Origin of the sequence: Streptomyces sp. NPDC019937, from assembly GCF_040631655.1 — a bacterium.
In the GTDB taxonomy this organism is placed as follows: domain Bacteria; phylum Actinomycetota; class Actinomycetes; order Streptomycetales; family Streptomycetaceae; genus Streptomyces.
In genome coordinates, this window is sequence record NZ_JBEYAL010000013.1 from 173015 (window position 1) to 214156 (window position 41142).

Below are 41142 nucleotides of genomic sequence, written 5' to 3' on the forward strand. Positions count from 1 at the left end.
GGGCGCGGGCCGAGGCCGAGCTGAGCGAGGTGTCCGCGCTCGCCGTCAAGGACGAGCAGGCGAAGCTCGGCGGCTGGCAGGACATGAAGGCCACTCCGTGGATGCGCAAGCTGATGTTCGTGGGGTTCGGCATCGCGATCGTCCAGCAGATCACCGGTGTCAACACGATCATGTACTACGGAACGCAGATCCTCACCGACGCCGGTTTCACCTCGGACAGCGCCCTCACCGCGAACATCGCCAACGGCGTGATCTCGGTCCTCGCCACCTTCGTCGGCATCTGGCTGCTCGGCCGGGTCGACCGCCGTCCCATGCTGATGACCGGCCAGCTCGGCACGACCACCGCCCTGCTGCTCATCGGCGTGTTCTCGATCGTCCTGCCCGAGGGCACGGTCCGTGCCTTCGCGGTGCTGGCCATGACGGTGACGTTCCTCGCCTTCCAGCAGGGCGCGATCTCGCCGGTCACCTGGCTGATGCTCTCCGAGATCTTCCCGACCCGCATGCGCGGGTTCGGGATGGGCATCGCGGCCGTGGTGCTGTGGCTGACCAACTTCCTGATCGGCCTGGTCTTCCCGTCGCTGGTGTCCGCGATGGGGATCTCCAACACCTTCTTCCTCTTCGTGGCGGCGGGCGTCTGCGCGCTCGTGTTCGTGAAGGCCTACGTCCCCGAGACCCGGGGGCGCACCCTCGAAGTCCTCGAGGCGGAGCTGCGCGCCCGGTTCTCCCGGAGCGATGCCGGTCAGGCGCCGACGTAGGCCGCCAGGTGTTCGCCGGTGAGGGTGGAACGGGCGGCGACGAGGTCGGCGGGGGTGCCCTCGAAGACGATCCGCCCGCCGTCGTGGCCGGCGCCGGGACCGAGGTCGATGATCCAGTCGGCATGTGCCATGACCGCCTGGTGGTGCTCGATGACGATGACCGACTTGCCGGAGTCGACGAGCCGGTCGAGCAGGCCGAGCAGATGCTCGACATCGGCGAGGTGCAGACCGGTCGTCGGCTCGTCGAGGACGTAGACGCCGCCCTTCTCTCCCATGTGCGTGGCCAGCTTGAGCCGCTGCCGCTCGCCGCCGGACAGGGTGGTGAGCGGCTGGCCCAGGCTGAGGTAGCCGAGCCCGACGTCGGCGAGGCGGCCGAGGATGCGGTGGGCGGCCGGGGTGCGTGCCTCTCCGGCGCCGAAGAACTCCTCGGCCTCGGCCACCGGCATCGCCAGCACCTCGCTGATGTCGCGGCCGCCGAGGCGGTGGTCCAGCACCGAGGGCTGGAACCGCTTCCCGTCGCACTCCTCGCAGGTGGTGGAGACACCGGCCATCATCGCCAGGTCGGTGAAGATGACACCGGCGCCGTTGCAGTGGGGGCAGGCGCCCTCGGAGTTGGCGCTGAACAGCGCCGGCTTCACGCCGTTGGCCTTGGCGAACGCCTTGCGGATCGGGTCGAGCAGTCCGGTGTACGTCGCCGGGTTGCTCCGCCGGGAGCCGCGGATCGCGCTCTGGTCGACCGCCACCACCCCCGCCTCGACGGCATCCGGACGGCCCACCAGCGAGCCGTGCAGGAGCGAGCTCTTGCCGGAACCGGCCACGCCGGTGACGGCGACCAGCACCCCGAGCGGGATGTCGACGTCGACGTCGCGCAGGTTGTGCGCGGTCGCGCCGCGGATCGGAAGCGTGCCGGTGGGCTTCCGTACCGTCTCCTTGAGCGTGGCCCGGTCGTCGAAGTGGCGGCCGGTGATGGTGCCGCCGCTCCGCAGTCCCTCGACCGTGCCCTCGAAGCAGACGCCGCCGCCCGCCGTACCGGCGCCGGGGCCGAGGTCGACGACATGGTCGGCGATCGCGATCGTCTCCGGCTTGTGCTCCACCACCAGCACCGTGTTGCCCTTGTCCCGCAGCCGCAGCAGCAGGTTGTTCATCCGCTGGATGTCATGGGGGTGGAGCCCGATGGTGGGCTCGTCGAAGACGTACGTGACGTCGGTGAGCGAGGAGCCGAGGTGGCGGATCATCTTGACGCGCTGCGCCTCGCCGCCCGACAGCGTGCCCGACGGCCGGTCGAGCGCGAGATAGCCGAGGCCGATCTCCACGAACGAGTCGAGGGTGTGCCGCAGCGCGGCGAGCAGCGGCGCCACCGACGGCTCGGCCAGGCCGCGAACCCACGCCGCCAGGTCGCTGATCTGCATCGCGCAGGCGTCGGCGATGCTGATTCCGCCGATGCGGGAGGACCGGGCGCCCTCGGTGAGCCGGGTGCCGTCGCACTCGGGGCAGACGGTGAAGGTGACGGCCCGGTCGACGAACGCCCGGATGTGCGGCTGCATCGCCTCCCGGTCCTTGGCGAGGAACGACTTCTGGATCTTGGGGATCAGCCCCTCGTAGGTGAGGTTGACGCCGTTGACCTTGACCTTGGTCGGCTCGCCGTGGAGGAAGTCCCGCATTTCCTTCTTGGTGTACTCGCGGATCGGCTTGTCCGGGTCGAGGAAGCCCGACTGGGCGTAGAGCCCTACGGTCCACACGTTGTCCGACTTCCAGCCGGGGATGGTGAACGCGCCCTCGGCGATCGACTTGGAGTCGTCGTAGAGCTGCGTGAGGTCGATGTCGGAGACCGTGCCCCGGCCCTCGCAGCGCGGGCACATGCCGCCGGTGCGGCTGAAGGTCGCCTTCACGGTCCTGCTGTTGCCGCGCTCCACGGTGATCGCGCCGCTCGCCCGGACCGAGGGGACGTTGAAGGCGAACGCGCCGGGCGGGCCGAAGTGGGGCTGCCCGAGCCGGCTGAAGAGGATGCGCAGCATCGCGTTGGCGTCGGTGGCGGTGCCGACCGTGGAGCGGGGGTCGGCGCCCATGCGCTGCTGGTCGACGATGATCGCGGTCGTCAGCCCGTCGAGCACGTCGACCTCGGGCCGGGCCAGTGTCGGCATGAAGCCCTGCACGAAGGTGCTGTAGGTCTCGTTGATCATCCGCTGGGACTCGGCGGCGATCGTGTCGAACACCAGCGAGCTCTTGCCCGAGCCGGAGACACCGGTGAACACTGTCAGCCTGCGCTTGGGGATCTCGATGCTGACGTCCTTGAGGTTGTTCTCGCGCGCGCCGTGCACGCGGATCAGGTCATGGCTGTCGGCAACGTGCGGCGCAGGCGACTGCGGTCCCGTCTTCATGGTCATGCTCATCCTGTCTCCCTGGTAGGGGACGGGCCCGCCCTCGCGGTCCCGCGTCGGCGTCGCCTGGCTCGACCCGACCGGCTTCGAGCAGTATGTCTCGCCCCCCGCGACCGCGCTTCTCCATCTCTGACCGGTCCGGCCGCCCGCCCGGCGGGGTCCTCGCCTCCACCGGAACCGGCGAAGCGGACAACCTGTACGGCGACGACGGCAACGACATCCTGCGCGCCGGGCCGACCACGACTACGTGCACGGCGGCAAGGGCGACGACACGCTGTACGGCGGCAAGGGCCAGGACACGCTCTCCGGCGGCCCGGGCACCAACAAGGTGTACCAGGGCTGACGGCCGGCCCGTCGCCCCAGGCCGCGGCGGTCACCGTCGCGGCCTTCGCCGTGCCGCGCCCCGGTCCGTGACCATGCCTTCTGGTCTCGATGCGTGACAGGTGTCTACAACAAAATACCCTGTTTCTCTACGGCTTTGGTATTTGCATGACTCACGCCGCACACAAGGAATTCATCGCTCCGGAAAGACCCGGCCGAGCCTCCTTCATGGAAACCGTGTGCCCGCGGACTAAGATTTCCCTAGGAACACCCCCGAGGGGTGTTCCGCGGCGTCGCGCCGAATATCCTACCGCCCGGATAGTGGCTGAATGAAGGCCGCGAACTTCCAGCATTGACGAGTCCGTTCCGTTCCGGGCGTGCTGGAAATCGGAACCGGCTTCGCGATCAAAGATGCCGACAGGGGGAAGCTCAGCAGTGTTGGTGGAACGAAGAAAATTACTGGAACAGCTCGATGATCTACTGACGCAGTCCGCGCGGGGCAGGGGGGTCATCGCGGCGGTCAGCGGATCGACGGCGATGGGCAAGACCACGGTGCTCAACGCGCTGGCGGAGCGGGCCACCGCGGCGGGCAGCACGGTGCTCGGCGTGGTGAGTTCGCCGCACGAGCGCGACGTCCCGTACAGCGCGCTCACCCAGCTCCTGCACGCGGTGCAGGCGGTGCGGGGCCCACGGCCGGATGGGGCCGATGGGGCCGCCATCCCGGTCCCGCCCGTGGCGGAGGACGACTCCGTGGCCGTCGCACGGCAGACGTACCAGATCATCGCCGACCTGGCGGCCCGGCATCCGCTGCTGATCGCAGTGGACGACATCCAGCACACCGACACGGCCAGCCTCTCCTGCCTGCGCTACCTGGCGCAGCGGCTGAACCGGCTCCCCCTCGCGCTGGTCTTCACGCGCGGTGTCTCCGTGGAGGAGCAGCCGCCGCGCATCCTCCACGATCTGCTGTACCGGACGAGTGTGCGCCGTTTCCACCTGGGGCCGCTCTCCCGGGTGGGTATGAGGGAGCTGGCCGCGAACCCGCCCTCGTCCTCTCCGTCGGACCGGTTCCTCGCCGAGGTCCACACCCTGAGCGGCGGCAATCCGCTGCTGGCCCAGGCGCTCATCGAGGAGCACAGGCTGCGCGCCGCGCCCGAATCCGCCACCGGAGCCCCGCCGGACAGCGACGGGAGCGCGCCGCTCCCCGAGGGCGGGGTGGCGCTCGGCCCGGTCTTCCATCAGGCGGTCCTCGCCTATCTGCACCGGATCGGCCCGCGCGCGGTCCTGCTCGCCCGGTGTGTCGCGCTGCTGGACGAGGCGGCCACGCCGCTGCTGCTGAGCCGGTTGAGCGGCATCGACACCGAACTGCTGAAACGCTACCTCCGGTTGCTCACCGGCATCGGCGTGCTGGGCGGCGCGCGGCTGCGGCACGCGGGCGTACGGCAGGCGGTCCTCGGCGAGATGCCGCACGAGGAGGCCACGCAGCTGCGGTATCGCGCCGCCCGTCTGCTGTACGACAGCGGGGCGCCGCCGCAGGCGGTCGCCGCGCATCTGCTCGGCGTCGGTCCGCTGCACGAGGACTGGGTGCTGGGCGTGCTGCGCGAGGCCGCCTGCCAGGCCCTGGACGACGGCGACGTACAGCGCGGCATCCGGTGCCTGGAGCTGGCCCGCGAATGCTGCGTGGACGAGGCGCAGCGCCTGTCGGTGAAGTCGCAGTTCGCCTGCGGGCAGTGGCAGCTGCGGCCCGCCGACTCGGCCCCGCACTTCCTCGCGCTCAAGGGCCCCATCGTCGAAGGCAAGCTGACCGGGGTCGACGCGCTGTGGGCCGCCGAGGGCATGCTGTTCCACCTCGGCTTCGACGAGGCGCTGGAGGCCGTCGACCAACTCAACGGCGACGACGAGGAGATGGCGACCGCGCTGCACGGCACGCGGATGCTGATGGCCTCGGAAGTCCCCGGCGTGCTCGACCGGCTGAGCCGTCCGCTGCCGGCCTCCGCCGCCCCGGCCATGTCCCACTCCGAGCTGCGGGCCCGGCACGCGCTCGCCCTGGTCCTGGAGCGGGGTGCCGACGAGTACGCCATCGCCCTGGCCGAGCAGGTGCTCCAGAGCCGTGAGAACGCGGCGACCTCGCAGCTCAGCAGCCTGCCCAAAGCGCTGCTCGCCCTGTGCTACGCGGATCGGATCGACGCCGCCGCCACGTGGCACGACCTTCTGGCGGGCGACGCGGGACGCCATGACGCCCCGGCCTGGCGGGCGCAGATCGCCTGCGTCGGCGCTCTCGTCTCGCTGCGCCGCGGACGGCTGGCCGACGCCGTGCGGCAGGCGGAGACGGCGTACGCCAGGCTGTCCGGGCCGCGGTGGAACGTCAGCAGCGCGCTGGCGCTGGCCATACTGATCGAGGCGCACACCGCGATGGGCGACCACCAGGCCGCGGCCGGGTACCTGACGCCGGAGCCACCGCCGGAGCTGTTCCTCACCCGCGCCGGGCTGCACTATCTGTACGCGCGCGGGCGCCACCACCTGGCCACCGGCAACACGTATCTGGCGCTGTCCGACTTCCAGGGGTGCGGCAGCCTGATGCGGCGCTGGAACGTCGATACGCCCGCCGTGGCGCCGTGGCGGCTGGGCGAGGCGGAGGCGTGGCTGCGGCTGGGCGACCGGGAGCGGGCGGCCCGGCTCGTGGAGAAGCAGCTCGCCAGGCCGGACTCCGGGCTCACCCGGTCGCGAGGAATGGCGCTGCACGGCCTGGCCCTGGTGCAGCCGGTCACCCAGCAACCGCCCGTCCTGCGGGACGCGTTCCGCCTGCTGGAGGGCAGTGGCGCACGGTACGAGGCGGCCGCCGTGCTGGCCGATCTCAGCCGCGCGTACCAGCAGCTGGGCGACAAGCGGGCCCGGCCGACCGCGCGGCGGGCGTGGCGGCTCGCCAAGAGCTGCCAGGCGGAGTTCCTGTGCCAGGAGCTGCTCCCGACGTCCACGCCGCGGAGCATCGGCCCCCGGGGGAGCGCGGGCTCCCGCGGTGGCGACCGCGCCGACCACGACAGCTTCGGCGGGCTGAGCGAATCCGAGCGGCGCGTCGCCATGCTGGCCGCCCAGGGGTACGCCAACCGGGAGATCGCCGACCGGCTGTTCATCACGGTCAGCACCGTGGAGCAGCATCTGACGCGGGTCTACCGCAAGATGGGCATCAGAAACCGCGAGCAGCTGTTGCAGGGGGCCCACGCCGTCAGCTACGAGTCCGCCTGACCCGTTCCGCCGCGCCTTGGCGAGGGAGCGTCGTCCGCCCGTCCCGTTGTCCGACGGGGCGGGCGGACGCGCTGTTTCCGGCGGCCCGTTCGCCGTATGAGACACGGTCTCCTAGGGGGCTCTACGGGTAGCTAGGGGCGGGTGGCGAAGCCGACGATCGTGCCTCAGGACGAACGCCAGCCCGGCGTTTTCGACAGCGCGCGATGAGGGAGGCACTCGCCACCATGACGAGTGATCTTGTTCACGGTACTGATGCCATCGCAATCACCGGCGTGTCGTGCCGCCTCCCCCAGGCGCCCGACCCCGGCGCCTTCTGGGAGTTGCTGCGCGCGGGCCGCAGTGCGATCACCGAGGTGCCGCCGGACCGCTGGGATCCGGACGCGGTGCTGCCGGGCGAGGGGGAACGGCATCGGGCCGGGCTGCGCCACGGAGGGTTCCTCGACCGGGTGGACGCGTTCGACGCGGCGTTCTTCGGCATCTCGCCGCGCGAGGCGGTGGCGATCGACCCGCAGCAGCGGCTGTTCGCCGAACTGGCCTGGGAGGCGCTGGAGGACGCGGGCATCGTCCCCGAGACGCTGCGCTCCACGGCGACGGGCGTCATGGTCGGGGCGATCGCCGGTGACTACGCGGCGCTGGCGCAGCGCGGCGGCGCGATCACCCAGCACTCGCTGCCCGGGCTGAACCGCGGTGTCATCGCCAACCGGGTCTCCTACGCGCTGGGTCTGCGCGGCCCGAGCCTGGCGGTGGACACCGCGCAGTCGTCGTCGCTGGTGGCGGTGCACCTCGCGGTGGAGAGCCTGCGCAAGGGCGAGTGCACCCTGGCGCTGGCGGGCGGGGTGGCGCTCAACTTCGCTCCCGAGAGCGCCGAGGTCGCCGGGCGGTTCGGCGGACTGTCGCCGGACGGGCGCTGCTTCACCTTCGACGCGCGCGCCAACGGCTACGTACGCGGCGAGGGCGGCGGCGTCGTGGTGCTGAAACCGCTGACGGACGCGGTACGCGACGGGGACACGGTGTACGGGGTGATCCTCGGCAGCGCGGTCAACAACGACGGCGCCACCGCCGGGCTCACCGTGCCCAGCGCCGAGGCCCAGGCGGCGGTGGCGCGGCGGGCGTGCGAGGACGCGCGGGTGGATCCGGCGCGGGTGCGCTATGTGGAGTTGCACGGGACGGGCACGCCGACGGGCGATCCGCTGGAGGCGGAGGGCGTGGGCGCCGCGTACGGCAGCGCGCGGCCCGCGGGCTCGCCCGTTCTCGTCGGCTCGGCCAAGACCAACGTCGGGCATCTGGAGGGCGCGGCCGGGATCGTCGGGCTGATCAAGACGGCGCTGAGCATCCGGCACCGGGAGATCCCGGCGAGCCTGAACTACCAGGCGCCGCATCCGCGCATCGACCCCGAGGCGCTGAACCTGCGCGTCCGGACCGCGTGCGGCCCGTGGCCGGACGGGCCGCTGCTGGCCGGGGTGAGCTCCTTCGGCGTGGGCGGGACGAACTGCCACGTCGTGCTGGGCGAGGGGCCGGAGCGGGCCGCGCAGGACGCTTCGGGAAGCGGTGAGCCGGTGATCCCGCTGGCGCCGTGGCTGGTGTCGGGGCGTACGGAGGCGGCGTTGCGCGCCCAGGCCGGGCGGCTGCTGGAGCGGCGTACCCCTGACGGCGACTCGGATCCGTACGACGTCGGCTGGTCGCTGGCCCGCACCCGCACCCACTTCGAGCACCGCGCCGTGGCCCTCGGGCTCGACCACGACGCGCAGCTGGAGGCGTTGCGGACCGGGGCCGAACTGCCGGGGCTGGTCACGGGTGTCACGGGCGACCACGGCAAGGTGGCGCTGGTGTTCCCGGGGCAGGGGTCGCAGTGGGAGGGCATGGCGCGCGAGTTGCTGCGTACGTCGGCGGTCTTCCGTGCCTCGATCGAGGCGTGCGACGCGGCGCTCGCCCCGTACGTCGACTGGTCGCTGCTGGACACGCTGACCGCCGGGACCGGCGCGCCGTCCCTCGACCGCGCGGATGTCGTGCAGCCCGTGCTGTTCGCGGTGATGGTGTCGCTCGCCCGGGTGTGGGAGTCGCTGGGCGTGCGGCCGGACGCGGTGGTGGGGCATTCGCAGGGCGAGGTGGCCGCGGCGCACATCGCGGGAGCGCTCAGCCTGGAGGACGCCGCCCGGGTGGTGGCGCTGCGCAGCCGGACCATCATGACGCTGGCGGGCACCGGGGCCATGGCGTCGGTGCCGCTCCCGGCCGACCGGGTCGCGGACTACATCGCCGGCTTCGGCGAGGGCCTGAGCATCGCCGCGGTCAACGGGCCCGGCGCCACGGTGGTGTCCGGGGCCCCGGAGGTGGTGGCCGCGCTGCTGGCCCGCTGCGAGGCGGACGGGATCCGGGCGAAGGCCGTCCCCGCCGTGGACTTCGCCTCGCACTCGCCGCATATGGAGGCCATCCGGGAGCGGTTGCTGGAGCAGCTCGCGGGGGTGACGCCGCGCTCGTGTGACATCGCGTTCTATTCGACGGTCACGGCAAGCGCCATCGACACGGCCGGGCTGGACGCCGGGTACTGGTACACCAACCTCCGTCAGCCCGTCCTCTTCGAGGCGACGCTCCGGGCCATGGCGGAGGCGGGCTTCGGCACGTATCTCGAGTCGAGCCCGCATCCCGTGCTCACCCTCGGACTGCGCGAGACGCTGCCGGAGGCGCTGGTCGTGGGGTCGCTGCGGCGCAACGAGGCGCCGTGGCCGCCGCTGCTGACCTCCCTGGCGGAGCTTCATGTGCGCGGGCTGCCCGTGGACTGGCCGGCCGTGTTCGCGGGGCGGACGCCGCGCCGCGTGGCGCTGCCCACGTACGCCTTCCAGCGCGAGCGCCACTGGCCGGAGGTGTCCGCCGCGTACGAGCCCACGGCCCCGCGCGAAGAGGCCGAGCGCGCGCAGGCCCCGGTGTCCGGCTCCGGAACGACGACGTGGCCGGAGCGGATCGCCGGGCTGCCGGAGGACGAGCGGCACCGTACGGCGCTGGAGCTGGTGCGGCTGCGCACGGCCATCGTGCTGGGCCACCTGAGCACGGACACGGTGGACGTCGACCGGGCGTTCCGTGAGCTGGGCATGGACTCCACGATGGCGGTCCAGCTGCGGCAGAACCTGGTGGACGCCACCGGGCTGGCGCTGCCGGAGACCGTCGTCTTCAACCACCCGAGCCCGTCCCGGCTGGCGCGGAAGCTGTGCGAACTGGCCCTGGGCGAGGACACGTCGCCCGCCACGTCCGCACCGCGCGCGGTGGACGCCGACGACCCGATCGTGGTCGTCGGCATGGCCTGTCGCTTCCCCGGTGGCGCCGGTTCGCCCGAGGAGCTGTGGCGGCTGGTCGACGGCGGTGTGGACGCCATCTCGGGCTTCCCCACCGACCGGGGCTGGGACCTGGACGCCCTGTACGACCCCGAGCCGGGGGTGCGGGGCAAGACCTACACCCGGCACGGCGGGTTCCTGGACGACGCCGCCGGGTTCGACGCGGAGTTCTTCGGCATCAGCCCGCGCGAGGCCACCGCGATGGACCCGCAGCAGCGGGTGTTGCTGCAGGTCACCTGGGAGGCGTTCGAACGCGCCGGGATCGACCCGGGCACGCTGCACGGCAGCGGCACCGGGGTGTTCGTGGGCGCGATGTCACAGGAGTACGGCCCCCGGCTGCACGAGGGCGACGACGGGCTGGGCGGCTATCTGCTCACCGGCAACACCGCGAGCGTCGCGTCGGGACGGCTGGCCTACACCTTCGGTCTCGAGGGTCCGGCGGTGACGATCGACACGGCCTGCTCGTCGTCGCTCGTCGCGATGCACCAGGCGGTGCAGGCGCTGCGTGTCGGGGACTGTGGGCTGGCGGTGGCGGGTGGCGTCACGGTGATGGCGACCCCGGGCATGTTCGTGGAGTTCGGGCAGCAGCGCGGACTGGCCGCGGACGGCCGGTGCAAGTCGTTCGCGGCCGGTGCCGACGGCACGATCTGGGCCGAGGGCGCGGGCATGGTCCTGCTGGAACGCCTCTCCGACGCCCGGGCCAACGGACACCGTGTTCTTGCCGTCATCCGAGGATCTGCGGTCAACCAGGACGGTGCCAGCAACGGCCTGACCGCGCCGAACGGACCGTCGCAGCAACGCGTCATCAACGCCGCCCTGGCGAACGCCGGGCTCACCCCGGACCAGGTGGACGCGGTGGAGGGCCACGGCACCGGCACCACCCTGGGCGACCCCATCGAGGCGCAGGCCCTGCTCGCCACCTACGGCCAGGGGCGCGAGGAGCCGCTGTGGCTGGGCTCGCTGAAGTCCAACATCGGCCACGCCCAGGCGGCGGCCGGTATCGGTGGCGTCATCAAGATGATCCAGGCCATGCGCCACGCCACCCTGCCCAGAACCCTCCACGTCGACGAGCCCAGCCCGCACATCGACTGGACCACCGGCCGTGTGCGACTGCTCACCGAGGCCCGGCCCTGGCCGGAGAACGGCCACCCCCGCCGGGCCGCCGTATCCTCCTTCGGCATCAGCGGCACCAACGCCCACCTCATCCTCGAAGCCCCGCCCACGCCCGAGGACGCGCAGGAGCAGCAGGACTCGGGCGCTCCCCAAGGAGCCGTGCTCCCGTGGGTGCTCTCCGCCAAGTCCGAGCAGGCCCTCCGCGACCAGGCCCGGCGGCTGCGCGGCCACCTGGCCGGCCACCCGGGCCTCACACCCGCCGCCATCGGCCACTCCCTGGCCACCACCCGCGCCCACTTCACCCACCGGGCCGCGGTGGTGGCGGCCGACCGCGAGGCGTTCGACCGGGCCCTGGACGCCCTCACCCGCGGCGAACCGTCGCCCGCCCTGCTGCGCGGCACCGCCCGCCCCGGCAGGACCGCCTTCCTGTTCACCGGCCAGGGCAGCCAGCGGCTGGGGATGGGCCGGGGGCTGTACGAGGCGTTCCCGGTGTTCGCCCGCGCCTTCGACGCGGTGTGCGCCGTGCTCGACCCGGCGGTGCGCGAGGTGATGTGGGGCGACGAGGAGGCGCTGCACCGTACGGAGTCCGCCCAGCCCGCGATCTTCGCGGTGGAGGTGGCGCTGTTCCGGCTGCTGGAGTCCTGGGGCGTACGGCCCGATGTCGTCGCCGGTCACTCGATCGGGGAGCTGGCCGCCGCGCAGGTCGCCGGGGTGTTCTCGCTGGAGGACGCCGCCGCGCTGGTCACCGCGCGGGGGCGGCTGATGGGGGCGCTGCCGCCCGGCGGTGCGATGGTGGCGGTCGAGGCCACCGAGGAGGAGGTGGCCCCGTATCTGACGGAGCGGGTGGCACTCGCCGCGGTCAACAGCCCCACCTCCGTGGTGCTCTCGGGTACCGAGGACGCCGTCGCCGCCGTCCTCGAACGGCTCGGTGAGCGCCGTACGAACCGCCTCACGGTGTCCCACGCGTTCCACTCGCCGTTGATGGACCCGATGCTGGAGGACTTCCGCGCGGTCGCCGAGGGCGTGACGTACGCCGAACCGCGCGTTCCGGTGGTGGCGGACGGCGATGTGGCCACCGCGGAGTACTGGGTGCGGCATGTGCGCGGCACCGTCCGGTTCGCCGACGCGGTGACCCGGCTGGAGGCCGAAGGCGCCACCCATTACGTGGAGTTGGGGCCGGACCGCGTTCTCACCGCCATGGTCCGCCACAGCCTCACCGACCCCGACGCCGCCACCCTCGTCCCCACCCTCCACCGCGACCGCGACGAGCCGCAGGCGCTGATGGGCGCCCTCGGACGGCTGCACGTCCATGGTGTCGCCGTCGACTGGGCCCGCCTGTACGGTGACGCCACGCACCCGGTTGTCGACCTGCCCACGTACCCGTTCCAGCGCGAGCGCTACTGGCTGGACACGCCGAAGCCCACCGTGGGCGCCGACGGCCTGGGGCTGACCGCGACCGGCCACCCGATCCTGACCACCGCGGCCGAATTGCCCGACCCGGGCGGGCTGCTCCTGACCGGCCGGGTGAACGCCGCCACCCCCGGCTGGGCGGCCGACCACGCCGTCTTCGGCACACCCGTCATGCCGGGCGTGGCGTTCGTGGACATGCTGCTGCACGCCGCGGCGCGGACGGGGTGCGCCCGCGTCGAGGAGCTCACCCACCACGTCTTCCTGGCCCTCCCCGAGCACGGCGCCCTCCAACTGCGGGTCCTGGTGCGGACGGCGGACGACACGGGGCGGCGGGCCTTCGCCGTCCACTCACGGCCCGAGGACGCCGCGCCGGGCACCGACTGGACCTGCCACGCCACCGGCGCGCTCGGCGCCACCGCGGAGGACACCGGCGCGCCCGCCGACCCGGTCTGGCCCCCGGCCTCCGCCGAACCCCTCGACACCGACGGCTTCTACCGGCGGATCGCCGACGCCGGTTTCGGCTACGGCCCGGTCTTCCAGGGGCTCAAGGCCGCCTGGCGGGACGGCGACGCACTGTACGCCGATGTCGCCCTGCCCCCGGGCACCGCGCCCGGCCCGTACGGCGTCCACCCCGGGCTGCTCGACTCCGCGCTCCACCCGATCGCGCTGGCCGCCAGCGATTCCGAGGACGGCACGCTCCAGGTGCCGTTCTCCTGGAGCGGCGTGACCCTCCACACCACCGGCGCACGCGCCCTGCGGGTCCGGCTCACGCGTCTCGCGCCGGATTCGGTCGCGCTGCGGGTCATGGACGCGTCCGGGGCGCCGGTCCTGACCGTCGAATCCCTCGCCCTGCGCGCGGTCGGCCCCGAGCAGCTCGCCGCGGCCCGGCCCGACCGCGACGGCGCGCTCCACGAGGTCACCTGGCGCGCGGTGGCCACGCCACCGGACGCCGCCGCCTCCCCCGAGGGGGCAGGGTGGGCCGTGGTCGGGGACGCGGGCGACCGGCTGGTCGCCGCGGCGCTGGCCGCGCTCGGCCCCGCGACCGAGACGTACCCGGACACCGAAGCCCTGCGCACCGCGCTGCGGTCCGGCGCGGCCCGGCCGGAGGCGGTACTCGCCCGGTCCGGCGAGGCGGTTGAAGACGGCGCCGAGGCGGCCGAGGCGGCACACGCCGCGACCGACCACGCCCTGGAGCTGCTGCGGACGGTCCTGGCCGACGCGGGGCCGGGCGCCCGCCTGGTGGTCCTCACCGAGGGCGCGGTATCCACCGGCGCGGACCGGACCGGCGCCGATCCGGCCGCCGCGTCGGTGTGGGGCCTGATCCGCTCGGCCCAGACCGAGCACCCGGACCGGTTCACCCTCCTCGACCTCGACGGCTCACGGGCCTCCGAAGAGGCCATCGAGGCGGCCCTGGCCACCGGGGAACCACAACTGGCGTTGCGCGAGGGGCAGTTACTCGTACCCCGCCTGACGCGTCTGGCACCGGAACCGCCCGCCTCCCCCGTCACCGCGTTCGACGCGCGACGCACGGTGCTCATCACCGGCGGCACCGGCGCCCTCGGCGCCCTCCTCGCGCGCCACCTGGTCACCCGGCACGGGGTCAGGAGGCTGCTGCTGACCAGCCGGAGCGGCCCCGGCGCGGCGGGCGCCCTCACCGAGGAGCTGACCGCTCTCGGCGCCGAGGTCACCGTCGCCGCCTGCGACGTCGGCGACCGCGACGCCCTGGCCGCGCTGCTGGCGGCCCTGCCCGGGGAACACCCGCTCGGCGCGGTGGTGCACTGCGCGGGCGTCCTGGACGACGGCGTGGTCACCGACCTCGACCGGGACCGGCTGGGCACGGTGCTGCGCCCCAAGGCGGACGGCGCGTGGAACCTCCACCTGGCGACCCGGGACGCGGACCTGAGCGCGTTCGTGCTGTTCTCCTCCGTGGCCGGCACCCTGGGCACCGCCGGGCAGGCCAACTACGCCGCCGCCAACGCCTTCCTCGACGCGCTCGCCCACCACCGCCACGGACACGGTCTGCCCGCCACCTCCCTCGCCTGGGGCCTGTGGGCCGAGGACGGCGGCATGGGCGGCACCCTGGACCGGCGTGGCCTGGCCCGTATGAGCCGCGAGGGACTGGCGCCGATGCCCACCGCGCGGGCGCTCGCGCTCTTCGACGCGGCCCTCGCGGCCGAGCGCACGGTGCTCGTGCCCACCGGCCTCGATCTCACCGGCGCACACGCGCAGCGGGCGTCGAGCCCGCTGTCCCCGCTGCTCGCCGACCTGCTTCCCGCGCAGGCCGTCGCGCCCACCGGCCGGGAAAGCGACAGCGGGCAGGACACGTCCCTGCGCGGGCGGCTCGCCGGGCTGCCCGAGGCCGAACAGCGGGATCTGCTGCTGGACGTCCTGCGCCTGCACATCGCCACCGTCCTGGGCCACAGCTCGCCGCCCGCCATCGACCCCGGCACCTCGTTCAAGGACCTGGGATTCGACTCGCTCGCGGGCATCGAACTGCTCATCGTCCTGGGCGAGGCCCTGGGGCTGCATCTGCCGTCCACCATGCTGTTCGACCACCCCACACCGGCCGCCCTGATCACCTACCTCAGGGACGAACTGGCCGGTGACGCCCCGCCGCCGGAGGTCCCCGCCGTGGCGGCGGACACCGCGAGCACCCCACGCGCCGCCGGCACCGGGGCCGCCGACGCCGCCGCGCCCACCCCGCACGACGACGAGCCGATCGCGGTCATCGGCATGGGGTGCCGTTTCCCCGGTGGCGCCGGCACACCGGAGGAGCTGTGGCGGCTGGTGGCCGAGGGCCGCGACGCGGTGGGGGCGTTCCCCGACAACCGCGGCTGGGACCTCGACGACCTGTACGACCCCGACCCGGATGTGCGCGGCAAGACCTACGCCCGCGAGGGCGGCTTCCTGTACGACGCGGCCGAGTTCGACGCCGAGTTCTTCGGCATCAGCCCCCGCGAAGCCCTCGCGCTCGACCCCCAGCAGCGGCTGCTCCTGGAAACCGCCTGGGAGACGTTCGAGGACGCGGGGCTCCGGCCCGACACGCTGGACGGCAGCGCCACCGGCGTCTTCGCCGGAGTCGTCACCCAGGAGTACGGCTCCCTCGTCCACCAGGGCAGCGAGCCCGTCGACGGCTTCCTGCTGACGGGGACGACGGCGAGCGTGGCGTCCGGCCGCGTGGCGTACACCTTCGGCTTCGAGGGCCCCGCGGTCACCGTCGACACCGCCTGCTCCTCCTCGCTGGTGGCCCTCCACATGGCCTGCCAGTCGCTGCGGAGCGACGAATGCTCCATGGCGCTGGCCGGTGGCGCCACCGTGATGGCGAACGCCGGGATGTTCCTGGAGTTCAGCCGCCAGCGCGGGCTGGCCCCGGACGGCCGCTGCAAGTCGTACTCGGCCGCCGCCGACGGCACCATCTGGGCCGAGGGCGCGGGCATGGTCCTGCTCGAACGGCTCTCCGACGCCCAGGCCAACGGACACCGTGTTCTGGCCGTCATCCGAGGCTCGGCCGTCAACCAGGACGGTGCCAGCAACGGCCTGACCGCGCCGAACGGCCCGTCGCAGCAGCGCGTCATCAACGCCGCCCTGGCGAACGCCGGGCTGACCCCGGACCAGGTGGACGCGGTGGAGGGCCACGGCACCGGCACCACCCTCGGCGACCCCATCGAGGCCAAAGCCCTGCTCGCCACCTACGGACAGAACCGCGAGGAGCCCCTGTGGCTGGGCTCCTTCAAGTCCAACATCGGCCACGCGCAGGCCGCCGCGGGCATCGGTGGCGTCATCAAGATGATCCAGGCCATGCGCCACGCCACCCTGCCCAAGACGCTCCACGTCGACGAGCCCAGCCCGCACATCGACTGGACCACCGGCCGTGTGCGACTGCTCACCGAGGCCCGGCCCTGGCCCGAGAACGGCCACCCCCGCCGGGCCGCCGTGTCCGCCTTCGGCATCAGCGGGACGAACGCCCACCTGATCCTGGAGCAAGCGCCCGCCACGCCCACGCCGGAACCCACGGCGAACACCACCACGGTCCCCTGGGTCCTGTCCGCCAAGACCGAGCAGGCCCTCCGGGCCCAGGCCCAGCAGTTGCGCACCCACCTCGAGGTGAGCCCCGAGCTGCCCCCGGATCGAGTCGCCCACGCACTCGCCACCACACGGTCCCTGTTCCACCACCGGGCCGTGGTCATGGCGGATGAGCGCGAGTCCTTCGACCACGCGCTCAACGCCCTCACCCGTGGCGAACCGTCCCCGGCCGTCGTGCGCGGCACCACCCACCCGGGCAAGACCGCGTTCCTGTTCACCGGCCAGGGCGCCCAGCGGGCAGGCATGGGACGCCGGCTCTACGACACCCACGCCACCTTCCGCGACGCGTTCGACGAGGTCTGCGCCACGCTGGACCAGTACCTGGAGGCCGAACAGCCCCTCAAGGACGTCATCTTCGCCGAGGACCAGGGCCCGCTGAACCAGACCCGGTACACCCAAGCCGCCCTGTTCGCCCTGGAGACCGCCCTCTACCGCCTCGTGGAGTCCTTCGGCATCACCCCCGACTACCTCACCGGCCACTCCATCGGCGAACTCACCGCCGCCCACATCGCCGGAGTCCTCACCCTGGACGACGCCTGCTATCTGGTGGCCGCCCGCGGTTCACTGATGCAGGCGCTCCCCGCCGGGGGTGCCATGATCTCCGTACGGGCCACCGAGGAGCAGCTACGACCGCTGCTGGCAGGCCGTGAGCACGAAGTGGCCATCGCCGCCATCAACGGCCCCACCTCCCTGGTCATCTCCGGCGACGAACAAACCACCACCGGCATCGCCGCCGCCCTGACCGAACGCGGCATCAAGACCCGCAGGCTGACCGTCTCCCACGCGTTCCACTCCCCCCACATGGACCCCATGCTGGAGGAATTCGCCCGCGTCGCCGCTGAACTCACCTACCACTCCCCCACCATCCCCCTCGTCTCCAACCTCACCGGCGAGCTGGCCGACCCCGACGAGATCACCACCCCCACCTACTGGGTCCGCCACGTCCGCGAAGCCGTCCGCTTCGCCGACGGCATCACCACCCTCCACACCCACGGCGTCCGCCACTACCTCGAACTCGGACCCGACGCCACCCTCACCACCATGGCCCAGGACTCCCTACCGGAAGACACCGACGCCACCACCCTCATCCCCGTCCTGCACCGCGACCGGGACGACAACCACACCTTCCTCACCGCCCTGGCCACCGCACACACCCACGGCCTCCCCGTCGACTGGACGCCCCTCATCGGCGAAGCCGGCGCCCCCACCGTCGACCTCCCCACCTACCCCTTCCAGCGTCAGCGCTACTGGCTGGAGAGGACCAGGCCCACCGCGGGTGCCGACGGTCTGGGGCTGACGGCGACCGGCCATCCGGTGCTGACCACCATGGCCGAACTCCCCAATGGGGGCGGGCACCTCTTCACCGGTCGTGTCTCCGGATCCGACCCCGCCTGGGTGGCCGAACATGCCATCTTCGGGTCGATGATCGTGCCCGGTGTGGCGTTCGTCGATCTCCTCCTCCACGCGGCACGCCACGTCGACTGCGGCCACATCGAGGAACTCACCCACCACGTGTTCTTCGCCGTGCCGGAACGCGGCGCTCTCCAGCTCCGGGTCCTCGTCGAAGCGGCGGACGACTCCGGGCGGCGCTCCCTCGCGGTCTACTCCCGGCCGGAGGACGCCCCGGCCGAGAACGAGTGGACCTGCCATGCCACGGGAGTGCTCGCGGCCGAGGAGAGGGAAGCGCCCGCGACGGCAGGGGTGCTGACGGACGAGGTCTGGCCCCCGGCCGCCTCGGTCCCCATGGACACGGAGGAGTTCTACCGGCGGGTCACCGGTGCGGGCTTCGGCTACGGACCGCTGTTCCGGGGGATGCGCGCGGCCTGGCGGGACGGGGACACCACGTACGCGGAAGTGTCCCTCCCCGCCGACGCCGATCCCGGCGCGTACGGCATCCATCCCGGTCTGCTCGACTCGGCCCTCCAGCCCGCGGCGCTCGTCGCGGGACGCGAGGCGGCGGACGACACCATCAGGGTGCCGTTCTCGTGGAGCGGTGTCTCCCTCCACGCGACCGGGGCGAGGGCCCTGCGGATCCGTCTCATGTGGCCCACGCCGGACACGGTGTCGCTGGTCATCGCGGATCAGACGGGTGCGCCGGTGATGACGATCGACGCCCTCATCATGCGGTCGGTCGGCCCCGACCAACTCGCCGCCGCGCGTGCGGCCGACGCCGGAGAGCTGTACGAGGTCGACTGGCTCGCCGTCCCGGCACCCGAGGACGGGATACAGGACACGGTCGAGGTCCCGCAGGACGCGGTGGCGCTCCCGACCGCGCAGCGGGACGACGACTCCACCGGGCCCGAGGTGTTCGTCACGTGGTGCGTCTCCGAGAACGACGCCGACCCGGCGCAGTCGACCCGCTCCCTCACCCATCGCGTCCTCGGTCTGGTCCAGGCGGTCGTTTCCGACGACCGGCCGGACTCCCGCCTGGTGATCCTCACCAGGGGCGCGATGTCCACCGGCACCGGCGACGAGCCGGCCGACCTGGCCGGAGCGGCGGTCTGGGGACTGATCCGCACCGCTCAGTCGGAGCACCCGGACCGGTTCACCCTGATCGACCTCGACGGCTCGGATTCCTCACTGAGCGCCGTCCCGGCCGCCCTCGCCACGACGGAACCGCAACTCGCCGTGCGCGACGGCGCGCTTCTGGCCCCTCGCCTCGCCCGCCCCGCCACCGAGACCGACACGCCGGGCACCGCTCCGGCGCCGTTCGATCCGGACAAGACGGTGCTCATCACCGGTGGCACCGGCGCCCTGGGCACGCTCCTCGCCCGCCACCTGGTCGGCACCTACGGCGTCAGGCGGCTGCTGCTCATCAGCCGGAGCGGCCCGCGGGCGGAGAGCACCCTCGCCGCGGAACTCGCCGAACTCGGCGCCGAGGCCACCATCGTGGCCTGCGACGCCGCCGACCGCCCGTCGCTGGAAGCGCTGCTCGGGAGCCTGCCGGCGGAGCATCCGCTCGGCGCGGTGGTGCACTGCGCCGGAACACTGGACGACGGCATCGTGACGGCGCTCAGCCCCGAGCGGTTCGACGGGGTGCTTCGCCCGAAGGTGGACGCCGCGTGGAACCTCCACCTCCTGACCCGCGACCTGGACCTGGACGCGTTCGTCCTGTTCTCGTCGGCGGTCGGTGTCCTCGGCTCGCCCGGACAGGCCAACTACGCGGCCGCCAACAGCTTCCTGGACGGCCTCGCCCGGCACCGCCGTGTGCACGGACTGCCCGCCACGTCACTCGCCTGGGGGCTGTGGGACCAGGGCGGCGGCATGGCCGGAACCCTCGATGAGCAGGACCGGGCACGCATGAGCCGCAACGGGCTGCTGCCGATGCCCGCCGAACAGGCGCTCGCCCACTTCGACGCGGCGCTCCGGGCCGACCCGGCGGTGGTGGTCCCGGCCAAGCTCGACCTCGCGGGGCTGCGGGCCCGCGCCACGTCCGTCCCCGTGGCACCGATCTTCCGCGGGCTGGTCCGTACGCCCCTGCGCAGCGCCGCCCGGACGGTCGCGGCCGGAGGGGACGCCGGCGGCCTGCGGCAGTCGCTCGCGGGACACCCCGAGCCCGAGCAGGACCGGATCGTCCTGGACTTCCTGCGCGGTCATGTGGCCACCGTCCTCGGACACGGCTCGCCCGACGCGATCGACCCCGCGCACTCGTTCAAGGACCTCGGCTTCGACTCGCTCAGCTCGGTGGAGCTGCGCAACTCGCTCAACAAGGCGTCCGGGATGCGTCTCCCGTCCACCCTGTTGTTCGACTACCCCACCCCCACCGTCCTCGCGAGCTACATCCGCGGCGAGCTGATGGGCAGTGGCCAGGCGGAGGCCGGTGCCGCCCAGGTGGCCCGGCGCACCGCCCGTACCGCACCGGCGCCCTCCGACACGGCCGAGCCGATCGCCATCGTGGGCATGGGCTGCCGTTTCCCCGGGGGCGCCAGTACGCCGGAGGAGTTGTGGCGGCTGGTGGCGGAGGGCCGCGACGCGGTGGGCGACTTCCCGGACAACCGTGGCTGGGACGTCGACGACCTGTACGACCCCGACCCCGATGTGCGCGGCAAGACCTATGTCCAAAAGGGCGGCTTCCTCTACGACGCCGACCGCTTCGACCCCGAGTTCTTCGGCATCACCCCGCGCGAAGCCCTCGCGCTCGACCCCCAGCAGCGTTTCCTTCTGGAGACGGCCTGGGAGACGTTCGAGGACGCCGGTATCCGGCCCGAGACCCTGCGCGGCAGCGCCACGGGCGTCTTCGCCGGAGTGGCCGCCCAGGAGTACGTCTCGCTGACGCATCACGGCGGTGAACCCGTCGAGGGCTATCTGCTGACGGGGACGACGGCGAGCGTGGCGTCCGGCCGGGTGGCGTACACGTTCGGCTTCGAGGGCCCGGCGGTCACGGTCGACACCGCCTGCTCGTCCTCGCTGGTGGCACTCCACTTGGCCTGCCAGTCGCTGCGCAGTGGCGAGTGCTCCATGGCGCTGGCCGGTGGCACCACGATCATGGCGAATGCCGGGATGTTCCTCGAGTTCAGCCGCCAGCGCGGGCTGGCGCCCGACGGCCGCTGCAAGTCCTTCTCGGCCGCCGCCGACGGCACCATCTGGGCCGAGGGCGCGGGCATGGTCCTGCTCGAACGACTCTCCGACGCCCAGGCCAACGGCCACCCCGTCCTGGCCATCGTCCGAGGCTCTGCGGTCAACCAGGACGGTGCCAGCAACGGCCTGACCGCACCGAACGGACCGTCGCAGCAACGCGTCATCAACGCCGCCCTGGCGAACGCCGGGCTCACCCCGGACCAGGTGGACGCGGTGGAGGGCCACGGCACCGGCACCACCCTCGGCGACCCCATCGAGGCGCAGGCCCTGCTCGCCACCTACGGACAGGATCGTGACGAGCCGCTGTGGCTGGGCTCCTTCAAGTCCAACATCGGCCACGCCCAGGCGGCGGCCGGTATCGGTGGCGTCATCAAGATGATCCAGGCCATGCGCCACGCCACCCTGCCCAAGACCCTCCACGTCGATGAGCCCAGCCCGCACATCGACTGGGCCTCGGGCAAGGTTCAGCTGCTCACCGAGGCCCGCGCCTGGCCCGAGAACGGCCACCCGCGCCGGGCCGCCGTGTCCTCCTTCGGCATCAGCGGCACCAACGCCCACCTCATCCTCGAACAAGCCCCCGACACCCCCGCCCCGGAGCCCATAACCCACCCGGCCACGGTCCCCTGGCTCCTCTCCGCCAAGACCGAACAGGCCCTCCGCGACCAGGCCCAGCGCCTCATCGGCCACACCGCCGGACACCCCGCCCGCATCGCCCACTCCCTGGCCACCACCCGCACCACCTTCGACCACCGGGCGGTGGTGGTGGCGGATGAGCGCGAGTCCTTCGACCGCGCGCTGGAGGCACTGACCCGGGGCGAACCGTCCCCGGCGGTGGTTCGCGGCACGCCGCACCCGGGCAAGACCGCGTTCCTGTTCACCGGCCAGGGCGCCCAACGGGCAGGCATGGGACGTCGGCTCTACGACACCCACGCCACCTTCCGCGACGCGTTCGACGAGGTCTGCACCACCTTGGACCAGTACCTGGAAGCCGAACAGCCGCTCAAGGACATCGTCTTCGCCGAGGACCAGGGCCCGCTGAACCAGACCCGATACACCCAGGCCGCCCTGTTCGCCCTGGAAACCGCCCTCTACCGCCTCGTGGAATCCTTCGGCGTCACTCCCGACTACCTCACCGGACACTCCATCGGCGAACTCACCGCCGCCCACATCGCCGGAGTCCTCACCCTGGACGACGCCTGCCACCTGGTCGCCGCCCGCGGCACCCTCATGCAGGCGCTTCCGTCCAGCGGGGCGATGATCTCCCTACGCGCCACCGAAGACGACGTTCGCCCCCTGCTCGAAGGCCGCGAACACGAAGTCACCATCGCCGCCGTCAACGGCCCCACCTCTCTGGTCATCTCCGGCGACGAACAAACCACCACCGGCATCGCCGCCGCCCTGACCGAACGCGGCATCAAGACCCGCAGGCTGACCGTCTCCCACGCGTTCCACTCCCCCCACATGGACCCCATGCTGGAGGAATTCGCCCGCGTCGCCGCAGAACTCACCTACCACTCCCCCACCATCCCCCTCGTCTCCAACCTCACCGGGCAGCTGGCCGACCCCGACGAGATCACCACCCCCACCTACTGGGTCCGCCACGTCCGCGAAGCCGTCCGCTTCGCCGACGGCATCACCACCCTCCACACCCACGGCGTCCGCCACTACCTCGAACTCGGCCCCGACGCCACCCTCACCACCATGGCCCAGGACAGCCTGCCCGAAGACACCGACGACACCACCCTCGTCCCCGTCCTGCACCGCGACCGGGACGACAACCACACCTTCCTCACCGCCCTGGCCACCGCACACACCCACGGCCTCCACGTCGACTGGACGCCCCTGATCGGCGACACCAGCACCCCCACCGTCCACCTCCCCACCTACCCCTTCCAACGCCGGCGCTACTGGCTGGAGACATCGAAGCCCAGCGCCCCGAACACCTCCACCCACCCTCTCCTCACCGCCGCGATCACCCTCCCCGACGGGGAAGGCGCCGTGTTCACCGGCGAGGTGTCGCTCAAGGCCCAGCCGTGGCTGAGCGATCATGTCGTCCACGGGACGGTCGTCCTGCCGGGCGTGGCCTTCGTGGATCTGCTGCTGCACGCGGCCGGGTATGTCGGATGCGACCAGATCGAAGAGCTGACCCACCATGCCTTCCTGGCCGTGCCGGAGCGGGGCGCCCGGCAGCTGCGGCTCACCGTGGGCGCCGCGGACGAGGCGGGACGGCGGTCGTTCTCGCTGTTCTCCTCGGAGAGCGAGGCGGCCGAGGAGACGGCCGAGTGGACCCGCCATGCCAGTGGCTTCCTCGCCGATGCGGCGCCCGCGCCCGCGTTCGACCTCACGGCGTGGCCGCCCGCCGAGGGCGAGCCGGTCGACGTCGAGGAGTTCTACCGCGGGTTCATCGGGCGCGGATACGAGTACGGGCCGCTGTTCCGGGGCTTCCGGGCGGGCTGGCGGGTCGGTGACACCCTCTACGCGGAGATCGCGCTCCCGGACGGCACGGACCCGGAGGCCTACGGCGTCCACCCCGCGCTGCTGGACTCGGCGCTGCACCCGCTGATGCTGTTCTGGTACGAGTCGGAGCGCGTACGGCTGCCGTTCTCCTGGAGCGGTGCGGCCTTGCACGCCGTCGGACCGACCCGGTTGCGGGTGCGGCTGACCCGTTCGGAGCGGGACATGATGTCCCTCTCCGTGGCCGACGCGACCGGCGCTCCGGTGCTCACCATCGCCGGGCTGGCCATGCGCGAGGTGGCCCCGGATCAGCTGGCCGCCGCGCGGGCCCGGCAGAGCGACGCACTGTACGAGCCGGGCTGGCTCCCCGTACCGGCGCCCGCGTCCCAGAGCAGCGGCCCGTGGGCGGTGATCGGCGTGGCGGAGGTGGCCGCGGCGCTCCGTACCGCCGGGATCGACGCGGTGGACCACCCCACCCTCGCCGCGCTCGGCGCGGAGGGCGCCAAGCCACCGCAGATCGTGGTGGCGGGGCCGGCCCGCTCCGATGGCGGTGACCTGGCGGCGGACGCGCACACCGCGGCCGCCGGACTCCTCGCCCTGGTGCGGGACTTCGTCTCCGACGACGCCCTCGCCGACGCCAGGTTGATGGTGCTGACCCGGGGTGCGGTGGCCGCCGAGGACGGCGAGCGGGTGCCGCATCCGGCGGCGGCCACGGTGTGGGGGCTGATGCGCACCGCGGACGCGGAGTATCCCGGCCGGTTCGTGCTCGTCGACCTGGACGAGTCGGACGCCTCGTACCGCGCGCTCCCGGCGGCGCTCGCCACGGGAGAGCCGCAGCTGGCCATCCGCGGCGGCGAGCTGCGCGTGCCCCGGCTGGTGCGGGCGACGCTGCCCACACCGGAAACACCCGAGACGGACGACGACGGGAACGGCGCAGGGCTCGACCCCGAGGGGACGGTGCTGATCACCGGTGGCACCGGCACCCTCGGCGGCCTGCTGGCCCGGCACCTCGTGGAGCGGCACGGCGTACGGCATCTGCTGCTGGCCAGCCGGCGCGGACCGGCGGCGGACGGCGCGGCGGAGCTGGCCGGGGAGCTGAAGGCGCTGGGCGCCGACGTGTCCGTCGCGGCCTGCGACACCGCGGACGCCGACGCGCTGGCCGGGCTGCTGCGGTCGGTTCCCGGCGCGCATCCGCTGACCGGGGTGTTCCACACGGCCGGGGTGCTGGACGACGCCGCCATCGCGTCGCTGACGCCGGAGCGGCTGTCGGCGGTGCTGCGGCCCAAGGTCGACGCCGCCTGGCATCTGCACCGGCTGACGGAGGACCTGGATCTGGCCGCGTTCGTGCTGTTCTCCTCCGCGGCCGGGGCGATCGGGAATGCCGGACAGGCCAACTACGCCGCCGCGAACACCTTCCTGGACGGGCTCGCCGCCCACCGCAGGGCGCGGGGATTGCCGGGCCTGTCGCTGGCGTGGGGCCTGTGGGCGCAGACCAGCGAACTGACCTCGGGGCTGGATCCAGTCGGGCGGGCGCGGCTGGGCCGCGGTGGCATCGCCGCGATGCCGACGGCGCAGGCGCTCGGCCTGCTCGACCTCGCGCTTCGCTCGCCCCGGGCGCTCCTGGTGCCCGCGAAGCTGGACCTGGCACGGCTGGGCGAGGGCGATGCCCCGGTCCCGCCGGTGTTGCAGGGGCTGGTCCGCTCCCGGACCCGGCGGGCCGCCGCCACGGGCGGCGCGGCGGACCCGGACACGCTGCGGCAGCGGCTCGCCCCGCACGACGAGGCCACCCAGCTGGACATCCTGCTCACCTATATCCGTGGGCAGGTGGCCGCGGTCCTCGGACACGGTTCGCCGGACGCCATCGACGCCGACAGCGGATTCCTGGAGATGGGGCTCGACTCGCTCACCACCGTCGAGTTCCGCAACAACCTCAACCACGCCACCGGTCTGCGGCTGCCGCCCACCACCCTGTTCGACTACCCCACGCCGGTTCAGCTGGCGTCCATGCTGCGTGCCGAGCTGGCACCCGACCGGGCCCCCGACGAGGTTCCGCAGTCGCTGGTGGCCGAGTTGGACCGGCTGGAGAGCGGTCTGCGCACGGCCGTCCCCGGTGTCCGTACGGCGGTGGCCGCGCGCATGCGGGCCCTGCTGCTGACGCTGGGCGGCTCGGAGGACGCCGCACCGGAGCAGCCGGGGCCGGAGGGCGTGACGATCGAATCCGCGACGGACGACGAGATCTTCGACTTCATCGACAACGAGCTGGGGCTCTCATGACCCGGTCAGGGGCCCGCCGACGGGCTCGGCAACCCAGGAGGAGCGGCGTCGCATCATGAACGAGGACAAGCTGCGCGACTATCTGAAGCGGGTGACCGCCGACCTCCAGCGCACCCGCCAGCGGCTGGCCGAGACGGAGTCACGGGCCCGCGAGCCGATCGCGGTCGTGGGCATGGCCTGCCGGTTCCCCGGCGGCGCCACCACGCCCGAGGGGCTGTGGGAGCTGGTGTCCGAGGGGCGTGACGCGGTGGGGCCGTTCCCGGACAACCGCGGCTGGGATCTGGACGGCCTGTACGACCCGGATCCCGACGCCACGGGAAAGACCTACGCCCGCGAGGGCGGCTTCCTCTACGACGCCGACCGCTTCGACCCCGAGTTCTTCGGCATCAGCCCCCGAGAGGCCCTCGCGCTCGACCCCCAGCAGCGGCTGCTCCTGGAAACCAGCTGGGAGTGTGTGGAGAGCGCCGGGCTGTCCCCGGGTGAGCTGCGCGGCAGCCGTACCGGGGTGTTCAGCGGGGTGTCCGGGCACGAGTACGCCTCGCTCATCCACCGGGGCCCGGAGGATGTCGAGGGCCATCTGCTGACGGGCACCACCCTGAGCGTGGCGTCCGGGCGGATCGCGTACACGCTCGGTCTGGAGGGCCCGGCGGTCACCGTGGACACCGCGTGCTCCTCGTCGCTGGTGGCTCTCCACATGGCCTGTCAGTCGCTGCGGAACGACGAGTCGGCCATGGCGCTGGCCGGTGGCGCCGCGGTGATGCCGACGCCGGGCATGTTCGTGGAGTTCAGCCGCCAGCGCGGGCTGGCCGCCGACGGCCGGTGCAAGTCGTTCGCGGCCGCCGCCGACGGCACCACCTGGGCCGAGGGTGCCGGCACGATCCTGCTGGAACGGCTGTCCGACGCCCAGGCCAACGGCCACCCCGTCCTGGCCGTCATACGGGGCTCGGCGGTCAACCAGGACGGCAAGAGCAGCCAGTTGAGCGCGCCCAACGGCCCAGCTCAGCAGCGGGTCATCCACGCCGCCCTCGCAAGCGCCGGGCTCACCCCCGACCAGGTGGACGCGGTGGAGGGCCACGGCACCGGCACCACGCTCGGCGACCCCATCGAGGCACAGGCCCTGCTCGCCACCTACGGCCAGGACCGCGACGAGCCGCTGTGGCTGGGCTCCTTCAAGTCCAACATCGGCCACGCACAGGCCGCCGCGGGCATCGGCGGCGTCATCAAGATGATCCAGGCCATACGCCACGCCACCCTGCCCAAGACCCTCCACGTGGATCAGCCCAGCCCGCACATCGACTGGACCACCGGCAGCGTCCAGCTGCTCACCGAGGCCCGGCCCTGGCCGGAGACCGACCACCCCCGCCGGGCCGCCGTGTCCTCCTTCGGCATCAGCGGCACCAACGCCCACCTCATCCTCGAACAAGCCCCCGCCACACCCACGCCGGAACCCACGGCGAACACCACCACGGTCCCCTGGCTGCTCTCCGCCAAGACCGAACAGACCCTCCGCGACCAGGCGCAGCGCCTCTTCGACCACATCACCGAACACCCGACCCTCCACCCCACCGACATCGCCCGCACCCTGGCCACGGCCCGCGCCACCTTCGAGCACCAGGCCGCCGTGGTCGGTGCCACGCGCGACGAACTCCTGGCCCATCTCCACACCCTCGCCCAGGACCCCGCCCCCGCCACCCTCCCCAGCCGGCCCCGCACCACGAAGGTGGCCTTCCTCTTCACCGGCCAGGGCGCCCAGCACCCGGGCATGGGCCGACAGCTCTACGACACCTACCCCACCTACCGCGAGGCGTTCGACGCGGTCTGCGCCACCCTCGACCGCCACCTCGGCGGCGAACACCCCCTCAGGGACGTCGTCTTCGCGGACGACCCCACGCTCCTGAACCGGACCCGCTACACCCAGCCCGGCCTGTTCGCGCTCCAGACCGCCCTCACCCGGCTCCTCGCCGAGGACTTCGGCATCACCCCCAGCCATCTCATCGGCCACTCCATCGGTGAGATCGCCGCCGCCCACACCGCGGGCGTCCTCTCCCTGGACGACGCCTGCCGCCTGGTGGCGGCCCGTGGCACCCTGATGCAGGCCCTGCCCCCGGGCGGCGCCATGGTCGCCGTCGAGGCGACCGAGGACGAGGTCACTCCTCTCCTCACCGAACGCGTCGGCATCGCGGCTGTCAACGGGCCCCGCGCGGTCGTCGTCTCCGGCGACGAGACCGACGTCACCGCCATCGCCGCGGAGTTCTCCGGCCAAGGGCGGCGCACCCGCCGCCTCACCGTCAGCCACGCCTTCCACTCGCCCCATATGGAGCCCATCCTCGACGACTTCCGCCAGGTCGCCGAGACCCTGCGGTACGACGCGCCCCGCATCCCCCTCATCTCCACCGTCACCGGCCGCGCCGCCACCGGCTCCGACGCCACCGGCGCCGCGTACTGGACCGAGCACATCCGCGGCACCACCCGCTTCCACGACGGCCTCACCGCGCTCCACGGCCTCGGCGTCACCACCTGTCTGGAGATCGGCCCCGACGCCGTGCTCACCGCGCTCACCCGCGAGGCGCTGCCCGAGGCCGCCGCCGTACCGCTGTTGCGCCCCCGCCACCACGAGCCGACCAGCCTGGTCACCGGGCTGGCCCAGGCCCACGCCTGCGGGGTCGCCGTCGACTGGAAGGGGTTCCTGGCCGGGCACGGGGCCCGGGTCGTCCCGTTGCCCACGTACGCCTTCCAGCGGCGCCGCTACTGGCTCGACACCCCCGAGCCCGCCGGTTCACCCGCGGGCCTGGGCCTGGAGCCCGCCTCACACCCGCTGCTGGCCACGGCCACCGAACTCCCCGACGGCAGCCATCTGTTCACGGGCCGGGTGACGCTGGCCGACCACGCCTGGCTCGGCGACCACATCGTCATGGGGACCGTCATCCTCCCCGGCACCGCCTTCGTCGAGCTGGCGTTCCACGCCGCGCGGACGGTGGGGATCGACGAGATAGCGGAACTCGTCCTGAACGCCCCCGTCACCTTCGGCGCCCGGGGCGCCGCACTGCTCCAGGTCATCGTCGGGCCCGAGGACCCGGCCACGGGCCGCACCCTGACCATCAGGTCCCGCTCGGAGGAGGATCACTCCTGGACCGAGAACGCCACCGGCCACCTGAGCGTCCCCGTGCCGGTCTGACCGGCAGGGAGAGCCCTGGGTGTTTCCTGGGAATTTCCTGGACGTGTCCACCTGCACCGCCGCCGCTACCCGGGCTCGCTCGCGATGCGGTGGTGCCCGGCGGCCGGGCGTCCAGCCGACTCCCAGGAAGCGTTCAGACCCGAGTGACATGGGTGTGCCACGGTGCGGCCATGCACACATACAGGGTCGGCCCCACGGCCGAGGGCAGCTACGCCGTGGAGGCCGACGGATGATCGAAGTGAAGGATCTGACCAAGCAGTACGGGGACAAGGTCGCTGTCGACCATCTGAGCTTCACGGTCAAATCCGGTATGGTGACCGGCTTCCTGGGCCCCAATGGCGCGGGCAAGACCACCACGATGCGCATGATCCTTGGGCTGGACACTCCGACATCCGGCACCGCGACCGTCGCCGGCCGGCGCTATGGGGATCTTCCCGAGCCGATGCGTTCGCTCGGCGCCCTGCTGGACGCCAAGGCGGTGCATCCGAGCCGGACGGCCCGTAACCATCTGCGGTGCCTGGCCCTCAGCAACGGTCTGCCGACGCGGCGGGTGGACGAGGTGCTGGGGCAGGTGGGGCTGCTGGGTGTCGCCGGCAAACGCGCCGGACAGTTCTCCCTCGGTATGAGTCAGCGGCTCGGTATCGCCGGGGCCCTGCTCGGCGATCCGGAACTGCTGATGTTCGACGAGCCGGTGAACGGTCTCGACCCCGAGGGTATCCGCTGGATCAGGCAGCTCATGAAGCGGCTGGCCGACGAGGGGCGCACCATTCTGGTGTCGAGCCATCTGATGAGCGAGATGGCGTTGACCGCCGACCATCTGATCGTGATCGGTCGCGGCAGGCTGGTCGCGGATACGAGCCTGCACGATTTCGTCGAGGCGAGTTCGGAGCGGACGGTCCTCGTCCGCACCCCGTCCAAGGACAAGTTCGCCGAGGTGTTGCGGAGGAACGGAGCGACCGTACGCGTCGAATCGGACGGCGATCTCATCGTGTCCGGGATGGAGAGCCTGGAGATCAGCGGGCTGGCCCTCGCGGACGGCGTTCCGCTGGCCGAGTTGACGCCCCGGCGCACCTCCCTGGAGGACGCGTTCATGGAGCTCACCCGCGACGACGTCGAGTACAACGTGGCAGAAGGAGCGGCCTGATGAGTGTCACCGCCGAGGCGACGACGTCCCGGCTCCGGCCGGACGCGGGCCCCTCCCGTCCGTACCGGGTGACCGATGCGCTGCGGTCCGAGTGGATGAAGATCCGCACCCTGCGGTCCACCGCCTACAGCCTGCTGGTCACGATCGGCCTGGGCGTCGGACTCGGCCTGCTGTTCTCGGCGGCGGGCGCGGCGAGGTACGACGCGGGCACCGCCGCGGACCGTGCGGCGTTCGATCCGACGGCCGCCAGCGTCAAGAGCTACATCCTCGCCCAGCTGCCCCTTGGCCAACTCGGTGTCCTCACCGTCACGTCCGAGTACGCCACCGGCATGATCCGGACGAGCCTCACCTCGGTGCCGCGCAGGACCCGGCTGCTCGCGGCCAAGGCCGCGGTGTTCGCCGTGGTGGCGCTCGTCGTCGGCCAGGTGGTCGGGTTCGCGGCGTTCCTCGTCGGCCAGCCGGTCCTGGGGGCAAAGGGCGTGCCGAACGCCTCCCTCGGCGATCCGGGTGTGTTCCGCGCGGTGATCGGCTGTGGCCTGTATCTGGCCGCCATCGGTCTTCTGGGAGTCGCCCTCGGCACTCTGTTGCGGGCCACGGCGGGGGCGCTGGCGGTGCTTGTGTCCACCACCTTACTCATTCCGGTGATCTCGACCGCGTTCCCGGAGTCGTGGGCGGACGTCGTGGCCACGTGGTGGCCGACGAACGCGGGCAGCCAGATCATGGCGGTGCGTACCGATCCGGACAGGCTCGGCCCATGGGCGGGGTACGGTGTGCTGTTGGCGTCCGTCGCGGTGGTCGTGACGATGGCGTTCGTCGTCTTCCGCAGGCGCGACGTGTAGCCACGACGTGTTGGCCGGATCGGTAGCGAACGGGCCGCTGAGGATGACACGTTCCTCATGAGGCTCACGGGCATCACGCAGCTCACGGGCGTTGAACCACCGGGGGGTTGGGGAATGGCATCGGGACGGCAGTCCGAACACCGCCGGGGGCGGTCCGCAGAGGGAGTCCTGCTCGTGGTGGAGGACGAGCCGACGCTCCGTGAGCTGCTGTCCGCGAGCCTGCGCTTCTCCGGATTCGAGGTGGCGTCGGCGGCCACCGGCGAAGAGGCGCTGGCCCTCGCCGTCCGGGAGCGCCCGGATCTCGTCGTCCTGGACGTCATGCTGCCCGACATGGACGGCTTCGAGGTACTGCGGTCGCTGCGTGAGCGGGCGACGGGTCCGGTGGGCGGCGGTTCGGGCGATATCCCGGTGCTGTTCCTCACCGCCCGCAACGACCCGGAGGACAAGGTCAACGGGCTGACCATCGGCGGGGACGACTATGTCACCAAGCCGTTCCGGCTCGAGGAGCTGATCGCCCGGATCCGGGCGATCCTGCGCCGGGCGCACGGCAGGCCCCGGGAGGGCGTCCTGTGCGTCGCCGACCTCGAAATCGATGTGGACGCACATCTGGTGACGCGCGCCGGGCAGCCCGTGGAGCTGTCGCCGACCGAGTTCAGACTGCTGCGGTATCTGGCCGAGCACAAGGACCAGGCACTGGAGAAGACCAAGATTCTCAACGATGTGTGGCAGTACGACTTCGGCGGCGACTCCGGCATCGTGGAGTCGTACATCAGCTATTTGAGGCGCAAGGTGGACCACGTCGAGCCCAAACTCATCCACACCGTCCGTGGGGTCGGCTACGCGCTGCGCAGTCCGCGGTCATGACCGTCGGCGATCGGTCCGTCAGCCGGCCGCACCTGCATCGCCTCCTCACCCGCAGATCCCTGCGGGCCAGGGTCCTGCTGCTCACGGTGTGCCTGCTCGCCGCCGGGCTGCTCGTCGGCAACGCCTTCGTCCTCGCGTCCCTGCGCGGACCACTCGTCGACCGCGTGGACGACCAGCTCGGTTCGACCGGCCAGTTGATGGCCGCGGTGTCGCCCGGGACGCTGAAGGCCCTCCAGCAGGGGCAGGGCAGGCCGCTCTCCCTCGACCTCGTCGACGACCTGTATGTGGCCTACGTGTCCCCCACCGGCCATGTCGGCAGGACCACCCGGGCCGGTTCTCATCAGCAGGGCCCGCCACCGGCCCTCCCCTCGCCCGGCTCCGAGGACGCGTCGGCCCGGTCGGGCCGACCGTTCGACACCACCGCTCCCGACGGGCGTGTCTGGCGGACGATGAGCCTGCCCCGCACGACGGGCGACGGATCCAGCGTGGTCGTCGCCGCGTCGCTGAGCGAGGTCGACGGCACCGTGGACCGGGTACGCAGAAGCTGTCTCCTCATCTTCGCGGTGACGCTCGCACTGCTCACCCTGCTCGGCTACTTCGCGGTCGCGGCCGGGCTCCAGCCACTGCGGCGCATCGAGGAGACGTCCGCCGCGATCGCGGACGGCGACCTCTCGCGCCGGGTGCCCGACACCGCCCCGCCGAGTACCGAGATCGGACGGCTGAGCGCCGCCTTGAACGGCATGCTCGCCCGGATCGAGGCCGCCGTGGCTGCACAGGCGGCGTCGGAGGCAAAGATGCGGCAATTCGTCGCCGACGCGAGCCATGAGCTGCGGACCCCACTGACGGGCATCAGAGGACTGGCCGAGCTCTACCGCATGGGCGCCCTGCCCGAGCGCGCCGATGTGGACCGCACCATGGACCGCGTCGAACGCGAGGCGGTGCGACTGTCCGGGCTGGTCGAGGATCTGCTGCTGCTCGCCCAGATCGACGAGCAGGCCGCCCCGGGACGGCTGGGGTTGCGGACGGCCCCCCTGGATCTGCGCGCGCTGGCCGCCGACGCCCTTCACGATCTGCGCGCGCTCGCCCCGTCCCGCGACGTCCGCCTCACCGGCCCGGGCGGCGGTCCGCCCGGGCCGGCCCCGGCGCTCGGTGACGAACGGCGACTGCGTCAGGTCGTCACCAATCTGATCGGAAACGCCGTGGCGCACACCCCCGAGGGCACGCCCGTGCGCCTGGGCGTCGGCACGGTGAACGGTCGGGCCGTACTCGAAGTGGAGGACAGCGGACCGGGGTTGACGGAGGAGCAGAGCCAACGGGTATTCGAGCGGTTCTACCGGGCCGACAGTTCGCGTAGCCGTGCCTCCGGCGGCGGGGCGGGCCTGGGACTGGCCATCGCGCAGTCACTGGCCCATGCCCATGGCGGACGGCTGGAGCTGACTTCCGTCGAAGGACAGGGGGCGGTCTTCCGTCTCACACTGCCGCTGCCCGCCGCGGGCACCGACGCCGGTGGCCTGATCAGGCCGCGCCTCCCAGACGCAGCGGGGTGAACGGCAGCGCCGAGGCGTGCGGGGCGGTGCCGGTGAGGTAGGCGGACATGACCTCGGCCGTGATGGGGGCGAGCTGGACGCCCATGCGGAAGTGGCCGGCGGCCAGGTAGACATCGGGGACGGAGGTCGGGCCGATCAGCGGGAGTTCGTCGGGCGAGGCGGGGCGCAGGCCCGCGGTGATCTCGGCGAAGCGCAGGGCGCCGACGCCGGGGATGACCTCGGCGGCGCGGGCCAGCAGGCCGCGGGCGCCGTCGGCGGTCACGGTCTCGTCGTAGCCCCGCTCCTCGTAGGTGGCGCCGACGACGAGTTCGCCGTCCAGCCGGGGCACCAGGTAGAGCGACCCGCCCTTGGAGAGGGCGCGGGACGTCACCCCCAGCAGCGGCGGGTCGGAGTGCAGCCGCAGGATCTGGCCCTTGACGGGACGGATCACCGGGATGGCCTCCTCGGGGAGGCCCCCGATGTGGTGGGTCCAGCAGCCGGCGGCCAGGACGACGCGGTCGAAGGTGACCGCGTCGCCGTTGTCGAGGGTGACGGTGTGGTTCGCGACCCGGATGGCGCGGCGGCGGATGACGGTGCCGCCGAGTGCTTCGATGGCCGTGAGCAGCGCCGCGTTGAAGGTGCGCGGGTCGACGGCGCCGTCGTCGGGGGCCAGCAGGCCGCCGAGGGCGGGGGCGAAGGCGGGCTGGACGGTGCCACACTCCTCGGGTGTGAGGCGTTCGGAGCGGATGCCCAGCGACTCCCGGAAGGACTCCTGGAAGTCGAGGACGCGCAGGGCGTCGTCGTCGAAGGCGGCGTCCAGGACGCCGTCGCGCCGGAAACCGGAGGGGGCGAACTCCTCCAGCTCGGCGGCGTAGGACGGCCAGAGGTCCCGGGAGGCCAGGCACAGCCGCAGCAGGTCGTTCTCGCCGTCGATCTGCTCGCTGCTGGGCGGGAGCATGCCCGCCGACGCGTGGGACGCCTTGGTGGCGGGGGCCGGGTCGATCACGGTGACGGTGGCGCCGTGGCGCAGGGTCCGCCAGGCGGTGGCGAGGCCGATGATGCCTCCGCCGATGACAACGGTGTTCATGATGCGCTCTCCTGGAGGAGTCGCCGCAGATGCGAGGCGAGGTCCGCGGGTGTCGGATGGTCGAAGGTGAGGGTCGCGGGCAGCCGCAGACCGGTGCCGGCGGACAGCCGGCGGCTGAGTTCGAGGTTGCCGATGGAGTCCAGGCCGACGGTGTGGAACTCCCGGCCGGGGTCGATGTCGTCGGGGGTGTCGTAGCCGAGGACGGCGGCGGCCGCGGTACGGACGAACTCCAGGGCAGCGGCGTCGTGTTCGGCCTCGGGCAGGTCCGCCAGCCGGGCCCGCAGGGTGCCGGCCGCGGTGGGCCGGGGCGCCGAGGCGGGCGCCAGGTCGGCCAGGACGGGCGGGACGTCCCCGGTGAGGGCCGACTCGTTCAGCCGTACGGGCGCGAGAACGGCCTCGTCCCCGGCGAGGGCGGCGTCGAAGAGGGTCAGGCCCTGGTCGTGGCCGAGCGGGGCGAAACCGGAGCGCCTGATGCGGGTGAGGTCGGCGGTGGACAGCTCGGAGCCCATGCCGTCCTCGCTCTCCCACAGGCCCCAGGCGAGCGAGACGCCGTGCAGGCCGAGGGTGCGGCGGTGGTGGACGAGCGCGTCGAGGACGGCGTTGGCGGCGGCGTAGTTGCCCTGCCCCGCGTTGCCGGTCAGCCCGGCGACGGACGAGAACACCACGAACGCGCAGTCCGGGTCCCGGATGAGGTCGTGCAGATGGAGCGCGGCGTCGACCTTGGGGCGCAGCACCGTATCGAGCCTGCGCGGCGTCAGGGTGTCGACCGTGGCGTCGGACAGCACGCCCGCGGTGTGGATGACGGCGGAGGGTGCGGGAAGGTCCGCCAGGGCGCGTTCCAGTGCCGGGCGGTCGGCGGTGTCGCAGGCGATCACCTCGACGCGGGCGCCGAGCGCGGTGAGGTCGGCGGTCAGATCCTCGGCGCCGGGCGCGTCCGGGCCGCGGCGGCTGAGCAGCACCAGGTGGCGCACGGCGTGGCGGGTGACCAGGTGCCGGGCGATCAGGCGGCCCAGCGCGCCGGTACCGCCGGTGATGACGACGGTGCCCGTGAGGCTGTCGCGGCCCGGCGGTGGCGGGCAGCGGACGAGGCGCGGCCGGAACAGGGCGCCGTGGCGCACGGCGAGTTGCGGTTCGCCGGAGGCCACGGCGGCGAGGAGGGCGCGGCCCGAGTCCTCGGGGTCGTCGACGTCGATCAGGACGAAGCGGCCGGGGTGTTCGGACTGGGCGCTGCGCAGCAGCCCCCACACGGCCGCGCCGGGCAGGTCGGACAGGTCCTCCTGGGGGCGGGTCGCGAGGGCGCCGCTGCTGACCAGGACGAGGCGGGCGTCGGCGAGGCGTTCGTCGGCCGACCACTCCTGGACGAGCATCAGGGCGCGCTGGGCAGCCGAGCGGACCGGGGAGTCCTGGTCGGTGCAGGAGACCACGACCACGTCGGGGACGCGGGCGCCTTCGCGGAGCGCGGAGTCGAGGGCGGCCAGCGAGGGGTAGGAGTCGAAGGAGCGGCGGATGGACTTCAGGGCGCCGGTGACGCCGATGTGGTCGGTGCCCAGGAACGCCCAGCGCCGCTGGTCGGCGGGGACGGACGGCTGCTCGACGGCCTTCCAGGCGACGCGCAGCAGCTGGGTGCGCTGCGCGGCGGCAGCGAGCTGGTCGGCGGTGACGGGGCGTCTGACGAGGCTCTTGACCGTGACGACCGGTTCACCGTCGTCGCCGGTGAGGGCGAGGGACACGCCGCCCTCGCCGGGCCGGGCGTGGACGCCCAGCCGCCGCGCGCCCGGCTTGTGGAGGCGCACTCCGCGCAGGGCGAAGGGCAGGAAGGTGTCGTCGTCGCGGTCGAGGCCGGGGACCAGCGCGGCCTGCAGGGCGGCGTCGAACAGCGCCGGGTGCAGGTGGTAGTCGCCCTCGCCGCCGGACGCGGCGCCGTCGAGCCGGGCCTCGGCGTAGACCTCGTCGCCGTCCGCCCACACGGCGCGCAGGCCCCGGAAGGCGGGCCCGTACGGGAGGCCGCGGTCGGCGAGACGGCGGTAGATGTGTGCGATGTCGACCTGCCGGGCTTCCTGGGGAAGCTCCGGCCGTTCCGGGTTGCTCATGGTCGCTTCCTCCGCGGGGCCGGGCGGGTCAGTTTTCGGGCGGGTTGGTGATGGCGGCGGCGATCTCACCGTGGCTCTCGCCGCCCTGCTCGTCCCAGTAGCGGCAGCGGGTCCGCAGCATCACCAGGGCGTCGCGCAGGTCGTTGGCGTCCCATTCGGCGATGTCGGCGATCTCGATCTCGCCCCGGAAGTGGCGGCCGCTCATGGCGGTGCGGAAGGTGCTCTTGAAGTCGGTGATGAACACGTCCGCGAGCTGCCGGGTCCAGAACTGCTCCAGCGTCCACCGGGAGAAGGGCGCGACGAGCGATTCCTTCACCGACTTGGCCATCAGGTAGTAGGCCATCTGGTTGAAGCAGATGTTGAACTCGACCGAGTTGAAGTGCCCGGTGTCGTCGATGTAGCAGGACTCGGGGATCAGGAAGGTGCAGGCGGCGCCGAGCCGTCCGCCGTCGAGGGGGTCGCCCGCCACCGTGACCGTGGCCGAGGTGAGGTATTCGCACCGCTTGGCCCGGTAGGGGGTGAGCACGCGGTGCAGCAGTTCCTCGTCGGTGGGGTAGACGCGCTGGTCGGTGTCGTCGAGCGTGCCGTCGAGCAGCCGGGTCATGTCGGGTCTCCTGATCGTTGCGCGGTGCGGAGGAGTTCGGCGAGGCTCATGTTCTGGATGGCCGCGGTGCGGTCCTCGGTGTCCGGGCCGGCCTCCGGGCCGTCCGGTGTGGATTCCGGCTCGCTGAGGCCCAGTTCGTCCAGCAGGTGGCGGGTGAGGACGAGCGCGGTCGGGTGGTCGAAGACGAGCGTCGCGGACAGGCGCTCCCCGACGGCCTCGCCGAGGGCGTTGCGGAACCGCACGGCGGCGAGGGAGTCGAAGCCCATGTCGCGGAACGACCGCTCGGCGTCGACCTCGTCGGCGCCGGCGAAGCCGAGGGTGGCGGCGGCCTGGGTGCGGACCACGTCGAGCAGTGCCTGTTCCCGGCGGGCGGGCGTCAGCCGGACCAGCCGGTCGCGCAGGCTCTCGGCGGGTTCGGGGAGGGACGCGACGGGGTCGACGGCGCGGCGCGCCGGGCCGCGTACCAGGTCGCGCATCAGGTACGGCACCTCGGAGCGGCGCTGCCCGGTCAGGTCGAGCCGTACGGGCGCCAGGAACGCCCGGTCGAGCGCCCCGGCGGCGTCCAGCAGCGCCATGCCGTCGCCGGAGGCGATGGGCAGCACGCCGTCGCGTCGCATGCCTGCGATGTCGGCGGCGTCCAGCGCGCCGGTCATGCCGCTGGCCGCCTCCCACAGTCCCCAGGCCAGCGACTGCGCGGGCAGCCCGTGGGCGCGGCGGTGTGCGGCGAGGCCGTCGAGGAAGGCGTTGGCGGCGGCGTAGTTGCCCTGCCCGGCGCCTCCGGTCACGCCCGCGGCGGACGAGAACAGCACGAACGCCGAGAGGTCCTGGTCCGCGGTGAGTTCATGGAGGTTCAGCGCCGCGTCGACCTTGGGGCGCATCACCGCGGCCAGCTTCTCCGGCGTCAGGGAGGAGATGATCCCGTCGTCGAGGACGCCCGCGGTGTGCACGACTCCGGCGAGCGTACGGCCCGCCAGCACGGCCGCCAGCGCGTCCCGGTCGGCGGCGTCGCAGGCGGCCACCTCGACGCGGGCGCCGAGCGCGATGAGGTCGGCGGCCAGGGCGTCGGCGCCGGGCGCGGCGGGGCCTCGGCGGCTGGTGAGCAGCAGGTCGGTGACGCCGTGGGCGGTGACCAGGTGGCGGGCGACCAGGCCGCCCAGGGTGCCGGTGCCACCGGTGATCAGCACGGTGCCGGTCCGGTCGCCGAAGACGGTGGCGGGAGCGCCGGGCCGGTCCACGGTGACACGGGTCAGGCGCGGCCGGTGGAGGGTGCCGGAGCGCAGCGCGAGCTGCGCCTCACCGGTGGCCACCGCCGCGCCGAGGTCGGCCTCGGTGGGCTCGGCGCCGGTGTCGGCCGGGTCGAGGTCGATGAGGACGACGCGCCCGGGGTTCTCCGTCTGGGCGCTGCGGACCAGCCCCCAGACCGCGGCTCCGGCGAGGTCGGTGACGTCCTCGCCGTCCACGGACACCGCTCCCCGGGTGACGACGGCCAGCGTGGTGTCGTCGTCCCGTTCCTCCTCCAGCCAGGACCGGAGCACGCCCAGCGCCGCCGCGACCTGGGCGTGTACGGCCTCAGTGGTCGTGCCGCCCGCGCAGCGGTGCACGACCACCCCGGACGGGGCGGCCTCATGCGCCACGGCGGGCGCCCAGGCGAGTTCGAACAGCGCGTCGTGGGACGCGGCCGCCGGTGCGAGGCCGGTGGCCATCGGGCGCAGTACGAGCGAGTCCACGGACGCGACGGGGCGGCCCGCGGTGTCGGTGAGGCGCAGCGCCACCTCGTCCTCGCCCAGCCGGGTCATCCGCAGCCGGAGCGCCGCGGCACCGGAGGCGTGCAGGTCGACTCGCGTCCAGGCGAACGGCAAGGTGACCCGCCCGGCGTCGGTGGCGAGCAGCGCGGTGGCGTGCAGGGCCGCGTCGAGCGCGGCCGGGTGCAGCCCGAACCGCGGGGCCTCGGCGGCGGCCTGCTCGGGCAGCGCGATGTCCGCGTACACCTCGTCGCCGGACCGCCAGGCCGCGCGCAGCCCCTGGAAGACGGGCCCGTAGACGGGACCGTCTGCGGAGGGCGGCTCGTAGAAGCCGGTCAGGTCGACGGGTTCGGCGCCCGGTGGCGGCCAGGGCGCGGGGTCGGGCGCCGGTTCCGGTGCGGCGTCGGCGAGGGTGCCCTGGGCGTGGCGGGTCCAGGCGGCGTCGGCGGACGCGTCGTCGGGCCGCGAGTGGAGGGACACGGTGCGCAGGTCCGGGCCGATGACGACCTGGATGGCCACGCCGCCGCGCTCCGGCAGGGCGAGGGGGGCCTCCAGCGTCAGCTCCTCCACGCGTCCCCGGCCCACCTCGTCACCGGCGCGGACGGCCAGTTCCACGAAGCCCGAGCCGGGGAAGAGGACCGTGCCGGCGACGGCGTGGTCGGCCAGCCACGGCTGGGCGGAGCGCGACAGCCGTCCGGTGAGCAGCACTCCCCCGGCCCCGGCGACCGGCACCGCCGCGCCGAGCAGCGGGTGATCGGTGGACAGCTGGCCGACGCCCCGCGCGTCGCCGGTGCGTTCGGGCACGGGCAGCCAGTACCGCTTGCGCTGGAAGGGGTACGTGGGCAGGTCGACGCGCCGGGCGCCGGTCCCGGCGAACTGGGTTTCCCAGTCGACGGTGGCGCCCCGTACGTACGCCTCGGCCAGCGAGGTGAGGAATTCGCGCGGGCCCCCCGCCTCGCGGCGCAGGGTGCCGACGAGGGTGGCGGGCACCGCGGCCGATTCGGCGGTCTCGCCGAGCCCGGCCAGCAGCCCCGGATGCGGGCTGGATTCGACGAAGATCTCGAAGCCGTCGGCCAGCAGCGCGCGCGTCGTCTCCTCGAACCGGACGGTCTGCCGCAGGTTGGTGTACCAGTACGCGGCGTCCAGTCCCTCGGTGTCCAGCTGCTCGGCGGTGACGGTGGAGTAGAACGGGATGGCCGAGGTGCGCGGGGTCAGGCCGGTCAGCTCGGCGAGCAGCCGGTCGCGGATCTCCTCCACGAACACCGAGTGGGAGGCGTAGTCCACGCGGATGCGGCGGGTCTGGACGCCCTCGGCGTCCAGCCGGTCCCGCAGCTCGTCCAGGGCCCGCGGGTCGCCGCAGACGACGACGGAGGCGGGGCCGTTGACGACGGCGAGCTGGAGGCGGCCGTCCCAGTCGGCCAGATACCCGGCCGTGCGGTCGGCGGACAGGGCCACCGACATCATGCCGCCCCGGCCCGCCAGGTCCTGGCGGATGATCCGGCTGCGCAGGGCGACGACGCGGGCGCCGTCCTCCAACGACAGCGCGCCGGCTACGCAGGCGGCGGCGATCTCGCCCTGGGAGTGGCCGACGACGGCGGCCGGTTCGACCCCGGCGGCGCGCCACGCCTCGGCCAGCGACACCATCAGCGCCCACAGCGCGGGCTGTACGACGTCGACGGCCTCCAGGGGCGGTGCGCCGGGCGCGCCGTGCAGCACGTCGAGCAGGTCCCATTCGACGTACGGTTCCAGGGCCTTGGCGCATTCGCCGAGGCGGGTCGCGAAGGCCGGTGAGTGCTCCAGCAGGTCCACGCCCATGCCGGGCCACTGCGAGCCCTGCCCGGGGAAGACGAACACGGCGCGCGGGTCGCCGCGCCGCACGCCCTGGACGACGGAGGCGGGCGTCTTCCCGGCCGCCACCGCGTCGAGTCCGGCGAGCAGTCCGTCGCGGTCGGCGTCCACGATCACGGCCCGGTGTTCCAGGGCGGCGCGGCCGCGGGCGAGCGAGGCGGCGACGTCGAGGGGGCCGGTGTCCTCGTGTTCGCGCACGTGGGCGGCGATACGGGCGGCCTGGGCGCGCAGCGCCTCGGCGGTGGCCGCGGACACGGTGAGCGGCACGACCGGCGGCGCGGCCGGGGGCCGCTC

At 73.1% G+C, this 41142-nt stretch carries 14 protein-coding genes (1 of these 14 running past the window's edge); 9 read left to right on the plus strand and 5 right to left on the minus strand.

The genetic code is table 11. The annotated features are described in order from the left end of the window. Nucleotides 1–755 carry the 3' portion of a sugar porter family MFS transporter gene (locus ABZ562_RS15800; protein ID WP_361478826.1) on the plus strand. 700 nt of this gene lie to the left of the window's left edge, so only the last 755 of its 1455 coding nucleotides appear in the window; its start codon lies off the left edge, out of view; it ends in the stop codon at nucleotides 753–755. Here ABZ562_RS15800 and ABZ562_RS15805 read toward each other — a convergent pair. Then, the gene (locus tag ABZ562_RS15805) at nucleotides 740–3145 is read right to left on the minus strand and encodes an excinuclease ABC subunit UvrA (RefSeq protein ID WP_361478829.1); all 2406 of its coding nucleotides are present in this window, start codon (nucleotides 3143–3145) and stop codon (nucleotides 740–742) included. The genes ABZ562_RS15800 and ABZ562_RS15805 overlap by 16 nt on opposite strands. A gap of 235 nt (nucleotides 3146–3380) precedes the next feature. Here ABZ562_RS15805 and ABZ562_RS15810 point away from each other — a divergent pair, with 235 nt between their 5' ends. From ABZ562_RS15810 to ABZ562_RS15845, 8 genes are all read left to right on the plus strand, one after another. After that, a complete protein-coding gene (locus tag ABZ562_RS15810; RefSeq protein ID WP_361478832.1) occupies nucleotides 3381–3476 on the plus strand; it encodes a hypothetical protein in 96 nt (31 codons plus the stop codon). Nucleotides 3477–3865: 389 nt separating this feature from the next. Next, nucleotides 3866–6694, plus strand: coding sequence for an AAA family ATPase (locus tag ABZ562_RS15815; RefSeq protein ID WP_361478835.1), 2829 nt, complete (start codon nucleotides 3866–3868; stop codon nucleotides 6692–6694). A 224-nt stretch (nucleotides 6695–6918) separates the two neighbouring features. Further along, a complete protein-coding gene (locus tag ABZ562_RS15820) occupies nucleotides 6919–25929 on the plus strand; it encodes a type I polyketide synthase (RefSeq protein WP_361478838.1) in 19011 nt (6336 codons plus the stop codon). A 55-nt stretch (nucleotides 25930–25984) separates the two neighbouring features. After that, nucleotides 25985–29104 carry a type I polyketide synthase gene (locus tag ABZ562_RS15825; RefSeq protein WP_361478841.1) on the plus strand — a complete coding sequence of 1040 codons (3120 nt, stop codon included), beginning with the start codon at nucleotides 25985–25987 and terminating at the stop codon, nucleotides 29102–29104. A 229-nt stretch (nucleotides 29105–29333) separates the two neighbouring features. After that, the gene (locus tag ABZ562_RS15830) at nucleotides 29334–30248 is read left to right on the plus strand and encodes an ABC transporter ATP-binding protein (protein ID WP_361478844.1); all 915 of its coding nucleotides are present in this window, start codon (nucleotides 29334–29336) and stop codon (nucleotides 30246–30248) included. Further along, the gene (locus ABZ562_RS15835) at nucleotides 30248–31087 is read left to right on the plus strand and encodes an ABC transporter permease subunit (RefSeq protein ID WP_361478847.1); all 840 of its coding nucleotides are present in this window, start codon (nucleotides 30248–30250) and stop codon (nucleotides 31085–31087) included. Before ABZ562_RS15830 ends, ABZ562_RS15835 begins: the two co-directional genes overlap by 1 nt. A gap of 114 nt (nucleotides 31088–31201) precedes the next feature. Further along, complete coding sequence (locus ABZ562_RS15840; protein ID WP_361478850.1) at nucleotides 31202–31951, plus strand: response regulator transcription factor; 750 nt, start codon at nucleotides 31202–31204, stop codon at nucleotides 31949–31951. Beyond that, nucleotides 31948–33498: a HAMP domain-containing sensor histidine kinase gene (locus ABZ562_RS15845; protein ID WP_361478853.1), complete on the plus strand. Its 1551-nt coding sequence runs from the start codon at nucleotides 31948–31950 to the stop codon at nucleotides 33496–33498. Before ABZ562_RS15840 ends, ABZ562_RS15845 begins: the two co-directional genes overlap by 4 nt. Here ABZ562_RS15845 and thiO read toward each other — a convergent pair. The 4 genes from thiO to ABZ562_RS15865 form a co-directional block, all read right to left on the minus strand. Then, on the minus strand, nucleotides 33467–34564 hold the full coding sequence (gene thiO / locus ABZ562_RS15850; protein ID WP_361478856.1) for a glycine oxidase ThiO: 1098 nt from the start codon (nucleotides 34562–34564) through the stop codon (nucleotides 33467–33469). The genes ABZ562_RS15845 and thiO overlap by 32 nt on opposite strands. Then, nucleotides 34561–36654, minus strand: a complete 2094-nt coding sequence (locus ABZ562_RS15855) for a type I polyketide synthase (protein WP_361478859.1) — start codon at nucleotides 36652–36654, stop codon at nucleotides 34561–34563. Before ABZ562_RS15855 ends, thiO begins: the two co-directional genes overlap by 4 nt. A 28-nt stretch (nucleotides 36655–36682) precedes the next feature. Continuing rightward, the gene (locus ABZ562_RS15860) at nucleotides 36683–37258 is read right to left on the minus strand and encodes an FcoT family thioesterase (protein ID WP_361478862.1); all 576 of its coding nucleotides are present in this window, start codon (nucleotides 37256–37258) and stop codon (nucleotides 36683–36685) included. Beyond that, nucleotides 37255–41142 (minus strand): type I polyketide synthase (locus tag ABZ562_RS15865; protein ID WP_361478865.1); only part of this gene is annotated, 3888 nt, incomplete at its 5' end. The genes ABZ562_RS15865 and ABZ562_RS15860, both read right to left, overlap by 4 nt.

Bases quoted from the DNA above. Each gene is read 5' to 3' on its own strand.
- ABZ562_RS15845 (WP_361478853.1), top strand. From the start codon at position 31,948: ATGACCGTCGGCGATCGGTCCGTCAGCCGGCCGCACCTGCATCGCCTC.
- ABZ562_RS15825 (WP_361478841.1), top strand. From the start codon at position 25,985: ATGAACGAGGACAAGCTGCGCGACTATCTGAAGCGGGTGACCGCCGAC.
- ABZ562_RS15840 (WP_361478850.1), top strand. From the start codon at position 31,202: ATGGCATCGGGACGGCAGTCCGAACACCGCCGGGGGCGGTCCGCAGAG.
- thiO (WP_361478856.1), bottom strand. From the start codon at position 34,564: ATGAACACCGTTGTCATCGGCGGAGGCATCATCGGCCTCGCCACCGCC.
- ABZ562_RS15860 (WP_361478862.1), bottom strand. From the start codon at position 37,258: ATGACCCGGCTGCTCGACGGCACGCTCGACGACACCGACCAGCGCGTC.
- ABZ562_RS15820 (WP_361478838.1), top strand. From the start codon at position 6,919: ATGACGAGTGATCTTGTTCACGGTACTGATGCCATCGCAATCACCGGC.
- ABZ562_RS15805 (WP_361478829.1), bottom strand. From the start codon at position 3,145: ATGAGCATGACCATGAAGACGGGACCGCAGTCGCCTGCGCCGCACGTT.
- ABZ562_RS15830 (WP_361478844.1), top strand. From the start codon at position 29,334: ATGATCGAAGTGAAGGATCTGACCAAGCAGTACGGGGACAAGGTCGCT.
- ABZ562_RS15815 (WP_361478835.1), top strand. From the start codon at position 3,866: ATGCCGACAGGGGGAAGCTCAGCAGTGTTGGTGGAACGAAGAAAATTA.
- ABZ562_RS15855 (WP_361478859.1), bottom strand. From the start codon at position 36,654: ATGAGCAACCCGGAACGGCCGGAGCTTCCCCAGGAAGCCCGGCAGGTC.
- ABZ562_RS15835 (WP_361478847.1), top strand. From the start codon at position 30,248: ATGAGTGTCACCGCCGAGGCGACGACGTCCCGGCTCCGGCCGGACGCG.